This window comes from Paraglaciecola sp., from assembly GCF_039942875.1.
Lineage (GTDB): Bacteria > Pseudomonadota > Gammaproteobacteria > Enterobacterales > Alteromonadaceae > Paraglaciecola.
Window position 1 is genome coordinate 346,030 of sequence record NZ_JBDVBQ010000024.1, and the last position, 43,021, is coordinate 389,050.

37 protein-coding genes and 1 pseudogene (1 of these 38 cut by a window edge) are annotated in these 43,021 nt (G+C 38.8%); 26 read left to right on the top strand and 12 right to left on the bottom strand.

Features of this window, described 5'->3' with window-relative positions; translation table 11 throughout:
• Positions 1 to 603, bottom strand: the 5' portion of a protein-coding gene (nadK, locus tag ABJE44_RS08045; protein ID WP_348112533.1) for an NAD(+) kinase. It extends 273 nt beyond the left edge of the window; 603 of the gene's 876 nt are visible here — the first part of the coding sequence; the start codon lies at positions 601 to 603; its stop codon lies beyond the left edge, outside the window.
• Positions 604 to 809: 206 nt separating this feature from the next.
• Here nadK and nagZ point away from each other — a divergent pair, with 206 nt between their 5' ends.
• On the top strand, positions 810 to 1,835 hold the full coding sequence (nagZ, locus tag ABJE44_RS08050; protein WP_348112534.1) for a beta-N-acetylhexosaminidase: 1,026 nt from the start codon (positions 810 to 812) through the stop codon (positions 1,833 to 1,835).
• A 212-nt stretch (positions 1,836 to 2,047) separates the two neighbouring features.
• Positions 2,048 to 2,398: a DUF1805 domain-containing protein gene (locus tag ABJE44_RS08055; RefSeq protein WP_348112535.1), complete on the top strand. Its 351-nt coding sequence runs from the start codon at positions 2,048 to 2,050 to the stop codon at positions 2,396 to 2,398.
• Between the two features lie 84 nt (positions 2,399 to 2,482).
• Here ABJE44_RS08055 and ABJE44_RS08060 read toward each other — a convergent pair whose 3' ends face one another.
• The gene (locus ABJE44_RS08060) at positions 2,483 to 3,502 is read right to left on the bottom strand and encodes a LysR family transcriptional regulator (RefSeq protein ID WP_348112536.1); all 1,020 of its coding nucleotides are present in this window, start codon (positions 3,500 to 3,502) and stop codon (positions 2,483 to 2,485) included.
• 352 nt (positions 3,503 to 3,854) lie between these two features.
• Here ABJE44_RS08060 and ABJE44_RS08065 point away from each other — a divergent pair, with 352 nt between their 5' ends.
• The 8 genes from ABJE44_RS08065 to ABJE44_RS08100 all read left to right on the top strand — a co-directional run bounded on the left by ABJE44_RS08065 (position 3,855) and on the right by ABJE44_RS08100 (position 14,308).
• Positions 3,855 to 5,444 carry an FAD-dependent oxidoreductase gene (locus ABJE44_RS08065; RefSeq protein ID WP_348120711.1) on the top strand — a complete coding sequence of 530 codons (1,590 nt, stop codon included), beginning with the start codon at positions 3,855 to 3,857 and terminating at the stop codon, positions 5,442 to 5,444.
• Positions 5,434 to 6,048 (top strand): c-type cytochrome, encoded by a 615-nt coding sequence (locus ABJE44_RS08070; RefSeq protein WP_348112538.1) that lies wholly within the window; start codon positions 5,434 to 5,436, stop codon positions 6,046 to 6,048. Before ABJE44_RS08065 ends, ABJE44_RS08070 begins: the two co-directional genes overlap by 11 nt.
• A gap of 14 nt (positions 6,049 to 6,062) precedes the next feature.
• Positions 6,063 to 6,557: a RidA family protein gene (locus tag ABJE44_RS08075; protein ID WP_348112539.1), complete on the top strand. Its 495-nt coding sequence runs from the start codon at positions 6,063 to 6,065 to the stop codon at positions 6,555 to 6,557.
• Positions 6,558 to 6,692: 135 nt separating this feature from the next.
• The gene (locus ABJE44_RS08080) at positions 6,693 to 8,126 is read left to right on the top strand and encodes an SLC13 family permease (protein ID WP_348112540.1); all 1,434 of its coding nucleotides are present in this window, start codon (positions 6,693 to 6,695) and stop codon (positions 8,124 to 8,126) included.
• Between the two features lie 387 nt (positions 8,127 to 8,513).
• A complete protein-coding gene (locus ABJE44_RS08085; RefSeq protein WP_348112541.1) occupies positions 8,514 to 9,332 on the top strand; it encodes a sulfite exporter TauE/SafE family protein in 819 nt (272 codons plus the stop codon).
• Positions 9,333 to 9,364: 32 nt separating this feature from the next.
• Entirely contained in the window at positions 9,365 to 10,522 is a 1,158-nt protein-coding gene (locus ABJE44_RS08090) for a histidinol-phosphate transaminase (RefSeq protein WP_348112542.1), read from the top strand.
• A gap of 676 nt (positions 10,523 to 11,198) precedes the next feature.
• A complete protein-coding gene (locus tag ABJE44_RS08095; protein ID WP_348112543.1) occupies positions 11,199 to 13,874 on the top strand; it encodes a TonB-dependent receptor in 2,676 nt (891 codons plus the stop codon).
• A gap of 224 nt (positions 13,875 to 14,098) precedes the next feature.
• Positions 14,099 to 14,308: a hypothetical protein gene (locus ABJE44_RS08100; protein ID WP_348112544.1), complete on the top strand. Its 210-nt coding sequence runs from the start codon at positions 14,099 to 14,101 to the stop codon at positions 14,306 to 14,308.
• A gap of 22 nt (positions 14,309 to 14,330) precedes the next feature.
• Here ABJE44_RS08100 and ABJE44_RS08105 read toward each other — a convergent pair whose 3' ends face one another.
• The 3 genes from ABJE44_RS08105 to ABJE44_RS08115 are packed head-to-tail and all read right to left on the bottom strand — an operon-like array spanning position 14,331 to position 19,932.
• Positions 14,331 to 15,830, bottom strand: coding sequence for a CsiV family protein (locus tag ABJE44_RS08105; protein ID WP_348112545.1), 1,500 nt, complete (start codon positions 15,828 to 15,830; stop codon positions 14,331 to 14,333).
• Positions 15,830 to 19,324 (bottom strand): transcription-repair coupling factor, encoded by a 3,495-nt coding sequence (mfd, locus tag ABJE44_RS08110; RefSeq protein WP_348112546.1) that lies wholly within the window; start codon positions 19,322 to 19,324, stop codon positions 15,830 to 15,832. The genes ABJE44_RS08105 and mfd overlap by 1 nt, the downstream gene beginning before the upstream one ends.
• The gene (locus tag ABJE44_RS08115; protein WP_348112547.1) at positions 19,324 to 19,932 is read right to left on the bottom strand and encodes a PilZ domain-containing protein; all 609 of its coding nucleotides are present in this window, start codon (positions 19,930 to 19,932) and stop codon (positions 19,324 to 19,326) included. The genes mfd and ABJE44_RS08115 overlap by 1 nt, the downstream gene beginning before the upstream one ends.
• Before the next feature lie 130 nt (positions 19,933 to 20,062).
• Between ABJE44_RS08115 and ABJE44_RS08120 the strand changes: the two genes are divergently transcribed.
• From ABJE44_RS08120 to ABJE44_RS08160, 9 genes are all read left to right on the top strand, one after another.
• A complete protein-coding gene (locus tag ABJE44_RS08120) occupies positions 20,063 to 21,274 on the top strand; it encodes a lipoprotein-releasing ABC transporter permease subunit (protein WP_348112548.1) in 1,212 nt (403 codons plus the stop codon).
• Positions 21,275 to 21,386: 112 nt separating this feature from the next.
• Entirely contained in the window at positions 21,387 to 21,950 is a 564-nt protein-coding gene (locus ABJE44_RS08125) for a phosphoribosyltransferase family protein (RefSeq protein WP_348112549.1), read from the top strand.
• Positions 21,951 to 22,192: 242 nt separating this feature from the next.
• A complete protein-coding gene (locus ABJE44_RS08130) occupies positions 22,193 to 22,630 on the top strand; it encodes a copper chaperone PCu(A)C (protein WP_348112550.1) in 438 nt (145 codons plus the stop codon).
• A gap of 26 nt (positions 22,631 to 22,656) precedes the next feature.
• On the top strand, positions 22,657 to 23,607 hold the full coding sequence (locus ABJE44_RS08135; RefSeq protein WP_348112551.1) for an MbnP family copper-binding protein: 951 nt from the start codon (positions 22,657 to 22,659) through the stop codon (positions 23,605 to 23,607).
• Positions 23,608 to 23,684: 77 nt separating this feature from the next.
• Complete coding sequence (locus tag ABJE44_RS08140; protein WP_348112552.1) at positions 23,685 to 24,863, top strand: MbnH family di-heme enzyme; 1,179 nt, start codon at positions 23,685 to 23,687, stop codon at positions 24,861 to 24,863.
• Positions 24,863 to 26,041: a hypothetical protein gene (locus ABJE44_RS08145; RefSeq protein WP_348112553.1), complete on the top strand. Its 1,179-nt coding sequence runs from the start codon at positions 24,863 to 24,865 to the stop codon at positions 26,039 to 26,041. The genes ABJE44_RS08140 and ABJE44_RS08145 overlap by 1 nt, the downstream gene beginning before the upstream one ends.
• A 17-nt stretch (positions 26,042 to 26,058) precedes the next feature.
• On the top strand, positions 26,059 to 27,306 hold the full coding sequence (locus ABJE44_RS08150; RefSeq protein ID WP_348112554.1) for a HAMP domain-containing sensor histidine kinase: 1,248 nt from the start codon (positions 26,059 to 26,061) through the stop codon (positions 27,304 to 27,306).
• The gene (locus ABJE44_RS08155; RefSeq protein WP_348112555.1) at positions 27,303 to 27,830 is read left to right on the top strand and encodes a response regulator; all 528 of its coding nucleotides are present in this window, start codon (positions 27,303 to 27,305) and stop codon (positions 27,828 to 27,830) included. The genes ABJE44_RS08150 and ABJE44_RS08155 overlap by 4 nt, the downstream gene beginning before the upstream one ends.
• A gap of 29 nt (positions 27,831 to 27,859) precedes the next feature.
• Positions 27,860 to 28,252: an MmcQ/YjbR family DNA-binding protein gene (locus ABJE44_RS08160; protein WP_348112556.1), complete on the top strand. Its 393-nt coding sequence runs from the start codon at positions 27,860 to 27,862 to the stop codon at positions 28,250 to 28,252.
• 103 nt (positions 28,253 to 28,355) lie between these two features.
• Here the strand turns inward: ABJE44_RS08160 and ABJE44_RS08165 are convergent, their stop codons facing one another.
• Both ABJE44_RS08165 and ABJE44_RS08170 read right to left on the bottom strand, forming a co-directional pair.
• Complete coding sequence (locus ABJE44_RS08165) at positions 28,356 to 28,736, bottom strand: hypothetical protein (protein ID WP_348112557.1); 381 nt, start codon at positions 28,734 to 28,736, stop codon at positions 28,356 to 28,358.
• Positions 28,737 to 29,048: 312 nt separating this feature from the next.
• Complete coding sequence (locus ABJE44_RS08170; RefSeq protein WP_348112558.1) at positions 29,049 to 29,636, bottom strand: TetR/AcrR family transcriptional regulator; 588 nt, start codon at positions 29,634 to 29,636, stop codon at positions 29,049 to 29,051.
• Between the two features lie 161 nt (positions 29,637 to 29,797).
• Between ABJE44_RS08170 and ABJE44_RS08175 the strand changes: the two genes are divergently transcribed.
• The 3 genes and pseudogenes from ABJE44_RS08175 to ABJE44_RS08185 all read left to right on the top strand — a co-directional run.
• A complete protein-coding gene (locus tag ABJE44_RS08175; RefSeq protein ID WP_348112559.1) occupies positions 29,798 to 30,826 on the top strand; it encodes an aldehyde reductase in 1,029 nt (342 codons plus the stop codon).
• 210 nt (positions 30,827 to 31,036) lie between these two features.
• Entirely contained in the window at positions 31,037 to 32,086 is a 1,050-nt protein-coding gene (locus ABJE44_RS08180) for an MBL fold metallo-hydrolase (RefSeq protein ID WP_348120714.1), read from the top strand.
• A gap of 141 nt (positions 32,087 to 32,227) precedes the next feature.
• Positions 32,228 to 32,434 (top strand): annotated as a pseudogene (locus ABJE44_RS08185) (transposase); the annotation flags it as partial.
• Between the two features lie 392 nt (positions 32,435 to 32,826).
• On the opposite strand, the gene ABJE44_RS08190 reads toward ABJE44_RS08185, so the two are convergent.
• Positions 32,827 to 33,720, bottom strand: coding sequence for a hypothetical protein (locus ABJE44_RS08190; protein WP_348112561.1), 894 nt, complete (start codon positions 33,718 to 33,720; stop codon positions 32,827 to 32,829).
• Positions 33,721 to 34,252: 532 nt separating this feature from the next.
• On the opposite strand from ABJE44_RS08190, the gene ABJE44_RS08195 reads away from it, so the two are divergent.
• Entirely contained in the window at positions 34,253 to 36,415 is a 2,163-nt protein-coding gene (locus ABJE44_RS08195) for an exonuclease domain-containing protein (RefSeq protein WP_348112562.1), read from the top strand.
• A 187-nt stretch (positions 36,416 to 36,602) separates the two neighbouring features.
• Here ABJE44_RS08195 and ABJE44_RS08200 read toward each other — a convergent pair whose 3' ends face one another.
• The 3 genes from ABJE44_RS08200 to ABJE44_RS08210 all read right to left on the bottom strand — a co-directional run bounded on the left by ABJE44_RS08200 (position 36,603) and on the right by ABJE44_RS08210 (position 40,167).
• On the bottom strand, positions 36,603 to 38,447 hold the full coding sequence (locus ABJE44_RS08200) for a DUF885 domain-containing protein (protein ID WP_348112563.1): 1,845 nt from the start codon (positions 38,445 to 38,447) through the stop codon (positions 36,603 to 36,605).
• Between the two features lie 133 nt (positions 38,448 to 38,580).
• Complete coding sequence (locus tag ABJE44_RS08205) at positions 38,581 to 39,231, bottom strand: flavin reductase (protein WP_348112564.1); 651 nt, start codon at positions 39,229 to 39,231, stop codon at positions 38,581 to 38,583.
• A 57-nt stretch (positions 39,232 to 39,288) separates the two neighbouring features.
• Complete coding sequence (locus ABJE44_RS08210) at positions 39,289 to 40,167, bottom strand: LysR family transcriptional regulator (protein WP_348112565.1); 879 nt, start codon at positions 40,165 to 40,167, stop codon at positions 39,289 to 39,291.
• 96 nt (positions 40,168 to 40,263) lie between these two features.
• On the opposite strand from ABJE44_RS08210, the gene ABJE44_RS08215 reads away from it, so the two are divergent.
• Positions 40,264 to 40,764 (top strand): lactoylglutathione lyase family protein, encoded by a 501-nt coding sequence (locus tag ABJE44_RS08215; protein ID WP_348112566.1) that lies wholly within the window; start codon positions 40,264 to 40,266, stop codon positions 40,762 to 40,764.
• Between the two features lie 152 nt (positions 40,765 to 40,916).
• On the opposite strand, the gene ABJE44_RS08220 is transcribed toward ABJE44_RS08215, so the two are convergent.
• Complete coding sequence (locus ABJE44_RS08220) at positions 40,917 to 41,300, bottom strand: cytochrome b562 (protein WP_348112567.1); 384 nt, start codon at positions 41,298 to 41,300, stop codon at positions 40,917 to 40,919.
• A gap of 499 nt (positions 41,301 to 41,799) precedes the next feature.
• Here ABJE44_RS08220 and ABJE44_RS08225 point away from each other — a divergent pair, with 499 nt between their 5' ends.
• Together ABJE44_RS08225 and ABJE44_RS08230 are read left to right on the top strand one after the other, a co-directional pair.
• A complete protein-coding gene (locus tag ABJE44_RS08225; RefSeq protein ID WP_348112568.1) occupies positions 41,800 to 42,153 on the top strand; it encodes a DUF2306 domain-containing protein in 354 nt (117 codons plus the stop codon).
• 158 nt (positions 42,154 to 42,311) lie between these two features.
• Positions 42,312 to 42,866, top strand: coding sequence for a hypothetical protein (locus ABJE44_RS08230; protein WP_348112569.1), 555 nt, complete (start codon positions 42,312 to 42,314; stop codon positions 42,864 to 42,866).
• The last annotated feature ends 155 nt before the right edge of the window (positions 42,867 to 43,021 follow it).

Below are 43,021 nucleotides of genomic sequence, written 5' to 3' on the forward strand. Positions count from 1 at the left end.
TAGTTTGGGAGTTAATATTGCCCCGCCTCCAGATAGAGAATATGCCGTTGAGCCTGTTGGTGTAGCAACTATTAAACCGTCTGAGCGTTGACTAAATACAAAATGTTCATCTAAGTAAACTTCGAATTCCATCATATGGGCGACTTTTCCATGGTGCAGTACCACTTCATTTACGGCAGAGTCTTTACTTTGAATTTCTCCATCTCTATAAACAGCAACTTCTAATAAAAAGCGTTGTTCAACCTTACATTCACCATCAAAAATGCTGTCTAGTTGTGGCTCTATATCATCAGGGTTGATATCTGTTAAAAAGCCCAAGTTGCCTCTATTTATGCCTACAACACCAACATTATATTCAGCGAGTACGCGAGCGGCACCCAACATATTACCATCGCCGCCTACAACTATGGCTAGGTCAGCTTGGCGCCCAATGTCTTCTATGCTGCAAACTTCTACATCTTGACCATCTAAATTGCTGGCTGTGTTGGTTTCTACCAATATAGTGCAGCCTCGTTCGTTTAAATAAACGATTAATGCACTAAGACTGATTTTAGCACCTTGATGTGCTTGCTTTCCTATTAACCCAACGGTTTTAAACTTCATGTAATATGTCATTAACTATATTTCCCCAGAGTATAACCAGTTGGGAGTTTGAAAGTCATATCTTTTAGTCTTATTGCTAACAAATAAGTTACATATAAAAAGTAGAAAATTAAGGTAATCGATTGACTGTTAGATTTAACGGTCTCTATAGTAGCGCCAACTTTTATTAGCAAATGTAAGAAGCATCAGGTTTTATGGGGCCATTAATGATAGATGTGTCGGGATATGAACTGACACCAGAAGAAATAGATATTCTTGACCATCCGTTAGTTGGGGGAATAATATTATTTACTCGTAATTACCATGACCAAAAACAGTTAAAGGATTTGGTTAAGCATATTAGAGAAGTGACGCGTAACGATATTCTACTTGCCACGGATCACGAAGGGGGCAGAGTACAAAGGTTTAGAAAGGACTTTAGTAACATTCCTGCTATGGGGGAGATATCCCAGCTTTTAAAAAGGCACCAGCTTGATACTGACTCTTTTACTAGGTCCTTAGGCTGGCTTATGGCTGCAGAGTTACAAGCCTTTAATATCGATATAAGTTTTGCTCCGGTACTGGATATTAATGGCATTTCTGAAGTGATAGGTGATAGAAGCTTTCATCAATCACCAGTCCAAATTATTAAATTAGCTAGCCAGTTTATTCTTGGGATGAAAGACGCAGGTATGAGCGCAACAGGTAAACATTTTCCTGGTCATGGTAATGTCTTAGAAGACTCACATGTTGCTATTCCAATTGATCGCCGCAATAAACAACAAATATTTGAGTTGGATATGGCGATATTCACAGAAATTAATAAGCAAGGTTTGCTGGATGCGGTGATGCCAGCTCATGTAATTTACCCTGATGTAGACGACTTACCAGCTGGCTTTTCTCGTAAATGGATCCAAAAAATACTGCGTACTGATTTAGGGTTTGATGGTGTAGTATTTTCAGACGATTTATCTATGGAAGGGGCTGTGCAAATGGGAGACATTGTTGAAAGGGCAGAGTTAGCCATAAGCGCAGGATGTGACATGGTGTTGGTTTGTAACGATCCCAGTGGCGCTATTACGGTCATTGATGGTTTGCCTTCAGATATAGCTATGGATGACTTGAGCGTTGAAAGGGTAAGTGGCTTAAAGTCATCTTGTCACTTTGATTTTCAAACCTTACAAAAATCACAGCAATATCAAGATATTACCTACACACTTAACTCCATAAACGAGAGTAGAGAACCAGTCTAATTAGCATTGTTTGTTCTGATAATTGGTTATTTATGCTCTTTTAAAGGGCATAAATGATCACCATTAAATGTGTGATAGTGACCTTAAATGTCGTTTATCTATCATTTTATTGGATTTGACTTATCCAAATAGCTTTTTGAGTTCTTTGGCATTATTACTGCTTTCTAATCCACCATTTTCCTATTCAGTAAAATCAAGATGAGTAAATTTGCATGATTCAAAATACAATTATAAAAAGATCTTCTTACCTAGCTATTAGTTTGTTTACGTTAATGTCAATTAACTTACAAGCTGCACCATTTGATTGGGATGGCCTTGAAAAACAAAAAATAGATTTAAAATTGCCTTTATTGACAGTTCAAGGTGAAAAGGGGTTGCTAGCTTGTGCTTACGTTGACGTTGGCACGTGTGAAAAAACCGGGGAAGCCTGTGCAATAGTGTCAGGGGTTAAAACCCATGATGATATGTTATCTAGACCTGTCGTTGCATTGTCTAGTGCAGCTGAAGCGTTAGGAGTAACTAAAGGAATGTCAGGGGCTGAAGCTTTAGCCTTGTTGCGTTAGCTTGGTGTTCTTTCGCTAATAAATATATCAAAGGCGTATTTATGTAAATATGCCTTTTAGTATTATTATGACTCTTATTACTTTTTAAATACTGTAGTTTTCAGTTTGTTGATCTAACAGATCTGCAACATTGTTAGGCTCAGTGCGCCGGTATTTCTCATCCAGTAACTTACCACGCCAATGTTGTTTAGCATGGGTATCCGCTGAAACTTCTCGAACCAATTCAAAAATAGCTTTTACAATATTATTGTTTTGTTTTTGTTCTGCCATTTGCAGATATACCATACGGCTTAAGTTAGGCTCTATCATCCTTATTGGACGAACTTGACCACTTTGTTCTAAATGAAAAGTGGCTGAAGACGGACATATTAAAAGTCCTACACCTTGTGTAACGTAATGAAGGGTTGTCATTAATTGCCCAAATCCTCTTTTAGATTTGAGTTTTATACCGTGCTTCTGGGCTTCTAACTGAAGCAGCTGGGTTAGTGCATCTTTCTGTTCTGGAACAAAAATTTCATAGTGTTGCAGGTCAGTAAAAGGTAGGTTCGAATATAACGCTAATTCACTATAAGACGGATTTTGTGGTTGTTTTGAAATATATAAAAATAAATCTTCATCAATTATAGGGAGTGCTTTAGAACTCGTATTGATATTCATAGGGGTAAAACATAATGCTAGGTCGATACTACCTTCAGCTAGCCATTTTTCTACTTCAAAACTAGGCCCTATTTTATAAACCAGTTCAATATTTGCGAACCTATGTTCAAGCTCTTTCAACAAGGGTATAGACAGCACATTACAATTAGATTGGCTAAGCCCTAATATCACTTTGCCTTTGTATTCAGACTGGTCACCGGCCAAGTCTGATTTTGCGGCCTGCATCTGCCCCATTATGAGCTGGGCATGTTTTTCGAATTTTTTTCCTGCTTCAGTTAACTCCACGCCTCTAAAATCCCGAGCAAACAATTTAGCCTTGAGTTCGTGTTCCAAATTGGCTAACTGCAAGCTTATAGCTGGTTGGGCTACATCCAAATGGCGGGCAGCGGCTGTAATGCTTCCTTGTTCAGCAGTGACTAAAAAATATTGTAATTGCTTAGAGTTCATAGGCGTTTCATCTTATTTTTAACCGCTTTAATCATTATTAGAATTACGCCTCTATATTCATTTCATGCATATTTATTAGAACTCATTGCGCCCGTTATAATTTCATAAATATATTTGTTGGCCAATTATAAAGAATTAATCGTAATAATTCTTCGCTTTAATAACAGTTATTTAGATCATAGCAACATTTGTCATCTGATACTTGGCGGGAGCTACAAGCTAGATATATATTTATTATGTACCTGAACAATATTTATGTGCCTTCTGTCACATTCGTTCAATTTGTATTATCTCTTTAAGATTTAGTTGTTGTATTGGTTTAAAAATAACAAGGTATTTATCAAATCGCTTTATGTTGAATATTACTAGAAGACAATTTCTTACTATGGTCGGAGCCGCAGGCGGCTCTTCGGCGTTACTCAAAACATCTCTAGCTTTAGGCCTAATGCCCGATGAGCCATACACAGGTCCAGTCAAGGTTAAACCTGCAGCCAAAGGTCAAAATCCAACAGCACTTATACTAGGTGCAGGGCTTGCAGGTTTGTCAACGGCATTAGAATTAGAAAGAGCCGGTTACGATTGCACCATTTTAGAAGCTTCATTTAGGCCCGGTGGCCGTAATCTAACCGTTCGTAATGGTGACAAGATTGACGAAATGGGTAACCCCCAGATTTGCCAATTCGACAAACAAGAAAATATGTACTTCAACTGTGGTCCCGCCCGCATACCTGGCCATCACAGACGTTTATTACATTATTGCAAAACTCTGCATGTACCGCTACAAATTAAGGCCAATAGTAGCAAAATGGCCTATTTTCAGGACGATAAGTCTCTCGGCGGCAAGCCTAAACGTATAGTGGAATATCATACCGATGCCCGTGGTTTGATGTCAGAACTATTATGGAAGTCAGCAGACTCGAATCAGTTCGATCAACTTCTGAGTAAAGAGGATGTCGCTAAGCTGAAGAAGTTTTCTAAAACCTACGGTGACTTAACTGAAAACGGTAAGTATATCGGAAGTGACAGAGGCGGCTCTACAACAGACCGTATGCTTGATTATCCATCACCACGAGCGCCTATTGAGTTGAAAGCAATGTTAGATAGCAGCTTCTGGTACGGTGGCTTATTGGGCTCAGAAACATACGATTGGGCCGAGCCACTCATGGAACCCACAGGTGGAATGGACAATGTCATCAACGCATTTCTAAGAAATCTAAAAAGACAACCAGTGTTAAATGCCCAAGTTAAGAAAATATTTAATCGAGACAACGGTGTAGAAGTGACCTATGAGCACGGTGGAGAGTTCCACACTGTAAAAGCTGATTATTGTTTTAATAATATTCCTGCTCATTTTATGGCTGGTATAGAAAATAATTTTTCGGATAATTACCAATCTGGTTTAAATGCCATTAAACGAGGTCATTTGTTTAAAATTGCCTATCAAATGAAAGAGCGTTTTTGGGAAAATGACGGTATTTATGGTGGCATTAGTTATTCAAAAGACGCCATTGGTCAAATTTGGTATCCATCCCATGACATACACGCTCAGAAAGGTATTTTGTTAGGTGCTTATACTTGGAATGAAAAAGCCACCAAGATGTTTGAAGCGCTGTCGCAAGAAGAACGACTTAAAGCTGGTGCACTCTCAGGTGAAAAAATCCATCCGGGTTACAGTAAATACATAGAAAATGGCATTACTATTCCATGGTCTAGAATGAATCACCAAATGGGTTGTGGTCTACGAATGAGCCATGATAATTTCGAAAAGTACTATCATGTACTTCAAAAACCTGAAGGTCGCCATTTTATGATTGGCGATCAGATAAGCCACCATACGGGCTGGCAAGAAGGGGCGCTAGCTTCAAGTGAGCAGGCCTTGCAGCAACTAAATAAAATGTTAGCAGCCAACTTTAATATTGGAGAGACCAATAATGTTAGCTAAACGTTGTTTGTTATTACTTTTATCTGGTTTATTGGCATTTCATCTCGGTGCCGAAGAGGTACCGACTCCTGTTGGTTTAGAATATTGTACTGTGTGTCATGGTGCACAATTAAAGGGCAATGAAAACATCCAAGCGCCAAGACTATCAGGATTATCTGATTGGTATTTAGAGCGTCAATTACTCAATTTTAAAACGAGAGTTAGAGGCGCTCACCCCGATAATTTGACCGGCGGGGAAATGATGCTAATGGCTAAAAATTTAACTGCTCAGGAAATCAAAGACATTGTTAAATGGGTAACCTCTACCGACTCACCTAAACCTTTGGCAACTATTGAAGCTGATATAAAAGCCGGTGAAGCCCTGTATCAAACCTGTTCTGCATGCCATGGTCCTACTGCTACAGGTAATAAAATGCTTGGAGCACCTAATTTGAGCGGGTTAAATGATTGGTATATATTTAATCAGCTTAATCAATTTAGATTAGGTATGCGCGGTACCCATAAAGCCGACAATTATGGTCAACAGATGCGAGCGGTAAGTGGTGTCATTACTTCAGAAAAAGATGCGGCGAACGTAGCTGCATACATTCAACAATTAAAATAGCAGGAACAAAGTTTATGAAAAAATCTTTATTATTGGCGGCAACAAGTTTGTTAGCGACAAGTGCGTTAGCTGATGTTACCCGTCATGCTTTACCTAATAACAGTACTTTCCCTATTTCTCGTGCTGTTGAGGTATCTCCTGAAACAACGTTAATATTCCATAGTGGTACAGTACCTGGGCCTGTAAATCCAGATGCTAAACGTGGTAGTCGTGAATACTACGGTGATACTGAAACTCAAGCCTTAAACGTATTTAAACGTATGGAAACTTCTTTTAAAGAACTAGGTGTTGATTTTGGTGACATTATCAAAATGCAAGTGTTCTTAGTTGGTGATCCAACAATGGACGGTAAAATGGATTTTGCAGGTTTTATGAAAGCCTACACCAAGTATTTTGGTACCAAAGAACAACCAAATAAACCAGCTCGTTCAGCATTTCAAATTGCTGGATTAGCCGGTGGTCCGAATATGCTAATTGAAATTGAAGCAGTGATTGCTCGCCCTAATTAGTATTGTTAGCCACTAATTTCTCCGAGTTAGTGGCTTTTTTTTTCTTCTAAATATCTAATATTGCAGTCTTTTTTATTCCACACAGCTTGAAAGTATGAGAGATTATTCACACACCAATTGGGTTCAGTGAGTAATATGCAAAGCAATAATAAATATATTTTAATATCAATCGTATCTTCCTTAACCTTGTATTTTTTGTTGATTTTCTGGGGACATAATTCAGCGATTTCAGCAACTGCTGCCATAACCTTGTGTACTGCAATGTTATGGGTGACAGAAGCCATACCAATTCCAGCTACATCATTAATTCCATTTTTCGGTTTTCCCATGGCCGGGGTAATTGACTATAAAGAGGCGGCCTCCGCACTAGGAAGTCACGTCATTCTATTATTGATGGGCGCTTTTATGCTTTCAAAAGCATTGGAGAAGTCCAATGTTCATAGCCGTTTAGCCTATTATTTAGTGAATATCACTGGTGGAAAAAGTGCTAAACGTTTGGTTTTAGGCTTTATGCTTACCGCAGCAATATTAAGTATGTGGATTTCAAACTCCGCAACAACCCTGATGTTATTACCCATCACTTTAGCGGTTTTAAAACATGTTAAAGATCCACGTTTAACCATAGCCATGTTATTAGGTATTGCATACGCTGCAAGTTTAGGTGGGGTAGGCACTCCAGTTGGGACTCCACCTAATATCATTTTTATGAGTGTATTTTTAGAATCTCAGGGTAAAGAGATTAACTTTTTAGAGTGGATGAAAACAGGAGTACCTATCGTAGTTATTGGAATACCTGTTATTGCGTGGTGGTTAACTCGAAAACTAGACGACAAGCAAGAATTTATATTACCTAAATCTGGCGAATGGTTACCTGCTGAAAAGCGAGTATTGATTATCTTTTTAGGTATAGCATTGGCATGGATGTTTAGACCCTATTGGACAATTTGGTTAAATATGCCCTCAATTGGTGATAGCACTGTTGCTTTGGTTGGGGTGCTAGTGATGTTTTTAGTACCTAATGGCAATAAAACTGAACAGCCAAATACAAAAGTTGATGCAACCAAAAAAGAAAAATTTGGTGAGGTAGTCGAAAAACCAAAGTCTGACAAACTCCTCGATTGGGAAACCGCGGTGGACATTCCATGGGGAATGTTATTACTGTTTGCCGGTGGTATTTGTATCGCTAAAGCCTTTTCGGCATCCGGTTTAAGTGAGTTGTTAGGGCAACTATTGACTGGATTGTCAGCTTTACCTGTTCCTTTACTTATTTTATCAATTTGTTTATTTGTTACATTTTTAACTGAAATTACCTCTAATACAGCAACCGCCACTTTGTTAATGCCCATTTTAGCGGCTACGGGAATGGCCGCAGGTATTGACCCTGCGTTAATGATGATGCCTGCAGCCATTAGTGCAAGTTGTGCATTTATGTTACCGGTTGCCACCGCTCCAAATGCAATTGTTTATGGTATGAACAAATTTAGTATTCAAACTATGGCACGGGAAGGTTTTATGCTAAATGTATTTTTGGCATTTATTATTACTGGTGTAAGTTACTTTACTATTTAATAAGTGCGCTTAAAAACTATGATTAACAATGGGGTTTTAGCAAGAAACCCCTGTACTTTTAGCTTTATTTTGAAATGTTTTGTCACATTTATAAACGACGACTGGCCTTATTTTTGAGTTAACAAACTTGTTTTTTTTTGGTTTTTGTTATGTTGTAATTTTGTGGTAATTTGTAAAATAAATGCAATTTTTAACCCTTTGCACCATTTTGGGGGTTTAAGTTCTGGGGTGGTGCTTTAGTTTGTTAGGCGTTCCTCTAGGCCCCTATATAACTGGTTGCGTCGGTCTTGGCATCATTTCTGCATTTTCACCTTTGTACAGCATTTTACTCTGTATGTTCATAAGAGCTTAGCTCAATTTAATTAAAATTTTTTAGAAAGTGGTGTTATGGAACTGGAGTTGTTGTTGTTTGTTGCTACCTTGTGTGTAGCTGGTGCAGTTGCCGGTATAACCTCCGGGTTATTTGGTAATGGAGGTGGGTTTGTAGTGGTTCCGGCTTTATTGGCTGTTTTTCCATTTTTCACTGAGTCTTCAGCTGAATTAATGCAAGTTGCGGTAGGTACGTCTTTGGCGTCTATCATAATATCGAGCACTCGTTCGGTACAAGCTCATCACCGTAAAGGGGCAGTAGACTTTAAGGTTTTAAAAGACTGGGCTATATGGCTCGTTTTAGGTGTGTTGGTCGGTATTTATATAGCGTCTAAAACTAGCTCAAATGCATTGATATTGGTTTTTGCTACTGGTGTATTCTTTTATTCTATTTATTTTCTATTTCCAAAATTGTTTGCGGGAAAAACAGATTCTTTAGATATGCCCAAAGGAATAGGGCGAGCAGCTTTGGCTACTTTCTTAGGTGGCTTTTCAGCATTGTTAGGCATAGGTGGTGGAACCATAACTGTTATGACTATGGTGATATGTAATAGGCCAGTTCATCAAGCGGTTGCAACGGCTGCAGGGGTTGGTTTTATTATTGGTTTACCGGGCGCTATAGGGTTTATGGCAATGGGACATGATGTACCTAATTTACCTTATGGAACATTCGGTTACGTAAATATACCGGCGCTAATAGCGATTAGTGTTGGCTCAATCATTACTGCACCAATTGGTGCTAAGTGGGCCCATAGTTTAGATGAAGTACTACTTAAGAAACTATTCGGGGTGTACCTCATCGTAGTGTCAATTTGTATGTTCTATAAAGCGTATTAAAACTTAAATATAAAAATTAAAGGTAAAAAATTATGACTGATAAATTAAGTAGACGTTTATTTTTACAAGGTTCAGTAGCGGCTTCAGCAGTTGCTGCAAGTGGTATTATTACGGGGTCTGCTGTTGCTGCCCATCATAAGACTCCTGCTGTTGCTTATGGACCCAAACCGGGCGTTGCTAAATTAAATGCTAATGAGAACCCCTATGGACCAAGCCCAGCGGCCATGAAAGCCATTATGGCAGCTAGCGCAAAAGGCGCATATTATGCTGCAGATCCTTACCGTGTTTTAGTGGACATGATCGCAGAAAAAAACTCAGTGAGTAAATCTCAGGTTTCTTTAAGTGCTGGTTCCAGTGGTGTGCTTTCATACACGGCAGTACTTGCCTCTACTAAAGGCAAGATTTTAGGACCAGATTTATTTTGGGATACCACGGCTAAAACGCCACAAAAAATTGGTGCTGAAAAAATCAAACGAACAGCAAAGACTGAAGATTTAGGTATTGATTTAGACGCTATGTATGCAGCAATTACGCCTGACGTTGCCATGGTGCAAATTACAAATCCAAATAACCCTACAGGTCGATTATTAGATCCCGTTAAATTGCGTGAGTTTTGTATAAAAGCTTCAAAGAAAGCCTTGGTACTAGTTGATGAAGCGTATAACGAAGTGACTGATATTCCTGAGAAAAACTCCATGATGAGCTTAATAAATGAAGGTCATAATGTTGTAGTAGCACGAACATTCTCTAAGCTATTCGGATTAGCTGGAATGCGTGTTGGTTATATGATCGCTTCGGAAGAAAATACAGCTGAAATCAATCGTTACAGCCTAGGCGGTTACTCTATGAATCAAGCTGGTTTAGCTGCAGCAATTGCTAGTTATAATGATGAAGCTTTCTTAAAAATGTCTAAGTCTAAAATTGTCGAAGGCAGAGAAATGATTTTATCTGCGGTTAAGGCTAACGGATTAATTGCTTTACCATCTGAAACAAATTTTGTATTTGTTGATTTGGGTAAAGGTAATGCTGAAATATTCAGACAAGAAATGGCTAAGCAGAATGTATTAATTCGTGGTATTTACCGTGATTACAATAATTGGTCACGTGTCAGTACTGGTTTGATCCCTGACGTACAAAAGTATGTTGATGCTATGCCAATTGCCTTAGAGAAAACACTAGCTAAAGCTTAATTACGTTACATTATTGGTTACTAGTAGCTTAAGTATTAAGTTACTAGTAACTGGTATAACTGCAACAAATGCTACAGTCATTCTGCTTTTTTGATTCTCTATTTATTCCCAAGTTAGCTGAAGTTTATACGCTTTTAATGAACGTAGGAATGTCAATTTTCCTGCTTCGAAGATTGTCGTACGTGCTTAAAGCCCTTGAGAGTTAGGCGACCCCATTTCTATTAATAGTTATCATATCAATTTAGGTCTCTTCATAACTGACTATAAGTCCACTCAATGGTTATGATAATTTTGAGTTGCAACATATAGGTGCAATTCGTCATTTTTGGCCCGTTTAAATGAGCTTTTGCTCACCCTAGTTGTTTTTGTTTAACTGCCTTTTAGATAAATTTAGGTTCTCTTAAATGCTTGGTTATCACTGCAGGTCCTAATTTTAAAGGAGTTGTCGAGGTATAAGAAAAATATTGTCCCCATAAATAGTAAAACCGGTTCCGGTTGGCATCTGAGTTGCTTTTTAGTTTAAGAGGAATGGTAATTAATAACCAAAAATTTACTTATTAAATGGATTGCACAGAATTAATACACAAGAATAATTAACAGAGTACTAATTTTAGTTGATAAGTAATTCCCAACGTTTTCAAGCACATAATAAAAATGTCAAAATAAGAGGTAATACATGCTTAAGCTACACACACTAAGTCGTTCTATTCGACGTAATTTGCCGGTAATTGCAGCCAGTACTGGTTTGCTTTTAACGTCACCCACTATTTTAGCTCAAGAAGAACAGGCTGATGATGCAAACACAGAACAAATTGTTATTACAGGTTCTCGTGGTGCACCTAGGTCGGTAGCAGATTCAGCAGTGCCTGTAGATGTTTTCAGTGAAGAAGACTTAGTTGCTGTTCCGTTTACAGATACTAACGACATATTAAAAACCTTGGTTCCTTCGTATTCATTATCACGCCAACCTATATCTGATGGTGCGTCATTTATCCGTCCTGCTACATTACGTGGCATGCCTACCGATAAAACCTTGGTGTTAGTTAATTCAAAACGTCGTCATCGTTCTGCGTTAGTACAAATTGGTGGTTCTGGTACTCAAGGGCCAGATATCGCTACTATCCCTGCTTCTGCTTTAAAAGGTGTTGAAGTCTTACGTGATGGTGCTGCCGCACAGTATGGTTCTGATGCGATTGCCGGTGTTATTAACTTTCAATTGAAAGATAATGATGAAGGCGGTTCTATGTCTATAGATATGGGACAATATTACGAAGGTGACGGCGAGCAGTTTACCGTAACAGGTAACATTGGTTTTGCATTAGGTGATAGTGGTTTTGTTAGTGTGTCTGGTGAAATTTCAGATCAAAGCGCTGTTTCACGTTCTCAGCAGTATTGTGAATCATGGGCTTGTGTTGACGTAAACAGCGATGATTTCTTAACAGGTATTGATACATCTATTGAAGGTTTCACAGAAGAATCATTTATAGCAGGGTTGGCTGATGCTAACATTGGCTTTGGTGATGTTGTTCAGCCTTGGGGCCAACCTAATACTTCTGCAACTCGTTTGTTTATTAACTCTGGGTTCGAAATTAACGATTCTACAAGACTTTATGCCTTTGGTAATTACTCAGCCAGTGAAGGTGATGGTGGTTTCTTCTATCGTTACCCAGGTAACGGTACTATTGAAAACCTACGTAACGAAGATGGTTCTATATACTCTCCTTTAGAAAAATTCCCAGGTGGTTTTACCCCTCGTTTCTTTGGTGATATTACTGATATCTCAATCGTAGCGGGTATTGAAGGTGAATTTGACAATGAAATGACATACGATATTGCCGCTCGTTATGGTTCAAATGAAATTTCTTATACTCTTAAAAATACCATTAACCCTTCTTTAGGCGAATTTTATGAAGGCGAAGAATCTCCAACAGAGTTTCATCCTGGTGATTTGATCAATGAAGAGATACAACTGACTGCTGATTTCACACAATTTGTTGACTTAGGTATGGCTAATGAAGTGTTATTCGCATTTGGTGCGTCTTACATGGAAGAAAGTTATGAGTTAGTTGAAGGTGATACTGCTTCATATTTTGCTGGCCCACACGCAACTTCAGACCCTTATAACTTTTGTGATGCTGACGGAAATGCTACCTCAGGTTATACGGATGATCAGGGTAATTATGTTACAGGCGGTTTAGATGTAATTGCTAATGGGTCAACCTTGGACTGTGCTAACTCTAGTGACCCTGTCTATACAGTTGTGGGTGTAGGCTCTAACGGCTTCCCTGGTTATTCTCCTGAATACTCAGAAACTTACGACCGTGATTCGTTTGGTGTATATGTAGATGCGAGTACGGATATTACCGACGCTTTCTTCCTTCAAACAGCGTTGCGTTATGAAGATTATTCAGATTTTGGTTCTGAAATTGTTGGTAAAGTAGCAGCTAAGTTATCTATTACTGATGAAATTAACTTACGTAGTTCTTTTGGTACTGGCTTTAGAGCACCTACTCCAGGGCAGCAAGGTACCACGAACGTATCTACACGTTTGCCTGATGGCCTTCCTGTTGCGACTGGTTTGTTCCCAGCGCTAAGTGATGTGGGTCAAGCGTTAGGTGCTGAAGCACTTAAGCCAGAGACTTCAGTCAACTTTTCTTTAGGTATGTCTGGCTCGTTTGATGCCTTAACTACAACTGTTGATTTCTATCGTATTGCAGTTGCTGACCGTTTCTATGCAGTATCTACAATAGACGTTTCATCTGATCCTGACTCTGGTGAAGATTATGATAAGTATTTAGCATTAGTTGCTGCTGGTGTAGAAGGTGCAGAGTCAATTGGTGGTGTTAACTACTTCCAAAACGCTTTTGACACTGTAACGACTGGTGTAGATATTGTTGCCACTTATACTATGGATGATACTGTGTTAACCGCGTCAGTTAATTACAATAAATCAGAGCTAGACTCGGATGTTGAAGGTTTTTTAAGTACTGAAGATGCATTTGATTTTGAAAATAGTACACCTAAAGTTAAAGGTGTATTTTCTGCGAAACATGATTTTGATGCGTTAACTGTACTTGTTCGAGCTAACTTATATGGTAGTTACACTAATTCAAACTTCACTGGTGGTGAGTTGAAGAAGCAAGACTATGACCCAAGCGTGTTGTTTGATTTAGAGCTTAACTATGCGTTAAGCGATTCATTAAGCCTAGCAGCTGGTGCTCGTAACTTGTTTGATACTTACCCTGATGAAGATACTATTGGTGATGCTTGTTGTGGCCGTATTTACTGGTCTGGCAACACTGTTGATTGGCAAGGTGGTTACTACTACGCTCGTTTAAACTACACTTTCTAATATTTAGTTAGTATATAGTTTTTAAAAGCCGTCACTTGTGACGGCTTTTTTATTGGCTGTAATTTAAATTTGGTGTAACGGATATTTTGGTAAGGATAATAATATGTATATTGTAATGTTCAATTTTGTAGTGAGACAAGGCTTCGAAAAACAGTTTCTAAAGGCTTGGCTTGGCCTAAGGTCACTTAAGGATTTATTTGTTTAAAAGGAGTGTAGGATCTAGATTGCACAGAGATAATGGCGGAAAGTTTATTGCTTATGCTCAGTGGCCCAATAAAGAGACTTATGAGGCAGCTAATGACATAGAAATGGCTGCAGACTACGAGTTGGCAAGAGCTAAGATGCACAATGCACTAAATATAGAAAAAACCGAAGTCATCTTTCAAATGGAAGTGGAAATTGATTACTTGCAGCGCCGAGCTTTTGATATTTAAACTCAGTTTAGCTATTTAAAATTTACTCTTCTATAGGCTCTTCTATTTCTGGCCAGTTATAACGATTAATTGTGACTACCATCCCAAATAAGGGATGATCAAAATAGTGCACCTGTTTGCTGATCACTCTTCTTAACTGATCAAATTTAACACTTTCTAAAAAGTTAGCTTGGTCATAATTTCCAGTGATTAAAGTGGTTTCTGAGTCTTCCATAGACTCTTGTGGCTTAAATACTGGGTGGCGATAATCTAAGTCACTGTCTATATGTAAATAGGGTACGCGTCCAATATTTCGTAAATAAACGGCGACTTCACCGTCTAATTGCCAAATGTCACTAGCTTGGTCTGTTGGCTTTTCTTCAGCCTTTGATAAATCTTGTTTGTCACTTAGAAGCCCAGTCAAATTAACGGGGGTGCTATCATCTAAGGCATTATCAATTGTCCTAAATAAGTCCTCAGTAGACTCGATATCTAGGCTGGTTGTGTCAGGCTCAACCGGATCTATGTCTAATAACTTTTCTGCCTCAGGAATATAAACGTCTTCTTGGTTAGGTGCCAAAGTATCAAAAAGTGTATCTGTATCTTGTGGTAATAATTCACCGCTATTTGTATAAGCACTGCCATAGTTTTTACCCGCGAATAAACGAATAGCCTGAGTGTTCTCCCGTCCAAAGGTGACTTTTTGACGCCATGCTAAATGTAGTAGTGGGGTTATACCTCTTTGGTATTTAATACTCTGATATAGCTCATCCATTCTGAAGCTATCTATGGGCAATAAAGAAGCGGGCATTTTTGTTTGCCATTCTATGCCGTCTATTTTTACTGGTACGTTTGCGATTAAATCAGTCGGGTCATCCGCATCCTTTTTAGGAGTTAAAACTAACATCGGGTCAATTTGTTCAGAATAGGCACAGGGGAGGTGTTCTGGTATTTGCCATTCTATATAAGACATATCGGTGAGTTGGCTCACATAAGGTTCTGATTCATAATCTTCATAAGTAGATACACCTGTGGTGTTGACGTCTTGTCTATTTATCAATGAGCTTGGGTCTGTAGAGACTGATTGTACTTCTAAACCTAGTGTAGGTAAGTCCGATTCTAGTTCAGGCTCAGGCCATACAAGATCATCGATAGCTGTACTTATGTTTTCAACCCATTGCATGTTTGGAATAACAAACCTTTGTCGTGCTGTGCTACTAACCTCTTCCTGCTTCGATGCTCGGCAGTAGTTGAGTCCCGCCAGTAAATAAGAGGTATCGGGGGTTAAGTATGGGCTGAGTAAGTCTAGGGTATTATTTATTCTTGGGGTTAAGCTTGATTGCTTAAATGTTTCAGAAACAGCATTTGGCTCTAAAGAACGTTCAAATATAATCACTTCTACATCAAACCACCATTCTTGTTCTGCGGCTTGTAAGGACTGTGTAGCAGTTAATACACCTAAACTTACTAATGATAGTTTTAGTGCTTTTGGCGACAACAAGCTCGTAGTTGAGGATAATAAAGTGGTTAATTTGTGGGTCATTAAGCAGCTCTTAATTGTTGGCTAAATTCATTTAACATATCAGTGAATAGTTTAAGTCTATCTTTGGCTGATTCAGTAGGCACGTTAAATTTTAATTTTTGTGGACCATCTAATTTATATATTCTGGGTTGCGATTGAATCAGTTTAATAATAAAACCGGGGTCTATCTTGGTGTGTTGTGAAAACTCTACAAAGCCACCTTTATTAGTGCCTTCCATTTTAGAGACGCCAATTTTCTTGGCTATTAGTTTCAGCATGGCGACATCAAGCAGGTTTTTAGCGCTTTGGGGCAATAGTCCAAACCTGTCAATTAACTCAATTTGAAATTCGTTAATGGCTCTTTCATCTTGGCAACCTGCCAGTTTTTTATATAAAGATAAGCGCATGTTAACGTCAGGTACATAATCATCCGGAAACAGCGCAGGTAAGCGCAAGTCAATGTCAGTTTGCTCAGCTAATGCCGAGTCAAGAGAGGGTTCCTTACCTTGTTTTAAGGCTTCAACGGCTTGTTCTAACATATCCATATATAACGTAAAGCCAATACTCGAAATTTGCCCAGATTGGCCATCACCTAATAGCTCACCCGCTCCTCGTATTTCTAAGTCATGAGTGGCGAGTGCAAAACCAGCGCCTAATTCTTCTAAAGATGAAATTGCCTCGAGACGTTTTTTGGCGTCTTTAGTGAGTCGTCTTGGGTGTGGGGTCATCAAATAGGCGTAAGCTTGGTGGTGTGACCGACCCACACGGCCTCTAAGTTGATGCAGTTGAGCCAAACCTAAGTGGTCTGCTCTATCCATCACTATGGTGTTGGCAGAAGGCACATCAATACCAGTTTCAATTATGGTGGTACATAACAACACATTAAAACGTTGGTGGTTAAAGTCTGACATGACTTTTTCAAGCTCACGCTCACGCATCTGTCCATGACCAATCACTACTCGAGCTTCTGGGACAATTTCTGCTATTTCTTCTGCTGTTCGCTCTATTGTGTCTACTTCATTATGTAAGAAGTAAACTTGTCCGCCCCGCAGAATTTCACGCATGATGGCTTCACGAATTAAATCTTTACTGCGTTGTTGAACAAATGTTTTTATGGGTAAACGTTTTGCAGGTGGCGTCGCAATAATTGACAAATCACGCATGCCACTTAAGGCCATATTTAAGGTTCGCGGTATTGGCGTTGCGGTTAACGTTAGAATATCTACGTCTGAACGTAGCGCTTTAAACTTCTCTTTTTGGCGCACTCCAAAGCGGTGTTCTTCGTCGATGATCACTAAACCTAAATCATTAAACTTTAAGCGCTCTTGTAACAAGGTGTGGGTACCTACAATGATATCTACGTTGCCTTCGCCAATGGCTGATACCACACGTTTAGAATCTTTAGCACTGACAAATCTAGATAACACCTCAATGTTAAAGGGGAAGTTTACAAAACGTTCTTTAAAGTTTTCAAAATGCTGATGGGCTAACAGGGTAGTGGGTACCAAAATAGCCACTTGTTTACCCTGATTGGCAGCGATAAAGGCTGCGCGCATGGCGACTTCTGTTTTACCAAAGCCTACATCACCGCAAACTAGTCTATCCATGGCATTGGCTGACCCCATATCTTGAATGACCGCATTGATGGCTTTTTGTTGATCTAGGGTTTCTTCAAAGGGGAAACTATCAGAGAACCCTTGGTATTCATCCCATGCGATTTTAAATGCATAGCCGGGTTTTGCTGCTCGCTGTGCATACACATCTAGTAGCTGAGCGGCTACATCTCGTACTTTTTCAGCGGCTTTTGTTTTGGCTTTTGACCAAGTGTCTGTACCTAAGTGATGCAGTGGCGCATGTTCTATGTCACCGCCACTGTAGCGACTTATCAACTGCAAGGAAGCCACAGGTACATATAACTTAGACTGTTTAGCGTATTCAATGGTCAAATATTCTGTCGTAATGCCGCCGGCATCTAAGGTTTGTAAACCTAAATAGCGGCCTACACCGTGGTCGAGGTGCACCACAGGCTGGCCCAATTGCAGTTCGGCCAAGTTGCGTATAATCGCGCCTTCGTCGGTGCCTTGACGGGTATCCCGTTTACGGCGATGACTAATTTTATGACCTAGGAGCTCAGTTTCAGTTATAAAAGCGACAGGTAAGTCTTTATCATCAATTAAGAAGCTAAATTCTGCTGCGCCTACTGTTATTCCTATTGGCTCATCGCTATATAAAAATTCGTCTAGTTGGGCAAAGGATTTAGGTTTTATCTCTGCTTTAGTGAGAATTTCTAGCAGGCCTTCACGACGACCTGCCGACTCAGTGCTAAACAACACTTTAATCTTCTGTTTTTGCCACTCAGCGACTTGTTGTTTTAATGAAGTCCACGGAACTTTGTTTTGTGGTTTCAGGGCAATATCAGCAATAGGATGGGTATTAAAATTATAATGGCCCGCTTTTTTACTGATTGATTCCTTGCTTATTTGAACTCTTGGCCAGTCTTTTAAAGCGGCAAACAACTCTTCAGCACGCATAAAAATATCTGCTGGCTCAAGTAATGGGCGTACTAGGTTATAACGTAGTTGCTCGTATCTATTGTTTACGTCTTTCCAATAGGTGTCGTGGGCTACTTGTAAATCACCATGCATTAAAATGGTGGTGTCTGCGTTTAAGTAATCAAATAAGCATGAGGTCTTTTCAAAAAACAAAGGTAAGTAATATTCGATTCCACCTGGCATTAAACCTTTGCCTACCTGGTAATAAATAGACTCTTTGCTGTTGTTGGCGTCAAACTTTGTTAAGTATTGTTGTCTAAACAATAAGGTGGCGTCTTTATCTGTCGGAAATTCTCTCGCGGGTAATAACTTAATTTCGTCTACTTTATCACCTGAGCGTTGTGTCTCAGGATCAAAGTGTCTAATACTATCGACTTCGTCATCAAACAAATCGATACGAAAAGGGTGTGAACTCCCCATTGGGAACAGGTCAATAATACTGCCACGTATAGAAAACTCACTATGACTCATTACTTGGTTAACATGCAAATAACCCGCGCGCTCTAAGCCAGAACGGAACTCACTAATATCCAAGGTTTGATTGATTTTTAATATCAGTAGATATTTTCCAATGTAATCCACTGGAGCCATACGCATAATCAAGGTATTTAGCGGCACAATAAAAATGCTGCGCTCATTTTGAGTAAGCTGATATAACGCTTCTAAACGCTGCGAAACAATATCTTGATGAGGAGAAAAGTTATCGTAGGGTAGGGTTTCCCAATCTGGGAACAACTGCACATTTACAGTTTGATTTTGTAAAAAATAATCCAGTTCTTTCTCAAGTTTAATGGCGCTGGGCGTATCAGCCGTTATTAATAACAATGGGCCGTTAGCATTTTCTGCAGCCGAAGCTATGGCTAAAGCGGTACTACTGCCTTGCAGGTTCCCCCAGTGGCGAATGTCATTATTAGATTTTTGATTGTTGTTAGGTAACGGCGGTGAAAAAATACTGTCAGTCATTAATTGTTTTCGTTTTGGTTCATTTTCTGAGTTTTACGTTTACGGAGATTAGCAGCTTGTAAATGTAAGCTGGCTCTTACCAATAAGTCTTGGTCTTCATCTCGTATACGGGAAAAAATTAGCGATATATGGTACGTATCATCTTCTTGCTTACAAGTAATAACTTCAGCAAAACAAAAAATAGCGGCGGCTTCTTCCCTTAAAAATAATTTTACTTCTACGGCAGCGCCTATTTCCCACGGGTTTTCGCTTGCAACCACTAAACCGCCACCACCAAATTGTATAGATTGATGACTGTTAGCTTGGTCTGAGTGTTGTTGTAAAATAAGTGACATCATTAAATCAATTTTTTTTGATTGGTGATTTAAAAACTCGGCGAGTTGCGAAGCATGTTCCCCTAAACTCAGCAATGGCCTAAGGGCTTTACTGTCGATATCAGATAATTCATTCGCAATCTGAAATTCAAAAGGCATATGCTCATGCAATTCCTCTACTTCAGGGAGGGTAAAGGTCTTATCTAACAACCGCATATTTACCGGAACAATATGTTTTATCATGAAAAACTCTTCAAATTGTTCATATTTTTGTTCAAGCGTAAGGTGCTGCATAGGATCTCCTGCGATTGCTTTGCTTGTTAGATTTCTTTCAAGCACGTATTATTGAACATCATTTTAGAGTATACCAATACTTAACAGGTTATTTTTCAACTGTTTATAACTAAATAAGAATCCCACTCACATGTTCTATCCTGTTTCAGCCTTTATTGGCTTACGATATGCCAAAGCTTCTAAGGGCAGCCATTTCATTGCGTTTATTAATTTTTTCTCAGTAGTAGGGATAGCCTTAGGCTTAATGGCATTGATTACTGTGTTGTCTGTGATGAATGGCTTTGAAGGTGAACTTAAGCTACGAAACTTAGGTATTACGCCCCACATACTAGTTGACCCCCTCGCAGATCCAAAGGCTGAGAATATTGACTTTGAAAGCATTCCTAGTGTGTTAGTGGCAAGTGAGTTTATTGAATCAGAAGGCTTAATACAGTCTTCTCAAGGTCTACAAGGCGTTATATTTCAAGGTGTGCAGCCTAGCGTAATGGAGCAATCATCTATCATTGCAGAAAACATGCTAGTGGGGCAGTTCAGTAATTTAAAGCAAGGTGAATATGGCGTCATAATTGGTCGCGCATTATCTTTAAAGCTAAATTTGCGTGTTGGCGAAAAGGCACGTTTATTAGCGTCTGAAAACAGCTACTTTGGGCCTTTTGGCAGAATGTACAGTCAGCGAGTGTTTAAGGTTGCGGGCATATTTAGCATGAGCTCAGCCTTAGACGACAAAGTGGTGATGTTGCATATTAATGATGCGGCTAGGTTACTCAGAGGTAGCACCCAACACTTAGCCAAAACCCGTCTGTTTTTAGATGATGCCTTTAATTACAAAGAGGTTGTACAAGTTTTAAAGTCAAATGGTTATCAATCTACTAATTGGCGAGACAGACAAGGCGTATTATTTGATGCCGTAAAGATGGAAAAAAACATGATGTCGCTTATGTTGTTGCTGATTATAGCCGTTGCGGCCTTTAACATAGTGTCAGCTTTAGTGATGGTGGTGTCTGAAAAACAAGGAGACATTGCCATACTGCTCACCCAAGGAATGACTCGTAGCCAAGTAATGTGGATATTTTTGTTTAATGGCGCCTACAACGGTATTAAAGGCACATTAATTGGCGTGTTACTTGGGGTACTCACAGTGAGTCAAATAAATAACATCATAGTATTGTTAAACATCCCTATCTATTTTGGCGCTAACGGGCAGGGCTTACCCATTGATCTGCAATGGCCACAAGTCGTATTTTTGATTGGTACTTCGTTAGTGTTATGTTTTTTAGCGAGTGTGTACCCAGCAATCAGAGCAGTTAAAGTAGAACCTGCACAAGCATTGAAGTACGAATAAAAGCTTAAATGTTAGGGTGAATTGAACCCTAGTTCGATATACAATACCGCGCTAAATAACGTTTAGGTTGAATTAACCAAGCGTTCCCTAAAGTTTTAAGGTTACCAACTCAATGCAAAAAACATTTATTACAGCACAAATGTTACTAGAAGATTCGTTCCGAGTAGCGGCTCAGGTTTATGAAAGCGGCTTTCGTCCTACGTTTATTATTGGGATCTGGCGTGGTGGTGCTCCTATTGGTATAGCGGTACAAGAATATTTTGATTTCAAAAAAGTTGAAACTGATCATATTGCTGTACGCACCTCTTCTTACTACGGAATAGACCAACAATCTAAAACCATAAAAGTGCATGGTTTACATTACCTGATTGAAAACGCTAATGCCGATGACACCTTATTAATTGTTGACGATGTTTTTGACTCTGGTCGCAGTGTTGATGCCTTGATAAAACAAATTAAGAAATTATCTCGCGCTAATATGCCCAGTGATGTGCGTGTTGCTTGTCCTTATTACAAGCCCAGCAACAATAAGACCGAAATGGTTCCAGATTACTTTGTGCACGAAAGTGACGAATGGTTAGTTTTCCCCCATGAAGTGGCAGGGTTAACACCAGATGAAATTATAGAAGGTAAAACCGACCTTAAAAACGTCTTACATTTGCTTAAGCAAGACTAATCGAAAGATAGAAAAATATTATGATTAAAGGCAGTTTACTGCCTTTTTTATTACCCTTAAAAACATAGGTTTATATCTGCACTAGGTATAGGTGCGACATTATGTCGCATTGTTACAATTTATTAACTTTCTATAATGACTGAAAATTTATTTTGGATCATTTTTTGAAAGTGCATAGTTTAAAATTACTTCCTATTCATCTCGTAAAACCGCTTCTTCTCTTTCTTTTATTGCTCACTTCTATGGTTAATGCCCATGATTTTAAAACCGGCAAACTGGAAATAGGCCATCCATGGGCTAGGCCAACATCTGCTGTCGTAAAAACCGCTGCGATTTACTTTTCAATCAAAAATCCAACTCCTGATATAGATAAATTAATGTCAGTTGAGGTTTCATCTAATATCGCGCAACAGGCTGAAATTCATCAAACAAAGTTTACCCATGACATGGCCCAAATGCGCGAGGTTAAACAAGGCCTAGTCATTACAGCAAAAAATACGACCACACTCAGCCCAGGTGGCATACATATTATGTTGGTGGGCTTAACTCGACCTTTAGAGTTGGGCAGCAAATTCCCCATGACGCTTCATTTTCAAAACAGTGGCGCAATAACCGTTGAAGTATGGGTGGAAGACTCACCCAAAGCAGATACAGATGCGCCGACTCAACATCATCATTAAGTTAAGTAATAAACAGGATATTAATTATGGATAAATCTACTCATTTAAAACCCATTTCTCTAGCGGCTATTGCGGCCACCTCTATGTTGAGCGCCTGTGGTGGTAGCAGTTCAAGTACTGATGATAACAATGCCGTTGCTGAGGCCTTTAGTTTAGATTTTAAAGCCATGAGTGGTGTTGAAGAGGTCAATTGCGACACTATGTTTACAGGCTATGGTTCTGATGCAAGTTATAGCTTAGGAGTGAGTGATCTCAGGTTTTATGTGAGTAATATTAAATTCTACGACCAATATGATGTTGAGATTGAAGCCACCTTAGATGAAAACGAATTTCAATATCAAAGTGAACAAGGGTTTGTGGCGTTAATTGATTTAACCGGTAATAGTAGTGGTACTTGTGCCTTAGAAAGCCTAACGGGTACCGCTCGCACCAACACTGAGATTACAGGCACCTATTTAGATACAGGTGTGGCAAAGGTTTCTTTCGATTTAGGCTTACCCCAAGCCATAATGAAAGATGTTATTGCAACCACTTCGGCTGAAGATGCTCCGTCTCCATTGAACGAAATGTATTGGTCTTGGGCAAGTGGCTATCGTCATTTTGTAATGAATTTTGCCATAGAAGATACCAATGGTGAGTCGGGCGAAGGGTATCTACATATTGGCAGTAGAAACTGCACCGGTGATGGCCTGTTAGCCCTTGAAACTCAAGATGAATGTGATTTTATCAATACCCCAAAAGTTGAGTTGGACAATTTTGACCCAGCTGTAAACACGGTTGTGGTAGACATAGAAAGTGTTTTAGCTGATGTGGCATTTTCATCTACATCTGAAGGCGTTACCACCACGGGAGTCAGTTGTCATTCTGCACCAAGTAGTGTGCAAGCAGACTGTGGCCCTATCTTTGTCAATTTTGGGATCTCTGCCGAAACCGGCGATAGTTTAGCCGCTGACAATTCAACAGTTGTGGTTGAGTAATACCAACCCTTTTTTGAATTTGGGGTAAGCACAGGTTTACCCCAAAGTTATTCTCCAATGATGCTTTAAGAGATTTTATGAAGTACTTTGTTTTCAGTTTTTTATCGGTAACTGCTTTCTTAGGTTTAACGGGGTGTAATCATTCATCTTCAACCACAGTTGAAGAAAGCTCTGAGCAAACTTCATTACGTGATTTATTAGCGTTACCCGACCACATAGCGGTGCCTTATGTTCCAGATTTTAATCCAATATCTGAGGAGAAAATTGAGCTGGGTAGGTTTTTATTTTACGACAAAAAGCTCTCTGCCAATCAAACTCAATCTTGTGAGTCATGTCATGACCAATCATTAGCCTTCAGTGATGGTGTCTCTACCCCTTTTGGTTCTACTGGCCATCAGTTAACCCGTAATAGCCAAGGATTAGCCAATGTGGCTTACCACTCTACGTTTACATGGAGCAACAATGGCTTTTTGGCGTTAGAAGACCAGCTCAATGTCCCCATAAGAGCAGACAACCCCATTGAACTTGGGGTAACCGATCCTAACTTAGATGAAGTCCTTGCACGGTTTGATGCAGACCCAGCCTATGTTGCCATGTTTGCTGCTGCTTTTCCCGATAGTGACAGTGGCACTACCATTAATAAAATTATATTTTCGTTGGCTAGCTTCATCCGCACTATGATCAGTGCCAATAGTGCTTACGACCAATATTTATTAGGTGATACCAGCGCCTTAACTGAACAGCAAAAGTTGGGTTTTAGTTTATTTAATGGTGAGAAGTTTGAATGCTTTCATTGTCATACCGGCAGTAATTTTTCGGTGTCTTATCGAGACTCAAATACCACTGAAGATACCATTGCGTATCCATTTTTTAATAACGGTTTATATAACCTAGACGGTGAGGGTAGCTATCCAGCAGCGGACCAAGGCTTATATGATCTCACCCTAGATTTGAACGATAGAGGTAAGTTTCGGCCGCAAAGCCTCCGTAATATAGAGCTGACTGGGCCTTATATGCATGATGGTAGCTTACAGACATTACGTGAAGTGATAGAGCATTATGCTAGGGGAGGGCAGCTGATTGAAAGTGGCGAAAACGCGGGCGACGGCAACTTAAGCCCCCTTAAATCTGGGTTAATAACCGGCTTTGATGCAACCGATGATGAGATAGATGCCGTGATAGCGTTTTTAGAATCACTCACGGATTACGAATTCATCAATAATCCAAAATTTTCTGACCCATTTGAAGAGCAATAATGAACAAGTTAACTTTTAGCATTGTATTGTGTGGCTTGTCTGCACCTATTTACGCCCATCAAAGTATTCACGGTAACAGTCGCCCCGATTCTGTAGATGTAAGAACCACAGTTACTTATCGCAGTAATGAAGCAGCGCCAGCTGATGAAGTATGGCAAATACCCGGTGTGCTAATGGGGGGCGAAGCGCTTCCGGTTTCAAAAGGTGCGACCTTAGATGATGTGCAACTCTTAGGGCATTTAAATATAAAAGAAGGTTACTTTGTGAGTACCAAAATTGGCACCCATGGTCATGATGGCTCCACTGAAGTTAGCTTAGAAAACCTTTGGTTTGGCGCCAATACTGAATTCTACAATCAAGTTATGTTGTTTGAAGTAGGGAAGATGTCTACCGAAGTTACGCCCACAGCAAGCTTTCATGCCTCTGATGGTGCGTATAGCGAAGCTCCTTTACTCGCAGACGTATTTTTTGGTCGTCACTTTGTGGATATAGGCGTCAGAGCCAGCAGTAGTTTTTATGGGTTTAACTTGGGAGTCGAACTATTTAACGGTGATAACTTTCCCTCTAGTTCAGGTGATGGGACAGCCGCTGTATATGTTCATACGCCAGTGCGTTATCAAAACATAAAGGGACAATTTGGCTCTTGGTTAATGTTTAGCGATGCTAAAAGTAGAACCGACCTAAGGTACGAAGATGGCCATAGCCATTCTGATAGTCAGCTCAGTGCATCTGATTTAGCATTCACAGGCGACACCCTAATGTTTGGCATTTATGGCGACATTGCATGGCAACTGAATCCTATCACTCTAGATGCAGGGTTTGAATGGATAACCTCAGATGTTGATGGTGTGCTGCTTGATAGCACTCAAAGTGCCGCGTATTTAAGTACCCAAGACGGATACTCGCTACAAATGGGTGTGGCATTAGACTCCCATCATATAAGTGTTAAATACGAACGATTAGTGATAGATAACCGCTTCACGCAAACCTCGCAAACTTTTGTGCAATCAACGGGTTTATATAATGAAGATTTTGAACCTGAAAAATTCGCTGTTGCTTGGGTATGGGATGTTTACGAAGACTTCACCTTGCGCACTGAGTGGTATCAAGACAATACACAAGAGAAACAAACAAGCCGCTGGTCTTTAGGTTTAGTTTGGCAGTATAAACTGTTATAACTGCCTAATCTTTTGCCATGTTAAATCCTCAAATGTCTTTGTCTTATTTACAAACCAATCGCCATTTATTGCAGTTAATCAAACTGCGCTATGGTTTTATCACATTGCAGCTGGTGGTCGTGTTGGTGACCGAATTTTGGTTCGAGTATGAGCTGTCTTATATCACCTTAAAAATGATTATTGCTGCAGAGTTGGCTATCAATATTGTTTTGTTTTATGTGTATAGAGGTAATCGTAATGCTCACTTAGCCGAGTACTTATTGCAAATTTTACTAGATATTTTGTTTTTAACCTTAATGCTATATTTTGCTAATGGGGCCACTAATCCCTTTGTGTCCTTGTTGTTATTACCAGTTGCGATTGCAGCGGTAACCTTAACCAGAGCTTGGTTGTTGTTTGTGACCTTTGTTGCCTTAGTTGCGTATTCGGCGCTGTTATTTAGCATGGACCCTCATCAACTACATATGGTTGATATGCAACAACACTTCACTGGTATGTGGTTGAACTTTGTATTATCCGCTTTAGTTGTGGTGCTAGTAGTGGCGTCACTTGCACAGGCTATGCGTCATCAAGAACGCTTTGTAAGTCAAGCCAGAGAAGAACAATTACGGCAAGAGCAGTTAGTTGCCCTTGGTACGACAGCCGCACAATTTGCCCACCAAATGGCAACCCCGTTAGCCACAGCAAATCTTTTAACCGAAGAGCTTGAATTAGAGTACTCCCATAGGTACTTGTCTCAGTTAAAAGAACAGTTGTCACTTTGTAGTAAGCGGTTGCAAGATTTTAGGGTGATGTCAGAAGAGTTAAAGCAAAACAGTAAGCGATATCTGTCATTAACGGATTTATTGGTGCAACTACAACAAGAAGTACAGCTTAATTTCCCTGACACTCAAATGGGCTATCAACTAGAATATTCAGACACACTTGCTGTGTATACCGATACGACTTTATTTCCGGCGTTATTGAATTTAATTCAAAATGCGGTACAAGCATCCAAAGAAAATAACAGCGATAAAGTTGAGCTGTCTAATCATGTTGAAGAACATCAATTATTTATTACCATTCGAGATTTTGGCAAAGGTTTATCTGAACAAAGCTTGTTAGAATTAGGGTCAACCATAGTTAAAAGTGAAAATGGATTTGGAATGGGAGTGTTACTAAGCCACGCGACCTTTGAAAGGTTAGGTGCACAATTTAGACTCTACAATCACTCCGATTCAGGCGCTGTGGTAGAAATTGCCATGAACTTGGTTGATGTCTCATGAAACAGCTTTTGTTGATTGAAGATGAACAAAGCTTTGCAGATATACTGCTAAGGCGCTTATCTCACTTTGGGTATGACTGCATTCATGGCAATACAACCGAGCAGGGCATGGCTTTGGCCATTGAGCATCAACCTAGTTACTTAATTTTAGATTTAAAAGTGGGTAATCAAAATAGTTTACAGATTTTACCTCAGCTAAGAAAAAGCCTACCCAAGGCGAGGATCATACTCTTAACAGGCTATGCCAGCATCGCTACCGCAGTTGAGGCTATAAAGTCAGGAGCCGATGATTACATGTCGAAACCTGTTGATACTAAAACCCTATTAGCCATGTTAGACGGCGAGCCCAGCACCAAGGCCACAGACACTAGAACCACTGTTATGTCACCGGCCCGTCTTGAGTGGGAGCACATTCAACAAGTGTTAAAATCAAATGATGGCAATATATCGGTCACCGCCAGACAATTAGGAATGCACCGCCGTACATTGCAACGTAAACTATTGAAAAAGCCAATAAGCGAATAACTCAAGAGCGACTTATTTAAAGAGAATCCATGGACTCATTACAAGCTCAACATTATTTATTACAAAAGCCGTTCAGCACTGAAAACTACCCCTTTGGTGAAGGTGTTGCAGTGTTTAAAGTCAAAACCAAGATGTTTGCTACTTTATCTTTGGGGAAAATGGCCAAAGGTAAAAAAACTGAAGGTCTAGATGGACCTTATTGGATGAATCTTAAGTGCGACCCAAGTCATGCACTTGAACTACGAGATATCTTTCCATCGGTAATACCCGGATATCACATGAATAAAGTACATTGGAATACGGTGATACTCGATGGCTCAATTCCTCAAGGAGAGGTTGCGCGTATGATAGACCACTCATTTGAGCTAGTAGTGGCAAAAATGACCAAGAAAGACCAGCAGTCAATCTTGGTGCATCTTTAATATAGATTAGACTTCATTAGTTACTGCGGTATAACGTCCAATTTAGTAGACAGAAATAGTTGGTTTAAATAGCCTAGTGTTTATGTTTCGATTAAAGTTTTTATTAGGTATTTTTGCAACGGAACCATATTTTAAAATACATGAAAGCAAGCGTCGCTTCCGTAATAACAGCCAGTAAAATACCTATGCCAGCATACCCACGTAAGTATTCTGCACTACCAAGAAAAGCCAATGCAAACATAGATATTGAAAGGCTTAAACATATAGCCTGCCTAGATTCTGAATGCTTAGCGTTTCGCCCGAACCAACTAAACACAGATATTCCGAGAAATAACATTGCAGCCCTTCTAGCCATAAAGATCGCAGAACTATTTTCATCAATATGAAACAACATAAATAATACTTCGGGAATAAGTATAAGAACCAAACACAAAGTAAATGCTATAACCGCTGTAATTGTACTTGTTACTTTAAATTTAATCATTCTCACCTTTGAATGTCTCACGAGTTACATAAACAGCGGGGCAAGTAGGGCGCGTTTTTGCGCCGTTCGTTTTGCAAAAAAACGACCTGTTTGCGGAGTCAGGTTTGATGCGTGTATTAGCGGCCACTTGTTTTATGCCAGTCTTCAAGCAGCAATAATGATAACTTTAACTTTTACCTGCAACTAAGAGGTTATCTTGTATTCCAGCATAAATAACAACAAAGTATTCTTCACCGTTAATGTCTGTTTTTCTTTATTGACTAACCTAAGGCTCATATGTGTTAAATATGCTAACTCAGCGCATCAACGTTATTAGTTACCCTGTTTTTGTAATCCTTTCCAGAAAACAGTTAAGAATAAATGAAGTTGTTGATCTAACTCTTCCAGAGATTCACTCGTATTTTTTATTCCGTCTACACTCTGCAATATAATTTTTGCCACATCTGAGACTTCTACATTTAACGTTTTAAGGTTGATTCTTTGCTCAACTACTGCCTTGTCTAACACACAAACGATTTTGTTAAAAAGTTGCATTTCAAAGCTAGTCATTAAATCTGGTGCTAGTTTTTTAGATAAAGTGAGTAACTCTTTTCCGTTAGGTTTCAAGAAAATAGGACCAAATAACACTTGTTCCATATTTTTTATACCATGTAACAAACATTCAAAACTATCTTCAGAATGACTAAATCCTTGTATTGCAGCTTGTTCTCCCAAATTAAGGGTGTGTTCTACTAAGGCTAAAAAAACAGCCTCTTTATTTTTATAATATTGGTACAACGCAGGACGAGAAATATCTAACGCATCAGCAATGTCTTGCATAGATGTTTTTTTATAACCATAGGTGCCAAAAACCTCTGTTGCCGCTTGCAGTATTTGGTGCTTCTTCTCTTCAATTTGCATTTTATATAAACACTTTTTTAATTAAGGCACTAAATCGGGAGATTATTTTGTGCAAAAAATAATCTTGACATAAATTACAAATATTGTCACTATGTAATTTCTGACGTTTCATGTAATTTATGTCAGGTTTGATCTAACTAGTTTTAAGTAAAAGGTAAATTATGCAAGACCAAAACAAAGAAACGGTTGTAGTAACTGGAGTAACTGGCTTTTTAGGCAGCCATACATCAATTAAATTATTGAAACAGGGTTTTAATGTTAAAGGCACATTACGATCATTAAAGCGCTCAGCTGAGATAGAAAAAATAATTTTAGATCAAGTTGGTGAAACTCAAGCTACCCTAAGCTTTGTTGAGTGTGATTTATCAAAAGACCAAGGTTGGAACGAAGCGATGAAAGGTGCGGATTTTGTTATTCATACTGCATCTCCCTTCCTGACTTATATCCCAAAAGATGAAAATGAAATTATAAAGCCAGCAATAGAAGGCACATTACGAGTATTAAAAGCGGCAAAAGATAATGGTATTAAACGTATCGTATTAACTTCATCCATTGCATCTGTGTTGTACGGTAATGAAAATGTGCAACAAACTGAAGAGTGTTGGACCGATCCAAATGACAAAAGAGTCACCCCGTATTACAAATCTAAAACATTAGCAGAAAGAGCGGCGTGGGATTTTGCTAATGAAGCTGGATTAGAATTGTCAGTTATCAACCCAGGTATTATTTTAGGTCCAGTATTGGAGTCTGACTACGGTACTTCTGCAGAAGTGATCATTAAATTGATGGATAAGTCGCTACCTGCCATTCCCCAAATTGGCTTTACTGTTTCAGATGTTAGAGATGTTGCACAAGCACATATTTTAGCAATGACATCACCAAATGCTGCCAAACAAAGATATATTGCAGCAAGCAAATTCATGTGGATGAGCGATATAGCTGATGCCTTAAGAAAGCAATTCCCTGAGCATAAAATACCAAGCCGTTCATTACCCAACTGGTTAGTAAAAGCCATGTCTTATGTAGACCCAGTGTTAAAAACGGTCGTCAAAGATTTAGGCTTTAAACATAATATGAGTAATGCAAAAGCAAAACAGCAATTAAACTGGAGTCAGCGTCCTGAAGAAGAAACAATCTTCGACACAGCACAAAGTTTAATTAAGCAAGGTGCAATTAAATTACAAAAGTAATTTAGAGTTAATATATAAAAAACATAGCGCACCTGAATATGATTAATATATTTAGGTGCATATAGATTTTGTCTTTAAGTTTGTTGTGTAATTCATTAAGAGCACATCCTTACTCTTTGTATCAATCTCTGTAGACCTCTATTTTTTTCATTTTAAAAAGGTGATTTCTACTTATACACAATAAATAGTTTACTTTTTTGGATATATACAATGTTAAAAAAATTACTACTGATAGGGGGAATGATTATGGCTTCTAGTTGTGTTAAAAATGTTGATAATGATAATTCAGTTAAAAAATTTACTAATACAGAAATCAATCAAACAACGAGTACAAGTGATTATTACGACATGAGTAAAGCCTATTGGAATGATAAGCGTGATCAAGCGACACCTAACTTCGACATTCCAGTTATACCTTTGATTGATGAGCTATTAGCTCCTGATGAGTCCGATATCTTATTTAGACTTGGCCACTCCTCTATTCTTTTAAGAATCGACCAAAACTTAATTATATTTGATCCGGTTTTTAGCGAGCGCGCATCGCCAGTTCAATGGATGGGACCAAAACGTTTCCATCAACCGCCTATTTCGATTGAACAACTGCCTAATATTAAAGCTGTAATAATTAGTCATGACCATTACGACCATTTAGATAAACACGCAATATTAGAGTTAGATAAAAAAGTGGAGTTTTTTATAACACCACTCAAAGTAGGCAAGCACTTAGAAAGCTGGGGAATTGATAAATCTAAAATAACAGAACTTAATTGGTGGCAATCAACACAAGTCGACACGTTAAAAATAACTGCAACCCCTGCTCAACACTTTTCAGGGAGAGGTTTGCTCGACAAAGATGAAACACTTTGGGCAAGCTGGGCCATCCAAGGTGCCGAATCAAACATTTATTTCGGCGGTGATTCAGGGTATTTCGGTGGCTTTAAAGAAATAGGAGAACGTTTAGGTCCATTTGATTTAACGCTAATAGAAACGGGCGCTTACCATGAGTTATGGCCTGAGGTTCATATGTTCCCTGAACAAAGTTTACAAGCGCATGTAGACTTAAAAGGTGATGTTATGCTGCCTATTCATAATGGCACGTTCGATCTCTCACTGCACAACTGGAATGAGCCGTTGCAGAGAATAACGGAATTAGCCGCCGACAAAGAGGTCGTTGTATTAACTCCTAAATTTGGTGAACGAGTCAATGTAAAAACACCTGAAAGAACAACATTTAATTGGTGGCTAAAACCTCAAAGCTAAGTAAGAAACTAAGGTTTATTGTCTAATAAATGGTGATGTAAAAATGTGTTTATTGTTCAAAAATAACTATGGAGCAGCCTTAGCTAACATGATACGCAGTCGGGCTTGAAGCTAATCATGACCCCCACTCTAAAAAGCTAAGCAGGGCACATAGATAACCATCAAAGCCCTATTCTAAAAAGGTTAGGGTTAGACACAGAGCAGTGGCTTACCCTCACTACAGAATTTGAACAACACTTTACTACCGCAGTAGGCAGCGAACAGATGATGCAACAATTTAAGCAGCACACCAACCACCAAAGAATACGAGGGATGGTAAAGGCCAAAGCCTTACTCAAAAGTGCCTGAATTATCTAAGCACTAAAAACAAACGTCCAACTTAAGTTGGGGAGTTAAACTCGTTTGAAATTTGAGTTTTCGCACCAAATGACAAAGTAAACTCTTAAACATCGAAAAACCAACCTTTAAAACATCAAAACACCCACCAAAAACCCAAAACCAATCAGGAAAAAGACTTAATGAAAAACGCTGTTTTTTACTTTTTTAATAATGACTGTCTTTGTTATCTATTTTAATAATGACTGTCTTTGTTAGCTTTTTTTGTTAGCTTTTCGAAAAACCAACCTTTAAAACATCAAAACACCCACCAAAAAACCAAAACCAATCAGGAAAAAGACTTAATGAAAAACGCTTTTTTTTACTTTTTTAATAATGACTGTCTTAGTTATCTTTTTTAAATTTTATCTTCGCTTGTGCTCGGTTCTAGATGCGATGTCCGGGATCGAGTCAGCAGGACTGATAACCGTTTGCACTTTTGCACGCTCCTTTAAACGCTTCTGCGCTACAAAAGCGAGGGATTTACCTGTTTGTTCAGCCTCTTGCTGTATTTCGTATATTTCTTCTCCAGAAATAGGGTTATCACTTGCATCAATCATCGTTGAAAAATGATAAGTAGCCTCATCTTCATTATCTGAACGACTGGTATGCTCAAGTATATCTTCTAGCTCAGCACTTACAGCATCCTGCATACCTGAGCCAACAGCCCCAAAATTATGATTGAACCAATCACCTTGCTCCATACTATATCTCAATATAAAAAGGTCGTGATCGGTGAATGGGACATGAAAATCATTGAAGTTGATGAATTGCCTACCATCGATCCTCATTTGAAAATGGTAATGAGGATAATCAATTGATGTTCCTTGATGCCCTTGAAAGTCATTTTTGGAGCAGTCAAACGTCCATTCAATATTTTTCCATTTAACGGTATAGGACAAAACTTTTCTATCTGACTTCTCGTCTTCAAGGTCATTGATATTCGAAAGGAAACGCTCTTGATTTGCGCACCATCGAATAAACGCAGCTATATTTCCATAGCCGTACTTTTCGTAAATTTTAGGAAAGTTTTTTTTCTTAAATTTACATTGTCGTAATAGCCAATGTAGGCAAGGATTGTCTTTGCTAATGGTCTTAAAAGGTTTGTTACAGAGATAGCAAATGTCTTTTTCATAGCCAGCTCTGAACGCCTCAACTTGCCTCTGATGCTCCTCATCCTCTCGCCGATTCATTTCCTCAGCTTCTTCGGGAGATATCTCTTCACAAATCCGTCTATATTTCTCAGTATCGTGCTGCACCTGACTTTCCTTTGAAATTTAACAGTATTAATAGATGGAAAAATTCCGTGTTTAAACACGGAATTTTTCCGCCTTTCTACATGACTCATTTCTAACACACCCTGTAACCCTTTGTACAGGTTAACTTTATTACCTTTGACTGATTCAGCACATGGGGAAATACGAATGTTTTTTGGGTCTTGATTTTATGCGGATAACTCGAAATTACATAGTGAAACTACACCAACACCACAAATAAAACTTACTTAAACACTTTTCAATCAACAAGTATAAAATGGTTTGAATAAGCTCTTTGTTGGTTTTCTACATTTTAGCTTATCTAATCTTTCGATGAGCTTTAATATTAACTGCTCTCATCCAATCTTGCAGACACTCAGTTTACATTTGAACACAGTTTTTATATGTATCTTGGTATAAAAAACAAAAAGGTTAGACACATAAATTACTGCCATTGATAACTATATGCTCAATATTTTACAACTGTATAAACTACTGTATATAATGTTTTTGTTATTGGTTAGTTGAGCCCCGAATGTTTAGAAAAAATAAGGCGTTACCTGAGAAGTATTACCTCGATCATTTCAATGAAATTATTCATTTTCTCACCCATGAGTGTTTACACCTGTTAGATGAGAGTAATCAAAGTTTTATACAGTCTTATCAAGCATTGCCCCATGGGGCTCAGTGTATGTTTGTTAGGGTGGTCAATCGGCAAAGTCGTTTTATTAAACTAGATAAAATGATTTATCAAGAAATTGAAGATTGCCCACTTCAATTGCAAACGTTAGCTGACAAAGGTTTTTTAGGTAAGTTAACCCCAGATGACATTAAAGATTGGTTACAGGAATTAACCAAAGAGCAACTGATTGAGCTGCTATGTTGTCATCATTCTGAAGTCGTGAAGAAAAGCGCCAACAAACAAAAGGTACTAGAGCAAGTCAACCAGCTTTGCTCGATTAACCAGTGCCTAACATCAAAACTTGCTAGTCAATTTTTAGTTAAAAATTTTGATGACTGTTTGGCCTATCTACTTTTTTTATTCTTTGGCGATAGCACTAGTGGTTTAAATAAGTTTTCTATGCGTGACTTGGGCGTTTTAAGAACGCGAACCAAAGATACACAGGCTTGTGCGAGATTTCATAGCTTAGAGCAGGCGAAGAGTGTTTTTTACTACAGCGCTAAATTAGAAGAATTAAAACGAAATGAATTAGATGTAAAAGAATATGCACTACACAGCCAAGGAGTGGCAGCACACCCAGTTGTAGCAGATGATTGCCCGCAGTCTGCAAAGCTTAGGGATGACTATTTCTATATATTAGGCAAACAGTTGTTAAGCATAGACCACTCTTTAGCATTGGAGTATCTGAGCGCTTCCTGTTACCACAAGGCTCAAGAGAAATGGTTAAGAGAGCTTTATAAAACAGGCGAGAAAGAAAAGGTAAAAGCATACCTAGAACGTCTTATTGATCACTCTTTAGATGATGCGTTATTGCTGTTTGCAGAAGATTTTTATCTTCGCAAATATCATCAATCAAAGCTAAGCAAGCTCACCCAAAAGTTACGAGAAGATAGTATTAATCTTGTTATCGATGAGTTGTATAAAGACAAAGTCGAAATGGGCGTGAAGCAATATTATCAGCGCCAAGGATCCATTGTTTTTAGAACCGAAAATCGTTTATTCAATGCATTATTTGGCCTAACATTTTGGCAAGAGTTATTCAACTTTCAAGCCGGTTCAATTGCAACAGAGTTTGATCGAAGACCAAAAGTAGTAAAAGAAAACTCAATTTATCAGGCGTTAAGCGAAGCCATTGAACAGCGCTTATTGATATTTTCGACACCGCAAAACGCGATAGTTTATCTGACAAAAATGGCGACTCAATATTATGGTCAACCCAATGGAATGTTCCGTTGGAACTCAAAAATGATGGAGATCATTTCTATATTTTTGAATGCAGCTCCTTTAGAAGGGGTTGTAGAGCATTTACGGGCCATGGCAAAAAATTATCAGGGGTTAAAGGATGGTTATCCAGACTTGATGATTATAGAACATGGTAAATTACGGTTTGAAGAGGTAAAAGCCCCCGGCGATGCGATACGTCCTAACCAATTTGTGAGTATAAATGCCCTGCAAGCCGCAGGGTTTGAGGTTGGGATCTGTCGGGTTACTTGGAGTGTTGACCCAATGCAGCCCTATGTTGTGGTAGATATTGAAACCACGGGTGGCAAACATCCTCAGCACCGAATTACTGAAATTGGTGCCGTAAAAGTGGTGAGCGGCGAAGTGGTCGATACATGGACAAGCTTGGTTAATCCTGAACGCCATATTTCAAAATTTATTACCAAGTTAACCGGGATCAATAACACTATGGTTAAGGGCGCACCTCTTTTTTGCGAGGTTGCGGATACGTTTGCTGATTTTGTTCAAGGGTGTATTTTTGTGGCCCATAACGTCAATTTTAATTATGGGTTTATTAAACAAGAATATCAGCGAATTGATCGAAAGTTCAGCATGCCAAAATTATGTACAGTGAGAGAATCTAGAAAATATCTTCCTGGGTTAAAATCTTATTCTCTTGCAAACCTTTGTGAGCATTTTGAAATACCTATGGTCAATCATCATAGAGCTTTGTGTGATGCACAAGCTACAGCACAAATTTTGAATTTGGTGAATGAGTGTAAAGTCGTGAGTTAAATCTTATTTGAACTTAACAACCAGCATAAATATTAAACCTGTCGTGAAAGTTAAATAGTAATAAGGCTGATACCATCAAGAGAGCTTGAGCGTGTGATGGGCCCGTTGCTGGCGTGAGCGGCGGCTTAAAACCACCAAGACAGATCAATCATCTATCTTGGTGGCTTTACCGCTCGTTTATGTTTTACTAGATACTATTTGCCGCTATGTATTTGTCGACTTGTTTGGTCAATATGGGCAAGGGCAGGGCACCGGTGCCAATTACTACATCATGGAAATCTCTGATATTAAACTTATCACCTAACGCTGCTTTTGCTTTTTCTCTAAGATCTAATATGGTGATCATGCCTAGTTTGTAGCCTAGTGCTTGCCCAGGGTTTACAAAATAACGCTCAACCTCTGTGACTATATCCCCTTCACTGATTGGGGTATTTTCCATAAAGTATTGAATAGCCTGTTCACGAGTCCATTTTTTTGAATGAATACCGGTATCAGTCACTAAGCGAACAGAACGCCAAATCTCATCTTGTAAGCGCCCAAAGTTATACATAGGGTTTTTATAGAACCCCATTTCTCTTGCAAGCTGTTCTGCGTATAAGGCCCAACCTTCTGTGTAAGCTCCGTAGCCGCCAAACTTCCTAAACTTAGGGAGTCCTTCAAGCTCTTGCGCCAAAGCAATCTGAAAGTGATGTCCGGGCACGCCTTCATGATAAGTAATGGCTGAAAATACATACTTTTGAAGGTTCTTCATATCTTTAAGGTTGGCGTAGTATCTACCGGGGCGTGTGCCGTCTAAAGAGGGTCTATTGTAAAACGCGATACTTGTGCTGTTTTCGCGCCAAGGCTCAACTCTTCTCACTTCTAAATCAGCTTGTGGTAGTTTATTGAAGTATTGATCGGCAATGGCAAAAATATCAGCGGTACTTTGACGGGCTTCGGCTAAAAAGGCTTCTCGGCCTGCATCACTGTCTTCATAAAAGTTGTTTGGGTCGCTACGTACAAAGGCAAAAAACTCTTGCAGGTTACCTTCAAAATTTACTTCTTTCATTATCTCACGCATTTCTTTATGAATACGCTCAACATCCTCTAAACCAATTTGATGGATTTCGTCAGCAGTTAAGTCTAGGGTGGTGTGGTACTTAATGCGATTTTTATAGAAGGTCTCACCATCTGGCAAAGACCAAATTCCTTTATTACCGTTAGCTTGGGTTTGTACTATTTTTAGCTGCGATATAAGCGCATCAACACCTGCTTGAAAAGGGCCGGCTATGGCTTGTTCTGCTTCTAACTTTAAGGTGCTCTTTATGACTGGATCTATGTCGAGAGCGTCTAGCTTTTCGCTAAAATCTAAATAAAGAGTATGTTTTTGCGGCTCTGCTGTTTTTAAGTTTCCGATATCTGTAATCATATCGGGGAATGAAAACTCAGGCGTGATCACCCCAAACTCTGCTCGATCATTTAATTGTTTTGCAAACTCTACAAATATCTTATCGATGCCATTAAGTCGCAGAATGTATGCCTCTGCATCACTAACATTATCAATTGTGTGGTTGTTTTGAATAAAAGCAATTTTATTGGTTACTTGGCCATTAAATTGGTCTACAACGTAATGATGTCGGTACCAAGCAGCGTTTTCAATGGAACGCTCAGCGTTAAATACAAACAGGTCATAACTTAATTTGTTGGTATCGCTAAGGCTTTGGTAATCAAAATTATCTTTTAATCGTGCTAATTGATTTTTGCGCTCTTGAATGTAGGTATTTAGGTAATACTCATCTGAACTGTCATCCCACTTACCATAATCTTCGGTTTTTATACCAAGACTAGTTTGATACTCAGGGCTACTTGCCACGTTTTCATTAAAGATATCTTCAAAAAATTGAGTGATTTTTTCATCTTCAGAAGCCAGTACGGCTTTTTCAATGACCTCATTCGTTAGCTTGTTTTTGTGCCCTTTCTCTACTGGAGAACACGCAGATATGATAAAACAAAAGGCGAGTGTTTTTATTTTATACTGTCGTTTTAGTCCCATGATTATCCCTTCTTTTTTTGTTTAAAATAAAGGCCTAATCATCTAATAGCAAGCGTTTGCTCCGATGACCTGATGAGTCGTCTTAATGTTGAGGTGACTTGCTTTAGTCGTCTTACTGAGATTGTGATTTTGGCTATTTATCGCCATCAATTGCAATAGGTTGGGGTGTTGATTCTGGTTTCGCGTAACTTAAGCGAGATAACCTTTGGGTTGTGTGATAGCTGTCAAGGCCTGACAGAGACACTGTGCTTAACGATTCAATATCTATGTAGCCATCGTCTTTTATAGCGTGTTCTTGGCATAGTATATCTGTGATTTCACCAATCACGAACAAGGTGTTGTTGGCTTTTATTGGCACAATTTCTTGTAGTGTTAATAAATACTTAAGATTACTTTCTTTTACAAAAGGTACTTTAACACCTTCAATAAACTCTTTTGTTAACCCTGTTTTTTCAAACTCACATTCATCCCTAAGGTAGCGGGCTGAGGTTTGATGGGCTGCTTGCCATATGTCTTGGTTTACTTGATTAATCGTATATTGTTCGGTTATTTGGATATTCTCTAGAGTGTGCCTGTCAACACTGTCGGGGCGCATGACAAACCCCACTAATGCGGGAGCTGCCCCCAAATGTACCACTGAGCTGAATATCGCTAAGTTTGAACTGCCTTGCTGGTCTACAGTGCCAATTAAGTTTGCGCTTTTAAAGCCAGATAAACTATTAATAAGTTGGGCTCTGTATCTGCTTGGGTAAGCCTTTAATGTGTGATTGTTAATGTGTTGCATAGGGGCAGCTCAAGGTTGAAACATTTCGTATTATTACGTTTTTGTACGAAGACTAGATCAAAAGTCTTCTATAAAGTTTGAGATGACACTTTTGATAAAGCGAATACGTTTGGTTTCAAAAGAATAGCGGTTGCGGCATAGGTAAAGGGGCTCACTTACTGAGTGCCCAAGCTTATGTACGTTGATATTAGCTTGGTTATTAAAGGCTCGGGTGGCGTGAATAGGTAAAACCGTAAAGCCTAACCCTCGACTAACAGGTTCTAAAATTAAACTCACTTGGTTAGAAAACCCACTATGGCGAAACTGCTCTATGTGCTCAAACTCTGCGAAATTTTTACTTAATAAAAGTTGTGCATGGTGCGCCCCATCTGGGTGGTTAATAAATCCAAGTTTGCGTAACACTTGCCAATTAATGGTTTTAACTTCGCTAGAAGTGATTAACACCAAGGGCTCTAAGGCAATTTTTTCAGAAATGATATCTTGATGTTTACTGCGCTCGGTAATTAAACCGATGTCGATTTTTCTGGCGGTTATACGCCTTTCAATATCTGAATTTGGGGCAAAGCTATAATCAATCGATAGCTCAGGATGTTGCTGTTGAATACTCAATAGGTGAGGGTAAAGCTTAAGGCCAAGACTGCCCGGAGAGGATATTTTTACTGTTCCTGTATGGGGTTCATCTTCTTTAATTGTCGACTCTAACTCTGTCATAGAGTGAAGTAATATTTTACCTTGATGATGAAGTGTAATCCCCGCTTCGGTTAACGTAAAAGACTTACCAGAGCGGATTAAAAGGGCAGTATCTAATTGCTGTTCAAGCTTTTTAATATGCTGACTTACGCCAGACTGTGTCATATATAAAGCTTCACTTGTTTGAGTAAAGTGCCCTACATCCACCAACTTACAAAATGTCTGTAACCAAGATATATTTATCATTACTAAACGTTCTCATAATTATTAAATTTAATAATTTTTTATAATTTATCACAGCCCATATACTTTGAAAATCAAATTAACTGAGGAGATAAGTCGTTGAGCAAAGCATATCCGAGAACATTTTCACATATTGGTATTTCAGTGCCGAATGTAGAAAAAGCCGTAAAGTTTTATACCGAAGTATTAGGCTGGTATGAGATCATGAAGCCCACCGAAATCATAGAAGACGATAGCCCAATTGGCGAAATGTGTACCGATGTATTCGGTGCCAAATGGGAGAAGTTTAAAATAGCTCACCTTTCTACTGGCGATAGAATTGGAGTTGAAATTTTCGAATTTAAAAACCAAGAAGATCCTAAAGACAACTTTGAGTATTGGAAAACAGGCGTATTTCACTTTTGTGTTCAAGATCCAAACCTTGAAGAATTGGCAGACGCCATTGTTGCCGCTGGCGGCAAAAAGCGTATGGAAAAACCACGTTACTATTACCCTGGCGAAAAGCCTTATCGTATGATTTACATGGAAGACCCGTTCGGAAACATCTTAGAAATATACAGTCATAGCTACGAATTAACCTATGGCGCGGGTGCTTATTAATTTAACTATTGTGTAGGGCGATAGTGACTTAATTGTGTTTTCAGAAGCAAAGGCTCAACTTATTTAAGTTGGGCCTTTTTTATTAATGACAGCTATGAATTGTGTAACCAATACTGAGAAGTTGGCTTCACAGGTATACATCTAGAGAGGTTTTAGTCAGTGCCAAAAAGAAGCTCCCATATACTTGGGCTGCGTTTTTTATGGTATTGCTTTTTTAAAGCATCTACCTTTTCTAACTGCTGTTTTGCAGTTGTCATATCACCTTCAGCTAGGCTGGCGTTAACTAACTCTAACTGTGCTTGTACTTCTGTTAAGCCTTGTTGCAATATTGCTTGCCTCTCGGTTTCAAACCGGACTAATTGCACCGAAGCAACAAGTTGCTTTAACTTGCTGATCTTGCTTAGCATGTTACTTGGATTAGTTGCTACCATGGCTTGTTTATAGGCTAAGGCCATTGATTTCATGGTTGCTTCTACATCAGTACTAGCGGTGACTTTTGCCACAGGATCTTGTGCAAATACCTGACTGCTAAGCAACAGGCTCCCATAAAGAACAACTAAAATCAGACTTAGATTTTTTAACGACAACATTTGGGGACTCATTCATAAAAGAAGACGAGGAGTTTAACACAGAAATATCCCCACAAGACCCTAAGCTTACGGTCAGGATATCAAAGGTTTAAGGGGGTGGTCATTTCGAGAAACGCGGTGATGTATACATAAAACTTTCTCGGAATTACGACTGTATATTAACTCTGTCATGGTTCTGGACCCGTATTTCTACATCGCCAAATTTCAAAAAACAAAAAGTCGCCATCCATGTTTATTCAGTTACTTTAATATTTGAGAATTTCTTTATAACCACCTGATTTAAATTAACAAATTTTATATTTTAATAACTTAAATTAACTATTTTTTGAAAGCTTAAATATGGCTGTCTCTTTTGAGTATTTTGGTTGGCTTTCGCTTCTACCTCGGTTATTTTAGCCAATAAGTATTTACCCTTTGTGGGAAACGTTAGGAATATAGGGTCAATATGGAAATTTATATACATCTGCTAGCAGTTATACCCTCTTTAGTTCTAGGCGCTATGAACTTAGCTTTAGAAAAGGGTACTTTAACTCACAAGCGTATCGGGAAAACTTGGGCTGTTTTAATGTTGGTTACTGCTATAAGCTCTCTTTTTATAACGCCAACGGGCAGTTTTACGTGGTTACATCTTTTTTCAATATTGGTTATTGTTTGTATTCCTGTTGGTGTAATTTCTATTCGTAAAGGTAATATAAAACGCCATACTCATTGTATGGCTGGTGCATACATAGGTACTGTTATTTCTGCATATTTTGCTGTTGTAACTCCTGGTCGCTTTATTTATGGCATATTCAATTAGAAACAAAAAGTAGCCACCCATGTTTATTTAGTTACTTTACTATTTGAGAATTTCTCTATAACCAACTGATTTAAATTAATAACTTTTTATATTTTAATAACTATTTTTTGAAGGTTTTAATATGGCTGTCTCTTTTGGGTATGTTAACTTCGGTAGCAATGGATAGAGTAATAGAATTAAATGAGCTTCAATCAAGCATTGGTTCACCTTGCCCATCATTATTAATGGATGGGACGCATTTGTATGTCACATATCATATGCAAGAAGAGCCAGTTGATTTTGAATTCGAGGCAATTGGCTTAGTCAAATTTTCTGGCGTTTATTTACACAAGCTAGGCGCACCAAACGAAGAAGCATTTCATGGTCATCCTTTATACGAAAATGGATTAAGACCGTTCGGTACTTTCGTGGTAGAAAATTCATCTTGGATAAAGGAATGTATGGAGAGAAATAAAGTCCACTCATATCATTCAGATGCTAACTTTAAGCCCTTCAAACACTATGTTTGGAGTTTCCACGATGAAACTCTAGAGGTAATTGCCAAGTCATATGAGTTTCGTTTAACTCAGGGCTCACCAAATTCTGTATTGCTTCAGCAGATAAATGGCGAAATTCAGTGGTGGATGCGTATAACAAAAAAATTATTTCGCTCGCAGGCTCGCTGGGACAATTATTCACTGGCTGGCGCTTCCCGCAGTATAGCCAGCAAGTAATTGCCCTATATGTTAAGCGTTAGGTTTCAAGGAGAATGTTGTGAAATTGGTTGGCTCTAAAACTGAAAAGGAAATAAAGTCGGAGCTTTTAAAAAATACTTCATCCGTATTTTCAAAATCAGTTGAGTCTCACGTAAAAACTTTCTTTTTAGAAA

What these genes read in the sequence shown, in the direction of transcription:
- nagZ (WP_348112534.1), top strand. Translation starts at nt 810, where the DNA reads ATGATAGATGTGTCGGGATATGAACTGACACCAGAAGAAATAGATATT.
- ABJE44_RS08055 (WP_348112535.1), top strand. Translation starts at nt 2,048, where the DNA reads ATGATTCAAAATACAATTATAAAAAGATCTTCTTACCTAGCTATTAGT.
- ABJE44_RS08060 (WP_348112536.1), bottom strand. Translation starts at nt 3,502, where the DNA reads ATGAACTCTAAGCAATTACAATATTTTTTAGTCACTGCTGAACAAGGA.
- ABJE44_RS08065 (WP_348120711.1), top strand. Translation starts at nt 3,855, where the DNA reads ATGTTGAATATTACTAGAAGACAATTTCTTACTATGGTCGGAGCCGCA.
- ABJE44_RS08070 (WP_348112538.1), top strand. Translation starts at nt 5,434, where the DNA reads ATGTTAGCTAAACGTTGTTTGTTATTACTTTTATCTGGTTTATTGGCA.
- ABJE44_RS08075 (WP_348112539.1), top strand. Translation starts at nt 6,063, where the DNA reads ATGAAAAAATCTTTATTATTGGCGGCAACAAGTTTGTTAGCGACAAGT.
- ABJE44_RS08080 (WP_348112540.1), top strand. Translation starts at nt 6,693, where the DNA reads ATGCAAAGCAATAATAAATATATTTTAATATCAATCGTATCTTCCTTA.
- ABJE44_RS08085 (WP_348112541.1), top strand. Translation starts at nt 8,514, where the DNA reads ATGGAACTGGAGTTGTTGTTGTTTGTTGCTACCTTGTGTGTAGCTGGT.
- ABJE44_RS08090 (WP_348112542.1), top strand. Translation starts at nt 9,365, where the DNA reads ATGACTGATAAATTAAGTAGACGTTTATTTTTACAAGGTTCAGTAGCG.
- ABJE44_RS08095 (WP_348112543.1), top strand. Translation starts at nt 11,199, where the DNA reads ATGCTTAAGCTACACACACTAAGTCGTTCTATTCGACGTAATTTGCCG.
- ABJE44_RS08105 (WP_348112545.1), bottom strand. Translation starts at nt 15,830, where the DNA reads ATGACCCACAAATTAACCACTTTATTATCCTCAACTACGAGCTTGTTG.
- mfd (WP_348112546.1), bottom strand. Translation starts at nt 19,324, where the DNA reads ATGACTGACAGTATTTTTTCACCGCCGTTACCTAACAACAATCAAAAA.
- ABJE44_RS08115 (WP_348112547.1), bottom strand. Translation starts at nt 19,932, where the DNA reads ATGCAGCACCTTACGCTTGAACAAAAATATGAACAATTTGAAGAGTTT.
- ABJE44_RS08120 (WP_348112548.1), top strand. Translation starts at nt 20,063, where the DNA reads ATGTTCTATCCTGTTTCAGCCTTTATTGGCTTACGATATGCCAAAGCT.
- ABJE44_RS08125 (WP_348112549.1), top strand. Translation starts at nt 21,387, where the DNA reads ATGCAAAAAACATTTATTACAGCACAAATGTTACTAGAAGATTCGTTC.
- ABJE44_RS08130 (WP_348112550.1), top strand. Translation starts at nt 22,193, where the DNA reads ATGGTTAATGCCCATGATTTTAAAACCGGCAAACTGGAAATAGGCCAT.
- ABJE44_RS08135 (WP_348112551.1), top strand. Translation starts at nt 22,657, where the DNA reads ATGGATAAATCTACTCATTTAAAACCCATTTCTCTAGCGGCTATTGCG.
- ABJE44_RS08140 (WP_348112552.1), top strand. Translation starts at nt 23,685, where the DNA reads ATGAAGTACTTTGTTTTCAGTTTTTTATCGGTAACTGCTTTCTTAGGT.
- ABJE44_RS08145 (WP_348112553.1), top strand. Translation starts at nt 24,863, where the DNA reads ATGAACAAGTTAACTTTTAGCATTGTATTGTGTGGCTTGTCTGCACCT.
- ABJE44_RS08150 (WP_348112554.1), top strand. Translation starts at nt 26,059, where the DNA reads ATGTTAAATCCTCAAATGTCTTTGTCTTATTTACAAACCAATCGCCAT.
- ABJE44_RS08155 (WP_348112555.1), top strand. Translation starts at nt 27,303, where the DNA reads ATGAAACAGCTTTTGTTGATTGAAGATGAACAAAGCTTTGCAGATATA.
- ABJE44_RS08160 (WP_348112556.1), top strand. Translation starts at nt 27,860, where the DNA reads ATGGACTCATTACAAGCTCAACATTATTTATTACAAAAGCCGTTCAGC.
- ABJE44_RS08165 (WP_348112557.1), bottom strand. Translation starts at nt 28,736, where the DNA reads ATGATTAAATTTAAAGTAACAAGTACAATTACAGCGGTTATAGCATTT.
- ABJE44_RS08170 (WP_348112558.1), bottom strand. Translation starts at nt 29,636, where the DNA reads ATGCAAATTGAAGAGAAGAAGCACCAAATACTGCAAGCGGCAACAGAG.
- ABJE44_RS08175 (WP_348112559.1), top strand. Translation starts at nt 29,798, where the DNA reads ATGCAAGACCAAAACAAAGAAACGGTTGTAGTAACTGGAGTAACTGGC.
- ABJE44_RS08180 (WP_348120714.1), top strand. Translation starts at nt 31,037, where the DNA reads ATGTTAAAAAAATTACTACTGATAGGGGGAATGATTATGGCTTCTAGT.
- ABJE44_RS08195 (WP_348112562.1), top strand. Translation starts at nt 34,253, where the DNA reads ATGTTTAGAAAAAATAAGGCGTTACCTGAGAAGTATTACCTCGATCAT.
- ABJE44_RS08200 (WP_348112563.1), bottom strand. Translation starts at nt 38,447, where the DNA reads ATGGGACTAAAACGACAGTATAAAATAAAAACACTCGCCTTTTGTTTT.
- ABJE44_RS08205 (WP_348112564.1), bottom strand. Translation starts at nt 39,231, where the DNA reads ATGCAACACATTAACAATCACACATTAAAGGCTTACCCAAGCAGATAC.
- ABJE44_RS08210 (WP_348112565.1), bottom strand. Translation starts at nt 40,167, where the DNA reads ATGATAAATATATCTTGGTTACAGACATTTTGTAAGTTGGTGGATGTA.
- ABJE44_RS08225 (WP_348112568.1), top strand. Translation starts at nt 41,800, where the DNA reads ATGGAAATTTATATACATCTGCTAGCAGTTATACCCTCTTTAGTTCTA.
- ABJE44_RS08230 (WP_348112569.1), top strand. Translation starts at nt 42,312, where the DNA reads ATGGATAGAGTAATAGAATTAAATGAGCTTCAATCAAGCATTGGTTCA.